At 43.7% G+C, this 57,671-nt stretch carries 36 protein-coding genes and 2 pseudogenes; 13 read left to right on the forward strand and 25 right to left on the reverse strand.

The annotated features are described in order from the left end of the window. Nucleotides 1–13,529, reverse strand: a 13,529-nt coding sequence (locus B9N86_RS21470; protein ID WP_244562788.1) for a non-ribosomal peptide synthetase, incomplete at its 3' end; no start/stop codon positions are given. 1,342 nt (nt 13,530–14,871) lie between these two features. Between B9N86_RS21470 and B9N86_RS21475 the strand changes: the two genes are divergently transcribed. Together B9N86_RS21475 and B9N86_RS21480 are read left to right on the forward strand one after the other, a co-directional pair. After that, on the forward strand, nt 14,872–16,599 hold the full coding sequence (locus tag B9N86_RS21475; RefSeq protein ID WP_208915176.1) for an ABC transporter ATP-binding protein: 1,728 nt from the start codon (nt 14,872–14,874) through the stop codon (nt 16,597–16,599). Continuing rightward, the gene (locus tag B9N86_RS21480) at nt 16,596–18,470 is read left to right on the forward strand and encodes an ABC transporter ATP-binding protein (RefSeq protein WP_208915177.1); all 1,875 of its coding nucleotides are present in this window, start codon (nt 16,596–16,598) and stop codon (nt 18,468–18,470) included. The genes B9N86_RS21475 and B9N86_RS21480 overlap by 4 nt, the downstream gene beginning before the upstream one ends. 200 nt (nt 18,471–18,670) lie before the next feature. Here B9N86_RS21480 and B9N86_RS21485 read toward each other — a convergent pair. From B9N86_RS21485 to sigK, 4 genes and pseudogenes are all read right to left on the reverse strand, one after another. Beyond that, a pseudogene (locus tag B9N86_RS21485) lies at nt 18,671–18,859 on the reverse strand (sigma factor); the annotation flags it as partial. A 165-nt stretch (nt 18,860–19,024) separates the two neighbouring features. Then, complete coding sequence (locus B9N86_RS21490; RefSeq protein ID WP_241932718.1) at nt 19,025–19,369, reverse strand: zeta toxin family protein; 345 nt, start codon at nt 19,367–19,369, stop codon at nt 19,025–19,027. After that, complete coding sequence (locus B9N86_RS21495) at nt 19,362–19,538, reverse strand: hypothetical protein (RefSeq protein ID WP_208915178.1); 177 nt, start codon at nt 19,536–19,538, stop codon at nt 19,362–19,364. Before B9N86_RS21495 ends, B9N86_RS21490 begins: the two co-directional genes overlap by 8 nt. A gap of 177 nt (nt 19,539–19,715) precedes the next feature. Continuing rightward, nucleotides 19,716–20,417 (reverse strand): RNA polymerase sporulation sigma factor SigK, encoded by a 702-nt coding sequence (gene sigK, locus B9N86_RS21500; RefSeq protein WP_208915179.1) that lies wholly within the window; start codon nt 20,415–20,417, stop codon nt 19,716–19,718. Nucleotides 20,418–20,709: 292 nt separating this feature from the next. Between sigK and B9N86_RS21505 the strand changes: the two genes are divergently transcribed. From B9N86_RS21505 to B9N86_RS21520, 4 genes and pseudogenes are all read left to right on the forward strand, one after another. Next, a complete protein-coding gene (locus tag B9N86_RS21505) occupies nt 20,710–22,284 on the forward strand; it encodes an FAD-dependent oxidoreductase (RefSeq protein WP_208915180.1) in 1,575 nt (524 codons plus the stop codon). A gap of 51 nt (nt 22,285–22,335) precedes the next feature. After that, a pseudogene (locus tag B9N86_RS21510) lies at nt 22,336–23,401 on the forward strand (Gfo/Idh/MocA family protein). 379 nt (nt 23,402–23,780) lie between these two features. Further along, the gene (locus B9N86_RS21515; protein WP_208915181.1) at nt 23,781–24,161 is read left to right on the forward strand and encodes a transposase; all 381 of its coding nucleotides are present in this window, start codon (nt 23,781–23,783) and stop codon (nt 24,159–24,161) included. Then, nucleotides 24,103–25,032 carry an IS3 family transposase gene (locus B9N86_RS21520; protein ID WP_208915516.1) on the forward strand — a complete coding sequence of 310 codons (930 nt, stop codon included), beginning with the start codon at nt 24,103–24,105 and terminating at the stop codon, nt 25,030–25,032. The genes B9N86_RS21515 and B9N86_RS21520 overlap by 59 nt, the downstream gene beginning before the upstream one ends. Nucleotides 25,033–25,356: 324 nt before the next feature. Here the strand turns inward: B9N86_RS21520 and B9N86_RS21525 are convergent, their stop codons facing one another. The 7 genes from B9N86_RS21525 to B9N86_RS21555 all read right to left on the reverse strand — a co-directional run bounded on the left by B9N86_RS21525 (nt 25,357) and on the right by B9N86_RS21555 (nt 38,753). Next, entirely contained in the window at nt 25,357–30,048 is a 4,692-nt protein-coding gene (locus tag B9N86_RS21525) for an S-layer homology domain-containing protein (protein WP_208915183.1), read from the reverse strand. 81 nt (nt 30,049–30,129) lie between these two features. Beyond that, nucleotides 30,130–31,641 carry an extracellular solute-binding protein gene (locus B9N86_RS21530; protein WP_208915184.1) on the reverse strand — a complete coding sequence of 504 codons (1,512 nt, stop codon included), beginning with the start codon at nt 31,639–31,641 and terminating at the stop codon, nt 30,130–30,132. Nucleotides 31,642–31,723: 82 nt separating this feature from the next. Beyond that, on the reverse strand, nt 31,724–32,644 hold the full coding sequence (locus B9N86_RS21535) for a carbohydrate ABC transporter permease (protein WP_208915185.1): 921 nt from the start codon (nt 32,642–32,644) through the stop codon (nt 31,724–31,726). A gap of 18 nt (nt 32,645–32,662) precedes the next feature. Continuing rightward, nucleotides 32,663–33,619: an ABC transporter permease gene (locus tag B9N86_RS21540; RefSeq protein WP_208915186.1), complete on the reverse strand. Its 957-nt coding sequence runs from the start codon at nt 33,617–33,619 to the stop codon at nt 32,663–32,665. Between the two features lie 208 nt (nt 33,620–33,827). Next, complete coding sequence (locus B9N86_RS21545) at nt 33,828–35,438, reverse strand: response regulator transcription factor (protein WP_208915187.1); 1,611 nt, start codon at nt 35,436–35,438, stop codon at nt 33,828–33,830. Next, nucleotides 35,435–37,237, reverse strand: coding sequence for a cache domain-containing sensor histidine kinase (locus B9N86_RS21550; protein ID WP_208915188.1), 1,803 nt, complete (start codon nt 37,235–37,237; stop codon nt 35,435–35,437). Before B9N86_RS21550 ends, B9N86_RS21545 begins: the two co-directional genes overlap by 4 nt. Beyond that, complete coding sequence (locus B9N86_RS21555; protein ID WP_208915189.1) at nt 37,230–38,753, reverse strand: extracellular solute-binding protein; 1,524 nt, start codon at nt 38,751–38,753, stop codon at nt 37,230–37,232. The genes B9N86_RS21550 and B9N86_RS21555 overlap by 8 nt, the downstream gene beginning before the upstream one ends. A gap of 202 nt (nt 38,754–38,955) precedes the next feature. On the opposite strand from B9N86_RS21555, the gene B9N86_RS21560 reads away from it, so the two are divergent. Beyond that, on the forward strand, nt 38,956–39,600 hold the full coding sequence (locus B9N86_RS21560; RefSeq protein ID WP_208915190.1) for a hypothetical protein: 645 nt from the start codon (nt 38,956–38,958) through the stop codon (nt 39,598–39,600). A gap of 97 nt (nt 39,601–39,697) precedes the next feature. On the opposite strand, the gene B9N86_RS21565 is transcribed toward B9N86_RS21560, so the two are convergent. From B9N86_RS21565 to B9N86_RS21620, 12 genes are all read right to left on the reverse strand, one after another. After that, nucleotides 39,698–40,144, reverse strand: a complete 447-nt coding sequence (locus B9N86_RS21565; RefSeq protein WP_244562789.1) for a zinc-ribbon domain-containing protein — start codon at nt 40,142–40,144, stop codon at nt 39,698–39,700. A 173-nt stretch (nt 40,145–40,317) separates the two neighbouring features. Continuing rightward, nucleotides 40,318–41,100: an HAD family hydrolase gene (locus B9N86_RS21570; protein ID WP_208915192.1), complete on the reverse strand. Its 783-nt coding sequence runs from the start codon at nt 41,098–41,100 to the stop codon at nt 40,318–40,320. Nucleotides 41,101–41,219: 119 nt separating this feature from the next. Further along, complete coding sequence (locus B9N86_RS21575; protein ID WP_208915193.1) at nt 41,220–41,834, reverse strand: histidine phosphatase family protein; 615 nt, start codon at nt 41,832–41,834, stop codon at nt 41,220–41,222. Nucleotides 41,835–41,905: 71 nt separating this feature from the next. After that, complete coding sequence (locus B9N86_RS21580) at nt 41,906–42,679, reverse strand: GNAT family N-acetyltransferase (RefSeq protein WP_208915194.1); 774 nt, start codon at nt 42,677–42,679, stop codon at nt 41,906–41,908. Between the two features lie 66 nt (nt 42,680–42,745). Further along, a complete protein-coding gene (locus B9N86_RS21585) occupies nt 42,746–43,375 on the reverse strand; it encodes a response regulator transcription factor (protein WP_208915195.1) in 630 nt (209 codons plus the stop codon). After that, nucleotides 43,344–45,698, reverse strand: a complete 2,355-nt coding sequence (locus B9N86_RS21590; RefSeq protein WP_210190603.1) for a sensor histidine kinase — start codon at nt 45,696–45,698, stop codon at nt 43,344–43,346. The genes B9N86_RS21585 and B9N86_RS21590 overlap by 32 nt, the downstream gene beginning before the upstream one ends. A 36-nt stretch (nt 45,699–45,734) precedes the next feature. Then, a complete protein-coding gene (locus tag B9N86_RS21595; RefSeq protein ID WP_208915197.1) occupies nt 45,735–46,538 on the reverse strand; it encodes a CPBP family intramembrane glutamic endopeptidase in 804 nt (267 codons plus the stop codon). 240 nt (nt 46,539–46,778) lie between these two features. Continuing rightward, complete coding sequence (locus B9N86_RS21600; protein WP_208915198.1) at nt 46,779–47,945, reverse strand: bis-aminopropyl spermidine synthase family protein; 1,167 nt, start codon at nt 47,943–47,945, stop codon at nt 46,779–46,781. Nucleotides 47,946–48,460: 515 nt separating this feature from the next. Continuing rightward, a complete protein-coding gene (locus B9N86_RS21605; protein ID WP_244562790.1) occupies nt 48,461–48,913 on the reverse strand; it encodes a GNAT family N-acetyltransferase in 453 nt (150 codons plus the stop codon). A gap of 11 nt (nt 48,914–48,924) precedes the next feature. Then, entirely contained in the window at nt 48,925–49,482 is a 558-nt protein-coding gene (locus B9N86_RS21610; RefSeq protein WP_208915199.1) for a delta-aminolevulinic acid dehydratase, read from the reverse strand. A 29-nt stretch (nt 49,483–49,511) separates the two neighbouring features. Continuing rightward, the gene (locus B9N86_RS21615; RefSeq protein ID WP_208915200.1) at nt 49,512–50,342 is read right to left on the reverse strand and encodes a GNAT family N-acetyltransferase; all 831 of its coding nucleotides are present in this window, start codon (nt 50,340–50,342) and stop codon (nt 49,512–49,514) included. Nucleotides 50,343–50,438: 96 nt separating this feature from the next. Then, nucleotides 50,439–50,894, reverse strand: coding sequence for a GNAT family N-acetyltransferase (locus B9N86_RS21620; RefSeq protein ID WP_208915201.1), 456 nt, complete (start codon nt 50,892–50,894; stop codon nt 50,439–50,441). Between the two features lie 549 nt (nt 50,895–51,443). Between B9N86_RS21620 and B9N86_RS21625 the strand changes: the two genes are divergently transcribed. The 4 genes from B9N86_RS21625 to B9N86_RS21640 all read left to right on the forward strand — a co-directional run bounded on the left by B9N86_RS21625 (nt 51,444) and on the right by B9N86_RS21640 (nt 54,707). Further along, nucleotides 51,444–51,791: a hypothetical protein gene (locus B9N86_RS21625; RefSeq protein WP_208915202.1), complete on the forward strand. Its 348-nt coding sequence runs from the start codon at nt 51,444–51,446 to the stop codon at nt 51,789–51,791. 179 nt (nt 51,792–51,970) lie between these two features. Continuing rightward, the gene (locus B9N86_RS21630) at nt 51,971–52,465 is read left to right on the forward strand and encodes a cation:proton antiporter regulatory subunit (RefSeq protein WP_208915203.1); all 495 of its coding nucleotides are present in this window, start codon (nt 51,971–51,973) and stop codon (nt 52,463–52,465) included. Between the two features lie 4 nt (nt 52,466–52,469). Beyond that, entirely contained in the window at nt 52,470–53,711 is a 1,242-nt protein-coding gene (locus tag B9N86_RS21635; RefSeq protein ID WP_208915204.1) for a cation:proton antiporter, read from the forward strand. Between the two features lie 114 nt (nt 53,712–53,825). After that, nucleotides 53,826–54,707, forward strand: coding sequence for a YitT family protein (locus B9N86_RS21640; RefSeq protein WP_208915205.1), 882 nt, complete (start codon nt 53,826–53,828; stop codon nt 54,705–54,707). 140 nt (nt 54,708–54,847) lie between these two features. Here B9N86_RS21640 and B9N86_RS21645 read toward each other — a convergent pair whose 3' ends face one another. Further along, on the reverse strand, nt 54,848–55,735 hold the full coding sequence (locus B9N86_RS21645) for a glycerophosphodiester phosphodiesterase (protein ID WP_244562791.1): 888 nt from the start codon (nt 55,733–55,735) through the stop codon (nt 54,848–54,850). A 295-nt stretch (nt 55,736–56,030) separates the two neighbouring features. Here B9N86_RS21645 and kduI point away from each other — a divergent pair, with 295 nt between their 5' ends. Beyond that, nucleotides 56,031–56,864 (forward strand): 5-dehydro-4-deoxy-D-glucuronate isomerase, encoded by an 834-nt coding sequence (gene kduI / locus B9N86_RS21650; protein ID WP_208915206.1) that lies wholly within the window; start codon nt 56,031–56,033, stop codon nt 56,862–56,864. Nucleotides 56,865–56,897: 33 nt separating this feature from the next. Continuing rightward, complete coding sequence (locus B9N86_RS21655; RefSeq protein ID WP_208915207.1) at nt 56,898–57,656, forward strand: DeoR/GlpR family DNA-binding transcription regulator; 759 nt, start codon at nt 56,898–56,900, stop codon at nt 57,654–57,656. Nucleotides 57,657–57,671 lie beyond the last annotated feature (15 nt).

Raw genomic sequence — 57,671 nt, forward strand, 5'->3', positions numbered from 1 at the left:
ATACTCCGCTCTGCCAGAATGGCAACGAAGTCATCCGGCTTCACGCCCATCTTACGCAGTTTCCTTGCCAGTTGGTTGGCCTTTCGGTTCAACTCAGCATAAGTAAGCTGCTCATCCTCGAATACTACTGCTATATGATCAGGTGTTTTTATCACCTGCTCCTCGAACACATCCACGACGGTCTTGTCTATTGGATAATCGGTCGCCGTATTGTTGAACTCAAGGAGTTGATCCTTCTCTTGCTGAGTAATCATGTCGATCTCGGAGACCCTTCTCTCAGGGTTGGCTGCAAACGACAGTAAGACAGCTTGAATTCTGGAAAGCATACTTTGTACTTCTTTCAATACAAAGTGACTCGGATTATAAAGAATATCAAAGACCCATTGTTCACCAATAAAATATGTTTTCAAGGTAATTGCGTAGTTGGTTTGCTCGCGTCCCGACTCTAAAACAAACTGAAGTCCGTTTTCTCCGCCTTGCTGTTTCTCTTCGTTAACATAATAGTTATCAAAGGCAAACAGTACCTTGATCAGATCACCTTGTTGTTCAGTCAAGCCCTGAATGTCAGCGAGGGAACAATACGAGTACTGATCGCTCTCCGTCCCCTGCTCCTGAAGCTCATTCCAGAGCTCCAAGACAGTCATCCCCACGCTGGATCTTATCCTAACCGGGATGGTATTGACGAACAGTCCAACGATCTTCTCTATCCCTCGAACATTTGCATTCCTTCCGGAAACAACCTTGCCGAATACAACATCCTTAATGTTGCTGTATTGTTGCAGCACAATCCCCCAAGCAGCCTCAGCCACCGTATTGATTGTGATTTGACAGGAAGCAGCTTTCTGAAGAAGTTGATTAGTGATTTCATCCGGAATTTTTATTCCGATTCGTTCCATCTGCTTTTCCGTAGATTCGGGTTTTGTCATAGGCTTGATTTCAGCAATCTCCTGATATTCGGAGAGCAACTCACTCCAATAGGACAGCCCCATCTCACGGTCCTGCTTCTTGAGCCAGTTGACATAATCACCGTAGGTCGCGGATTGATGCTTTTCCTCTGCCGCCATACGCTCCAGATCAGACAGAATACTGCCGTTCTTCAATTTGTTGCAATAAGTTATGAAATCGCCAAACAGCATGTTAGAAGACCAGCCGTCAAATACAATGTGATGATAGCTCCAAAGAATCTTGTACTCATCAGGACTAAGCACAATATGCTTAACCCGCAGTAACGGATCATACTGCAAATCGAATCCGCGTTGGATGTTCAGATCAGCAAGTTCGGCAACCTTTTTCTCCTGCTCTAGTTTTCCGAGTCCCGAGAGATCAATTGTTTCAAAGTCTACTTCCCGACTGGTCAACAGGATCTGTCTCGGCTTAGACAGCTGTTCGTGCACAATCGCCATTCGGAGCACGTTATGCCGCATAACAAGCAATTTTAACACTTGCTGAACCTTTTCTTCGCTTATACCACCGCTGAACGCATAAACAAGCTGTGTGACATAGCTCGTCGATTGATGATCAGCGATGCTATGATAGAGGATTCCTTCCTGCAAAGAGGTAAGCGGGAATATGTCTTCCAATACAGATGGTTCTGCATACTGACGATGCAGTTCGGACAAATCTTCCTCCGTCAGGTCATAAGCAGAATAATCTGACACGGTTTTCTCTATTGCTCCCTGAGTACAGCAATACTTGATAGTTTCTATCAAATACTGTTGATATAGCTCGGCAAACCGTTCAACCATTACAGCAGAAAATCCGCTTCTGTCGTATTGAATCAGGAAGTTAAGCTTGCCGTCTGCGATGTATCCGTTCATGTCAATGATCCCAGACATTCCATTTTCCTCTGCAATGCTCTTTCCTGTTGAGAAGAAGGCAGCTTTCGATTCAGTGTCCATCTGACCTAAATAGTTGAAATAAATGTTAGCCGCAATATCCTGAAGCTCATACAACAGGCCGTAACCCAAACCGTGTGAAGGTACTTTTCGCAACATTTCTTTGATCGAAATGATGCTTTTCCGGATCTCCTCATGGCATTCAACAACGATCGGATGCTTTGTAGTAAACCAGCCAACAGTGCGATCGGTATCAATCTTCTTGTGAATTTCTTCCCGGCCGTGACCTTCGAGACCGACGACAACTTTTACCTGACCCGTAAGCCCGCGAACCGCGAGACCAATGGTACTGATTAACAAATCGTTGATTTCCGTATTGAACGCCTTTCCTGCGCGCCGCACCAGATGTTCCGTCTGTTCCTCATCGAAGCTGATCTTCACATTACCAAATCCCGTTTCCGTCCCGTTATCTTCCAAGTCAATTCTGCCATTTTTCATATTCGCCATTATTATTGCCCAATATTGCTGCTCCTGTTTAAGCAGGCTACTAGACTTGTACTCCTCTAAAGCTTCTGCCCAATCCTTGAAGGAAGCAGTCTTCGGTGGTAGGTTTACCGGCTTTCCATTCTCTACCTGTCTCAATGCAGTCTGCAGGTCTTCCAACAGGATCTGCCACGAAACGGCGTCCACAACGAGATGATGCAAGCACAGGAAGAGAAAATTACCGGAATCTATTTGGAAGAAAGCGGCTTTTATCATCGGCCCGTTCTCCAGATCAATACTACTCTGGAGCTTGTTGCAAGCTGCTTCCATCTGGAGGGAAGCAGCAGCTGCATCTCGGAAATCATACGTTTCAAAATCATATAGTTTGCTGTCGCAGCTACTCAAAATCGCCAATCTACCATCCCGATAAATAGATCGAATGATATCATGATGTACAGCCAGCGCATCAAGTGCCTTCCGAATGTGCGCTACGTTATCCGTGTCGATTTCCAACATCACATCCTGATTGTAGTGATGCGGCTTTTTAAGGTTGCGCACTTTGAAGTCTTTGAGAATCGGTGTCGGAATGATGCTTCCGGTTACCTCTTGTTGCTCATAGTAGTTCTCATGAGTAACAACAACGGTGCGGGCGATTGCTTCAACGGTATATTGGCTCATGATGTCGCGGACAGATAGTTCATAACCAAGGCTTCTTAATTTCGAAACGATACGGATCGCCTTGATAGAATCCCCACCAAGCTCGAAAAAGCTATCTTTGACACTTACCGCTTTTACTCCCAGCATTTCACCGAATACCTGACACAATAATTCTTCAATCTTGTTTCTCGGCATCACGAATTCACTTGTGTTATCGATGAATATCTGCGGCAGTGCCCGTTTATCAAGCTTGCCGTTTTTCGTGGTCGGCAGCTTGTCTATCTGCATGAAAGAGGTTGGAAGCATGTATTCAGGAAGAATCTTTCTGAGTTCTTCCCGCACTTCAGATGTGCTGATTTTTTCATCCGATACATAATACGCAAGAATCACTTTGTCACCGAATTCGTCTTCCCGGACAATTACTGCGTTGTCTCGGATGGATTCGATACTGCGAATCGCGTGAATTATTTCATCCAGCTCAATCCGGAATCCCCTGACTTTGACCTGCTCATCAATTCGACCAATATATTCGATGTTCCCGTCCGGCAACCATTTTGCAAGGTCACCTGTACGGTATAGCTTCCCATCACCAAAAGGATTATCAATGAATTTTTGCGCAGTCATCTCTGGCTTGTTCAGGTAACCACGTGCAACTTGTTCACCCGCGATGCAAAGTTCTCCGGGAACTCCAATGCCACAAAGGTTCATCCCGTTCATGATGTAGATCTGCGTGTTGGCAAACGGCTTGCCAATCGGCATAAAGGTACGTTCATCCGTTGCGGAATACGGATACAACGTGCTTCCGACAGTTGCTTCCGTAGGCCCGTATTCATTAAGAATCACGAGATGATGGCCGTAAGTATTTAGAATCTCGCTAGCCACATCGCTTTCCAGCTTCTCGCCTCCGACTACAAGGCAGCACAGTTTCTCTAGCGGCTTGTAGTTATAGTCGCCGAGTAGCATTTTCAACTGTGACGGCGTCATCTTGATAAATGTGTATTCTTTATTATTCATGATGAATCTTATGTCCATCTCTTTGTCCTTGTGAATCAGATCAAGCGTGCCACCAAAACAGAGCGGCAGAAAAATAGATGGTACCGTCAAGTCGAAACTGTAGTTGGTGAACAAAGGCACCAGAATCTCATTCCCTAGCAGGAACCGTTTGGCTGAATAGATCATATTTGTAGTCAGTGAATGGTGTTCAATCATGACGCCCTTCGGACGCCCTGTCGTCCCAGAAGTATAGATGCTATATGCTAAATCATTGCTGGAGACGTTCTTGTCCAGATTTGTTGGAGCACCTGTATAGAGATCAACAGAACTGAGATCGATACAGTCAATCTTTGTTACCAACGGTACCTCGGCCTTTGCTGTCAAAATAACTCTTGGTTTGCAATCGTCCACTATGTACTCGATCCTATCTGCAGGATATGTCGGATCGATCGGCACATAAGCACCGCCTGCCTTCAAGATGCCTAGGATTGCCACAATCATTTCCGTGCATCTTTCAGCGATGAGGGCTACAAAATCGTCAGGCTTGATGCCAATGCCGCGAAGCTGTCTAGCCAGCTGGTTTGCTTTTTGATTCAGTTCCTCATACGTAAGTTGTTCATTACCGAAGATGATTGCCGTGTTGTCCGGTTTGTTTCTGACCTGCTCTTCAAACAGATCTACGACCGTCTTGTCGAGTGGAAACGCCATACTAGTATCATTAAAAGTCTGTTGAATCAATATTTTATCGGCCTTGGTGATGGTCTCGATCTCACTGATCTTTATTTCTACATTCGCGGTTATCTGCTCCAGCAGGCCGATAAAGTGTACAAGCATTCGCTCAATGCTGTCTGCTTTAAACAAATCCATACAGTATTCGAGTTCGATACAGAAGCCAGTGCCCGTTTCAACAATGTCAAATTTAAGATCAAACTTGGAAGTTGTACTTTCTTGTCTGACAGACTCTATTTCTGCGCAGTGCATCTTAAGTTCTGGTTGCTCATTGTTTTGCAGTACCATCAGGACATCGAACAGCGGGTTTCTTGCCATATCACGTCTAACTTGTACCGCATCAACCAGTTCTTCAAACGGATACTCCTGGTTGTCGTATGCGTGCAGACATTTTTCTTTCATTTCGCTCAAAAACTCAGCAAATGTTTTATTGCCTTCCGGTCTCCCTCTCATAGCCAGGGTGTTAACAAACATCCCTAGAATATTCTCGGTGTCTTTGTGCGTTCGTCCGCTGAACAGACTACCGACGATAATATCCTCCTGCCTGCTATACTTGCTCAGCAGGATCATAATTGCTGAAAGGAACACCATATATTCAGTCGTATCGGTCCGCCGTGCGATCTCCTTGATTCTTTTCCCCAGTTCTCGGCCAGTCGTCGTATCGATAATGGCTCCATTGTAGCTCTGCATCTGCGGCCGTCTGTAATCAAGGGGCAAATCAAGCACAGGAATCTCGTCCGAAAACTCATTAACCCAATAAGCCTTTTGCGTTGAGAAGTCTTTCTTGCTGATCCATTCACTGTAATCCTTATACTGAAGCATCGGAGGTTTGAGAGATTCGCCATTGTACAGTGCTACAAATTCACGGATGAACGTCCCCATACTCATGCCGTCACTGATAATATGATGCATGTCAAGCATCAACAAGTGATCCTCTTCCCGCTTCACGAGCTTCATCCGTACAAGCGGAGCTTGCCCAAGGTCGAATGGTTTTACAAACTCCTTGAACTGTTCTGCTTCGGACGTATCCTTGACTTCTAGAAATTCAAAGTCAACCTTTGTCGTTTTTCTTACTTCTTGCACGGGCTCTCCGTCAACCATTAAGAAATTGGTGCGCAAAATCTCATGACGATCAATCATTTTTTGCAAAGCTATTCCAATGGATTCAATGTTCACCTGACCCTTAATCCTAAAGCTTTGTGGGATGTTGTAAGCAGTTCTGTCGATACCCATCTGGCAAACAACAAAAACCCGTTTTTGCGCAGATGACATGGAGTAGTATTTTTTTTCTTCTGCTGCTGTAATCGGTGTATAGGATACCAATTCTTTTTCGGATAATCGAATTGCTAAGCATTCCGGCGTCCGATTTGCAAAGATTTCCTGAAGCGGAATGCGATAGCCAGTTTTAGTTTCGATCGCATTGACAAGTCTTACTGCGCTCAGCGAATGACCGCCAAGTTCAAAGAAGCTGTCCTTAATACCCAATGAGGCAATGCCAAGAATCTCACTAAATAAAGCACACAAAATTTCTTCCGTTTCGTTTCTCGGCGCAACATATTCACGTGTACTCGTTACTTCGATTTCTGGAAGCGCCCGCTTATCGACCTTTCCGCTTCTTGTGACCGGAATGCTGTCAATTTGCATAATATATGCAGGGATCATATATTCCGGCAACGACGCTCCAAGGTTCTTCTTAAGTGCGGACTCGCTCATTTCTGTGTCGGATACAAAATAAGCACAGATCGCAGAATCTCCTGATTTGTCTTTGGCAGCGATGACAGCTACATCTACAATCCCTTCTATATGTCGCATCGCACTTTCAATTTCACCCAGTTCAATCCGGAAGCCTCTGATCTTGACCTGCTCGTCGATCCGCCCCTGGTATTCAATGTTGCCGTCGGGCAGCCATCTAGCCAAATCTCCCGAACGATACAGCTTACCTTCTCCAAAAGGATTATTGATAAATTTCTCCGCTGTCAGCTCAGGTCTGTTCAGATAACCTCTTGCTAAGCCCGCGCCGGCTATACACAGTTCTCCCGGGACCCCTATTCCGCACAAACTCATTCCATTCAGTATATATATCTGTGAGTTTAAAATCGGTTTGCCTATCGGAACCGGATACGGGATGTCACTCTTTCCGTCATATTCCCAGTTAGTAGCTAGCACTGTATTTTCCGTCGGACCATAAGCATTAATATACTTGCAACGCCGGCCTGCTTTTTCGATAATTTCCCCATTCGATGCAGATCCGCCCGTTGTCAGCGCCTTTAGACCGGTGAGTTCTGTCTGCACATAATACTGCGGCGGCAACAAGGTCAGCGTGATTCCACTCTTATTCACGAACGCATTGAAGCTTCCCGTATCCAAAATGGTTTCCTTCGGGATCAGTGTCAACCTTGCTCCAAGCAGAAGCGATAGTGTCATTTCCCAAACTGCGGCGTCAAAGACGTAATTGGCAAACTGCAGGACGTTGTCCTGTTCGGTTACCTGATACAGCTCCATCAGATGGGTACGCAGGGCGACAATCCCGCAATGTTCCAGCATAACACCTTTTGGCTGACCAGTAGTTCCTGACGTATAGATGACATAAGCTAAATCCTCAGGTTTGTTTACCTTTGTTGGATTTGTGGAAACCCCTTCCCAAATTTCCCGCTCTGCAAGATCGATTACTGGTATTCCAATATCATGTTTAGGTTCTGCCTGGTAGACAAGAACAGCTTTGGGCTGGCAATCCTTAAGCATGAATGCAATTCTGTCTTCTGGGTAGGTTGGATCTATCGGTACATAAGCCCCTCCCGCTTTCAAAATTCCGTAAATCCCTACAATCATCTCGACACTCCGCTCTGCCATAATGGCTACGAAGTCGTCCGGTTTTACGCCCATTTCGCGCAATTTTCTTGCCAGCTGATTGGTTCTCTCATTCATCTCTGTGTACGTAATCTGCTGACTTTCGAGTACTATTGCTATATTATCGGGTGTTTTCTTTACCTGCTCCTCGAATAAATCTACTATGGTCTTAGTATTGGCATTGCCTGTATAGCTATGGTTGAACTCGTTGAGTATTTTTTCCTTCTCGTTATCATTTACTGCTTCGATATTGGAGACTTTTCCTTGAGGATTTGCAACAAACTCGTGTAACACCCTTTCAATCATTGCCAGAATACTTTGAATTTCGCCTTTTACATACTCATTTGGGTTATACATAATCTCAAAACGCAAGCAACCATCCACTACTCCGGCAATTACGGTTATTGCATAATTAGTTTTTTCTCTTACCGACTCCAGTTTAAGCTGCAGCCCAACAATGTTGTCTTGGTCTTTTTCTTGATCCAAGTGATTTTCAAATACGAAAAGTGACATTATCAAACTTGATTTTTGTTTGGTTAATTCCTGAATTTCGGCAAGAGAACAATACGAATATGCGTTACTTTTTGTCCCTTGCATTTGAAGCTCTTTAAATAGATCCAAAATAATCGTATTATCTTTATCATTTACTCTTACTGGTATTGTGTTAATGAATATCCCAACTATTTCTTCAATTCCTCTAACATCTGCATTTCTTCCCGATACAACTTTCCCAAACACAACATCTTTGGTAAAGCTATATTGTTGTAATACAATTCCCCATGCAGCTTCTGCTATTGTATTTATTGTTAAACGGTTAGATGATGCCAATGAAAGTAAACTTTGACTTGTTTCCTTTGAAACCTTTACCTTCTCTTGGGCTACTTTCATGTCTGAAGGTACAGGTTTCATCACTGGTTTTATTTCTGATATTTCTTGATAATCTTCCAGTAAATTTCCCCAATAGGAGATTCCAAGCTCTTTATCCTGCTTTTCAACCCATTTGATATACTCACTATATTCTGCTGTCCGATTCTTTTCTTTTAAAACCATTTCTTCGATTTCTAGCATGCTTTCATCGTTGTTAAGAGAATTGTAATAATTCTGAAAATCATTGCATAGCAATGATGAACACCAGCCGTCAATGATGATATGGTGATAACTCCATATCATTTTGCACTTATTTTCACGAAGAATGATGTACTTTACTCGAAAAAGCGAATCTTCTTGCAAATCAAATCCGCGGTTTACATCAAGTGCTGCTATTTCAGCTATTTTATTTTGCTGCTCATTTTCTGCAAGCCCTGATAAATCAATCCTTTCGAACTCAGGTTCTCTATTTAACAATACGACCTGTTTCGGGCGTTTAAATTCACCAAATACAATGGAAGATTTTAGTACCCCATGTCTCATGGCAAGAAGTTTAAGTCCTTGTTTGATCTTACCTTCTTTAACTTCTCTGCTGACTTCAAAAACATTCTGTATGAAATAATCTGTAGATTCATTATTAGCTAAACTATGATATAAAATCCCCTCTTGTAAAGGCGAAAGTTCGTAAATGTCAACAATCTCCGTTTTATCTGCAAAACGGTTGTATACCATTGATAGATCAGTCTGTGTTAACTCACTTGCTGAAAAATCCGAAGGGGTTTTAACCGTTTCTTTTTGTTTAATACAAAATCTTATACTTTCATTCAGACTGTCCTTATACAAATTAGCAAGCTTCTGAACTGTCTCTGATGCAAAAAGGCCGCTGTCATATTTAATTGTAAACTTCAATTCCCCTTGATGTATAACTCCACTAAAGAGTATATTCGTTGATAAATTATTTTCGTCTGCTAAGCGTTTTCCGGTTGAATTAACAACAGAAGCGTAGCCCTTCGATTCAGCGTCCATTTGTCCCAAATAGTTAAAGTAAATATCTGCTGATATTTCCGGAAGACCCTCTTTTAATAGACCGTATCCCATCCCATGATTCGGTACTTTTCTTAGCATTTCTTTGGTTGATATAATGCTGTCTTGTATAGTTCCACTGCATTCCACAATGATCGGATACATGCTCGTAAACCAACCAACGGTTCTATCTATATCTATCTTCTTATGAATCCCCTCTCTTCCGTGTCCTTCCATCATTATGGATACACGTTCTTGACCTGTACACCCTTTTACAGACACCCCTAATGCACTTATTAGCAAGTCATTAATCTTTGTGTTGAATGCTTTACCGGCTTTATGTAATAGATTATATGTTTCTTCCTTGCTGAAACTCAGGCTTATAACAACATGCCCTGTGCCTGTCTCATTTCCGCTTGTCGCTAATTTACCTTCTTTAATTTTGGTTGTGATTATCTCCCAGTATGCTCTTTCCTTTTTCAGCTGCACACTCTCTTTGTATTCCCTGAGCGCTTCCCCCCATTCTTTATACGAAGCGGTCTTTAGAGGCAGCTCAATTTTGTTATCACCAGCCTTTATCTGCTTCATAGCGGTCTCAAAGTCTTCCAGCAGAATGCGCCAGGAAACCCCATCCACAACTAGATGATGCAAGCATATGAACAGGTGATTTTTCGGCTCAGTTTTGAATAATGCCACTTTCATTAGCGGTCCATTTTCCAAATCCAAGCTGCTTTGCAGTTTCGTACAAATCCCTTCAATATCTACTAATCTATAATCACCGTCTATTACGTCAAATATTTCGAAATCATACAGCCTACTCTTTTGTGCACTTAATATTTCCAGCTGCCCGTTTCTGTAGACAGAACGAATGATATCATGGTGGACCACCAATGCATCGATAACCTGCCTGATTTCCATTTCATTGTTTGTGTCAATTTCTATCATTATGTCTTGGTTAAAGTGGCTCGGCTTGACCAAACTCCATGCTTCGAATTGCTGGATAATCGGAGTGGAAACTACTTTTCCCGTAACTTCACTCTGTTCGTATTTATTTTCATAAGATGATGCCCTAACGCTGTATGCAATAGCCTCAATTGTGTGTTTGCTCATGATGTCCTGAACAGAAACTTCAAATCCTTCGCTTCTTATTTTCGATACGATTCTTATTGCCTTGATCGAATCTCCGCCTAACTCAAAGAAGCTGTCCTTAACGCCTACTGTTCCGATGCCAAGAATTTCGCTAAATAAAGCACACAAAATCTCTTCTGTTTCATTACTTGGCGCAACATACTCTCGCTTGCTCGTTATTTGGATTTGTGGAAGTGCCCTCTTGTCTAGCTTCCCGTTTCTTGTGACCGGAATACTATCTATTTGCATGATATATGCAGGTATCATATATTCCGGCAGCGACTCTCCAAGCGTCTTCTTAAGCTCGGATCCGCTTATCTCTTTGTCAGAGACAACATAAGCACAAATCGCAGGATCACCTGAATTGTCTTCCCTGGCGATAACAGCTAAGTCCACGATCCCTTCTACACTTCTTATTGCACTTTCAATTTCACCTAGTTCAATTCGGAAGCCTCTGATCTTGACCTGCTCATCAATCCGTCCCAAATACTCGATGTTTCCGTCAGACAGCCATTTGGCCAAGTCTCCCGAACGATATAATTTTCCTTCTCCAAAAGGATTTTCGATAAATTTTTCTGCTGTGAGCTCGGGTCTGTTAAGATATCCTCTTGCCAAACCTGCGCCAGCAATACACAGTTCTCCGGGAACGCCTACTCCGCACAAATTCATTCCATTCAGTATATATATCCGTGAGTTTGGCATCGGTTTACCTATCGGAATATTATGCGGTATTTCACTTTCCCCGTCATATTCCCAGAGAGTGGCCTGTACTGTATTTTCCGTCGGTCCAAAGGCATTTATGTATCTGCTTCTACCACCTGATTTATTTACAACTTCCGGACTTGACATCGATCCTCCCGTCGTAATTATTTTTACGCTCGGTATATCAGTCTGCAGATAAAACTGCGGCGGTAATGCAGCTATTGTTATTCCGCTTTCTTCTACTAACTTATTAAAGCTTCTGATGTCTGAAATGCTAGCTTGTGTTGCAATCGTCAGCGTTGCACCAGTCAATAAGGAGATGGTCATTTCCCAAACAGAACCATCAAATACATAGTTTGCAAATTGAAGAACATTATCCTTCTCCGTCACCTTATATAAATCCAGGAAATGAGTTCTGAAGGATGCTACACCACTGTGTTTAATCATGACACCTTTCGGTGTACCTGTCGTTCCCGAGGTGTAGATCACATAGGCTAAATCCTCAGGTTTATTTACCTTTCTCGGATTTGTGGACAGCCCTTCCCATATCTCCCTCTCTGCAAGATCGATTACTGGTATTCCAATATCATGTTTTGGTTTTGTCTGGTAAACCAGAATGGCCTTGGGCTGACAATCCTCAAGCATGATTGTAATTCTGTCATCTGGAGAGGTTGGGTCTATCGGAACATAAGCCCCACCCGCTTTTAGAATTCCATAAATACTCACAATCATCTCGATACTCCGCTCTGTCATAACGGCTACGAAGTCATCTGGCTTTACGCCCATTTTACGCAATTTCCTTGCAAGTTGATTGGATCTTTTATTCATCTCTGCGTAAGTAATATGCTCATCTTCAAATACTACTGCTGTATTATTAGGTGTTTTCTTTACCTGGCTCTCAAATATATCTACCATTGTCTCAGTTTTAGCATTGTCTAGATATTTATGGTTGAATTCGTTGATTATTTTTTCTTTATCCCTATCGCTTATCGCTTCGATCTCGGAAACTTTACCCAGGGGATTTGCAACAATCGCGTGCAATATTTTTTCAAACATTAACATGATGTTTTGGATTTCGTCTTTTATATACTCATTTGGGTTATACGATAGATCAATGTTTAATCTGTTGTAGTCCAGACTAACGCTTGCACTTATAGCATAGTTTGTCTGCCTTCTTTCCGACTCAACCGTTAAACGGAGCCCGTTTTCACTGGTATCCAATCTATCCTTAAAACCAAGCGAATCTTCAAATACACACAGCGTTTTCATCAACTTATTTTTTTGCTTTGTTAACCCCTGAATCTCGGCAAGAGAACAATACGAATATCTATTGCTCTTTTCCCCCAGCTTCTGAAGTTCTTTCAAAAGCTCCAAAATGGTAATATCCTTAGTACTTTTCACTCTTACAGGAATTGTATTAATAAATAACCCGACTATATTTTTAATTCCTCTTATGTCTGCATCTCTGCCTGATACAACTTTTCCGAATACTACATCGCTTGTATAGTTGTATTTTTGTAAAACTATTCCCCAGGCAAGTTCTACTGCAACATTTATTGGTATATTATTAGAATCAATGAAATTAAGCAGCTTATTCGTTACATCTTCGGAAAGCCTGTGTCCTGTTTTAACCATTTGAACAGTAGTATGTTTAGGTTTCGCCATCGGCTTAATTTCAGCCATTTCATCATAATCCGCCAGCATTTCCCTCCAGTAGGAAAGTCCTGCTGCCCTATCCTGTTTATCAAGCCACTCTACGTATTCATCGTATCCTGCTTCCTGACTTTTTTCTTGGGATATATCTTCTATCATCTCAGACATTGTTTTTCCATTGTTAAGCGAATCATAGTATCTCTTAAAATCACTATATATTAAAGGTAGGCACCAACTATCAATAATAAGATGATGATAAAGCCAAATCATTTTGTAGTTTTTGTTATCCAATACAATATATTTTACTCTTAAAAGAGAATCTTTCTGCAGGTCAAATCTGCGCTTGACATTGAGATCCGATATCTCATCCAGCCTACATTGTTTCTCCATTTCGCCAAGCCCTGACAGATCAATTTTTTCGTACTCTATTTCTCTACTACCTAATACTACCTGACCTTGATTTGCTAGTTTCTCGTCCGTAATAGCTGTTCTTAATACATCATGTCTTAGTGTGAGCAACCTAAGCGCTTGAATGATTTTTTCCTCTCTAATTTCACCTTTTAAGTTTATTATGTACTGCATCATATTTTGTGTAGACTCACTGTCAGTCATATGATGGTAAAGCATTCCTTCCTGCAAAGGTGTGAGTGAGTATATACCGTTGATTAATTTAGTTTTTTCATCGTTAATCATCATTAAACCCCTCTCGAATTTGAAAACTTTATATTTCTAAAATCAACCCCAACTTTATACTTATAGCTCACCTCATGAACAAACTTTCACAAGCTATCTGATTCCAAAAGAATCTCAGGAAAAAGCTCATCAAAAAAAGTGACTTGTCTGGATAAACCAAGTTTGGTTACAACGAAGTCACTTCAACGAAACAATATTATGTAATTCCCATCAACTATTCTGATGATTTTTATACTTCTTATAATTTCTGATAACGTCAGTATTTTATGTAAAAGAAAAAATCAACTCTTGTAAATGCAGTGAAGCGTTTGTTGTCCCCCTCAAACTGAGTTACTAGGAACTTTTCTAGGGTTCTACATGTGGGACCTGTTCTTTGCCTTTTTCATTTCACTATTTGCTACGTGCCACATAAACAGAGCAAGATAAACATCCTCCTTAGAGACTGTTTCACGCTTCACTGCAATATATTCTAACGTCGATGTAGACCAAACCTAACGTTTGAATAGCATTTATTTAGCGAAGATATCAACAGCCGCATTAAGTTCATTTTTTGTATAATAAAGACAAATTATGTATTATTTTTACTAAATAGCTATATAACGCCATAATCATACCATAAAATAACAGAAGAAGTAAATCCATCAAATTACTTTTTTTGATAAAATGCCACATTATTCAATTAATAGTTGTTTAATTCCACATAAAACCTTACACAGGCTTCATCCCTCTACCTTTAAAAATGAATTTTTGGTTTTTATTTTAAATTCCAGACAAATATTGACATTTTATTCAGATTGAAATTATACTACATTAGTACCGAAAATATTAAATGACTAAGAGGTGAACACACTTCCGTAATAGTAAATGCTGAGAAGTTATTTATTTCCATAGCCATAAAGAGATTTAATAAAGCTGAGTTTAGACACCGTGCATACTAAGGCCGTCAAACCCAAAGAATGATGCTTATGCTCTGCTTAAAGAGGAGGGGAAGGCTAAATCAAGCAGGTTTTAGAGTTCTGAAATTAGTGAAATGCTAGATGTCATATCTCCAAAAGTTACACAAATACATAAGAAATTAGAGATGAAGAGCGGTTCTTAAAGAACTACGCAAGAAGAGTGACGGTAACAGAGACTTCATTTAGCGGGTAAATTCAATTCTTAGGTATATAAGAAAGTGATAAACTAGCAGGTTTACTCACTAAAGCTCATGGCTGTTTTGAGCATATAAACGTGAGTCTGACTGAAAATGGGGATGAATAATATGATGAAATTATTTAGGTATTTGAAGCCCTTTCGGCTTCCAATCCTAGTGGTGTTCGCATTGGTCTTTATGCAGTCTTTATCAGACTTGTACTTACCTACACTAATGGCGGACATCGTAGATAAAGGGATCATTAACGGTGATATCCCGTATATCTGGAAAATTGGCGGTATCATGCTAATATTTGCAGCCATTGGAGCGATTTGTTCTATTGGAGTAAGCTATTGCTCTTCACGTGTGGCTATAAGATTCGGCCAAAAATTACGGAGTAAAATGTACCGTCATGTACAGAATTTCTCCCTGCAGGAGTTCGATACGTTTGGTACAGCATCTTTAATTACCCGAAGCACAAATGATATCTATCAAGTTCAGCAAGTGCTCATTATGCTTCTTCGTATGATGATCAGTGCACCGATGATGTGTATTGGCGGTATGATCATGGCCGTAAATAAAGATGCCGAGTTATCGCTTGTTATTGTGGTCATCATTCCTGTACTTGTTGCAGCCATTGCGATTATAGCGCTGAGGGGACTTCCACTATTTAAATCTATGCAGGTGAAGTTAGATACGTTGAACCGCGTTTTACGTGAGAATCTTACAGGAATGCGAGTGATTCGCTCGTTCAATCGTACTGAACATGAGACCAAGCGCTTTGAAGATGCCAATGTAGATTTAACAAACACAGCGGTTAAAGTAAACAAAATTATGGCAGCTATGATGCCGATCATGATGTTAGTTATGAATTTCTCAACCATTGCCATTGTCTGGTTTGGCGGGGTTCGTATAAGTAACGGCGATATGCAAGTGGGATCTTTAATGGCATTTATTCAATACGCGACACAAATTATATTCTCGCTTATCATGGTATCCGTTATCTTTGTTATCCTTCCAAGAGCTTCTGCTTCGGCTATTCGGATTAATGAGGTATTGGACAAGGTACCGGAAATTAATGACCCCTCACAACCTAAACAAGCCAATCTTCAAAGGGGCTACCTCTCATTTAAAGACGTAACATTCCATTATCCTGGTGCAGAGCAACCAGCGATTTCTAACATTTCCTTTGATGCCGGACCGGGTGAGACAACCGCAATTATTGGTGGCACCGGATCAGGTAAATCCACACTGTTGAGTCTTATCCCGCGCTTCTATGATGTAGGCAGCGGAAAAGTGCTTTTAGATGGTGTGGATGTCCGAGAACTTTCTCAGGAACAATTACGGGAGAAGATTGGTTTCGTTCCCCAGAAGTCATTGCTCTTCACCGGTACTATTGCAGATAATATTCGTTACGGTAAAAAGAATGCTAATGATGAAGAGATACAACGTGCGGCTGACATTGCACAGGCTACCGAATTTATATCCAATATGAAGGACGGATTCCAATCCGAGATTGCGCAAGGTGGCGGTAATGTCTCAGGTGGTCAAAAACAACGGCTATCTATCGCTCGTGCATTGGTTAGGCAGCCAGAAGTATATGTATTTGACGATAGCTTCTCAGCGCTAGATATGAAGACAGATGCAAAGCTTCGTACCGCCCTGAAAGAAGTTACTATGAATGCTACGGTACTCTTAGTAGCACAGAGAGTAAGTACCGTGATGGATGCAGATCGAATTATCGTGTTGGATAATGGTGGCATTGTCGGAATAGGTACACATCGAGAGTTAATGGATACCTGTGATGTGTATCGTGAGATTGTATCCTCACAGTTGTCAGAGGAGGAAAGCGCATGAGTGAAAAGGAAAGAAAAAACAGGCCTGCTGGACGAAGTCGCAGCCAAGGTGGACCAGCAAGTATTATGCCCGGAGAGAAGGCTAAAAACTTCAAGGGATCTTTAAAGCGATTGATTCAGTATCTAAAACCTCGCAAGATTACATTGATATTCATTTTATTGATGGCAATACTAAGTACTATATTTAGTATTGTAAGCCCCAAAATTCTGGGGAAAGCAACAACTAAATTATTTGAAGGCATCATTGCGATGAGTAAAGGTGTCCCAAATGCCAAAATAGATTTCCATTATATCACTCAAATTTTGCTGATTCTGGCTGGTTTTTATATCATCAGTGCGCTATTCAGTTATATACAACAGTATCTGATGGCTGGTGTTGCTCAGAAAGTTGTACTCGATATGCGGGCGCAGATTAACAGTAAGTTATCTCGCTTGCCGCTCAAGTATTTCGATTCCCAGACACATGGCGAAATTCTGAGTCGCGCTACAAATGATGTCGATAATATCAGTACAACACTACAACAAAGTTTAGCTCAGCTTATTACATCGGTTGTGACCATTGTCGGGGTCATTGTCATGATGCTGACGATCAGTCCATGGTTGACGCTTATTACCATTGTCACCTTACCTCTAAGTGTGCTTGTTGTAAAAGGTGTGGCTACTCGATCACAGAAGTATTTTAAGGGACAACAGAAGTCTCTGGGTGATATGAATGGACACGTTGAGGAAATGTACACAGGACATAAGATTGTAAAGGCATTTGGACTCGAAGAGCAAACGTTAAAGGATTTTGACGAAATCAATGAGAACTTGTACCTTTCTGGTTGGAAGGCCCAATTCCTTTCTGGAATGATTATGCCATTAATGAGTTTCGTTAGTAATATTGGTTATGTATTTGTGTGTGTCGTCGGTGGTATCTTTGTCTCTAATGGAAAAATCAAAATCGGGGATGTACAAGCATTTATTCAGTATACGAGACAATTCTCGCAACCGATTGCTCAAACAGCAAACATTGCCAACATCATTCAATCAACAATAGCATGTGCTGAACGTGTATTTGAACTCTTGGATGAGCAAGAAGAAGTGCCAGAAATTCAGAATGCTAAAATGGTTATGTATCCTCGAGGCGCGGTTCAATTTGAACATGTTAATTTTGGGTACAAAGAAGATTCAATGCTTATCAAAGATATGAACATTGATGTGTCACCCGGACAGAGCATTGCCATTGTAGGGCCGACAGGAGCAGGAAAGACGACACTCATCAATCTTTTTATGCGTTTCTATGAATTGAATGGTGGGGCGATTAAGATTGATGGTGTGAATATCACCGATATGAAGCGCGGTGACCTTCGCAGTAAGTTCGGTATGGTTCTTCAAGACACTTGGCTCTTTAATGGTACGATTCGAGATAATATCGCTTATGGCCGCGAAGGAGCTACGGAAGAGGAGATCATTACAGCTTCTAAAGCAGCCCATGCGGATCATTTCATTCGGACCCTTCCGGATGGGTATAATACGATTCTGAATGAAGAAGCCTCCAATATTTCTCATGGTCAGAAGCAACTCCTGACGATTGCCAGAGCCATCCTTGCAAATCCGTCGATTCTTATTTTAGACGAAGCGACGAGTAGCGTAGATACGCGTACTGAAATTTACATTCAGAAAGCCATGAATGAGCTGATGAAAGGTAGAACAAGCTTCGTAATTGCACATCGATTATCTACGATTCGAGACGCCGATCTTATTCTAGTAATGAACAATGGTAGTATGATTGAAAAGGGCACCCACGAGCGGTTACTGAAACAGGGGGGCTTCTATGCAGACTTGTATAACAGTCAATTCTATCAAGTAATGGAAAAAGTTGTGGTGTGATGTAAGTCTAGTTAATGACAAAAGGAGTATGCACTGTATATTTACCAGTGGCGTACTCCTTTTTGATATACTGATATACATGTTCTATACACTTTGTAGTAAAACTCGAAAAAATGTTCAGTTTAGGTGTAATCCAAAGTTCTTCACACACTGATTTAACAGATCTCGATATTCAAGTTTCTTTCTATCGTCTAAAATTTCCGGGCCGCGAACGTGGCCAGCTTCGTGCCCTTGTTCGGACAGTAACTCTCAATGGCCCTGATTAGCCCAATTGTACCAATGGAGATGAGGTCCTCCATGTCTTCGCCTGTATTGTCGAATTTTTTGAGGTTGTGGGCACGATGCGATGTCAAAAAAATAAACCAATTACGATCGTTTCCGATTCGAATTGGTTTACTTATGTGTTTTATAATTATTTTGTAGTTTCCGATTAATTTCTTGTGTCCATTCAGGCAGTTCATTTAAATAATATTTTATCCGCTTTTATCTGCTTCAAAAATAAACTCTCCATTAGCTTTACTTTTATCAACAACAATTAATTGATCAATCAGGTCTCAGTGAGATATCAGAATATCACCTAATCCCACATAAAACATAATGATTTCAAAGCCTTGTTCCTTTGCATCTCTCATCTGCCTTATAACGTTACCACCCGCTAAAGTGGTTTCCACAGTGAAGTCCCACTTATTTCTGATACATTCTCTGGCTATTCTTATAGCTTCTTTTCCAGCGGATACTTTACTCTTTTCAGGATGCCCGTTATTGATTTTGCGGGCTAGTGCATCTGGATCAATATTCACACTGACTCCAAGCCGGTCAACAATCAAGTTGCGGATTGTGCTCTTACCACTTCCATTATTACCTGCAAACACATACATTGTTACATTTATCTCATTCATGTGTGAAATCCTGTTCATTCATTTTCTCGATCTTACCCGTACTATATTCTCTAACAATTTGCCCCTCATTTGTCTTATATACAATATATGTTCCATTTGCTTTAGCATCCAACTTCGCCCGGTCACCCGTTAACCGGATCAATTTAGCAAGGTCCTTCGTAAGATTCATAATTACACAAACACCTCATTTCCCACTTATAGTTCGAGTATACCACAGTACAGCGCATTTTATATCTGCTTCAAGCTATACAGATAATTCAGTGATTTTGGAATTTCTTATTAAAAACATAAACAACCTGCAGGATCGAGACATTTGAAGTCTCATTCCTACAGGCAATTTCTTACCTCACCGCTTCGCCTTATAAAACTCATGATACAACTTCATCAATGCCCGCTTCTCAATCCGTGATACATAGCTACGCGAAATCCCGAGCTCCTTCGCGATCTCCCGCTGCGTCCGTTCCTCACCGCCTGCTTCAAGGCCGAAACGCCCGATGACCACTTCCTTCTCCCGGTCGTCCAAAATGTCCAGATTGCGGTAAATCTTGCTCTTTTCAATCTTCAACTGCACCGCATCCACAATATCATCAGCCTCTGAGCCAAGGATATCTATCAAAGTGATTTCATTGCCCTCTTTATCCGTTCCAATCGGATCATGAAGAGATACGTCCTTGCGGGTCTTCTTCAGGGAACGAAGATGCATTAGTATCTCATTTTCTATACAACGCGCGGCAAATGTCGCAAGCTTCGTCCCTTTGTTTGGTCGAAAGCTCTCTATTGCCTTAATCAGACCGATCGTTCCGATCGAAATCAGATCTTCCAGATCCTCGCCCGTATTATCGAATTTTTTGACAATGTGGGCCACCAGCCTGAGGTTATGCTCAATGAGCTTGTTGCGGGAATTGGGGTCACCTTCCGCCATAAGAAGCAGATGCCTCGCTTCCTCTTCCTCGGTCAAGGGCTGGGGAAACGCATTATTTTTCACATACGATACGAGTAGGCTCAATTCTTTAATGAACAAAGCAATTGCGGTAAACAGTCCAGGCACTGGGGACACCTCCTGCAGAATACAATGCAACCGACCCTTTATCGCGCTCGGTTCTAGTCTGTTCATTGTATGTGGGCAGAGGCCCAGAAGTGCATGTACAGGAATTCTACCTCATCTTATTGTTTAAGAAAGCATCATTTTACCAAAAAAGGTCACCTTCCCCCCGTACATTTCCATCAGATGAACTTTTACAATAAGTATAGTTATTCCATAATCAGGCTAACGTGTAGCCTTAGGATGGAAGAGGGATAGCATCTTTATCCTATCAAGCAAAAAAGGAGCGTTTGCGCCGATGGTAAAAGAACTGCATGCGGACATCGTTATTCTCGGAGGCGGCACCGGTGGTACGGCTGCCGCACTTGCAGCTGCCAAATCAGGAAAAAACGTAATTATGACAGAAGAGACCCGCTGGATTGGTGGCCAGCTCACAAGTCAAGCTGTACCGCCAGATGAGCATCCATGGATTGAATCGTTTGGCTGCACGCGCAGCTATCGTCAGTTTCGTGAGGGAGTAAGGCAGTATTATCGCAATCACTTTCCCTTAACGGCAGCGGCCAGAGCAGATATCCACCTGAATCCCGGAGGCGGGATTGTAAGCCGGTTGTGTCATGAGCCCCGTACGGCTCTAGCCGTGTTGCAAGAAATGCTCGCCCCTTATATACACAGCGGAAGATTAAAAATTATGTATGAGTATGTGTTAGAGCAGGCCGAAGTTACTGGAGATCAGGTCAGTAGCGTAACCGTCAAGAGCCTCAACACGGATGTACGTGTGATATTACATGCACCTATGTACTTGGATGCAACAGAATGCGGTGATCTTCTTCCAGCTGCAGGCGTGGAATATGTCACTGGAGCGGAATCCAAGGCAGAGACCGGTGAACCACATGCGGTTGACGGGGAAGCAATGCCAATGGATATGCAGGGCTTTACCTACTGTTACGCAGTTGATTATATGGAGAATGAGGATCATACCATTGACAAGCCGGAACAGTATTCATTTTGGTGTGATTACAAACCTGAGTTCTGGCCCGATCACCTGCTAAGTCTTAGTGGTGTAAAACCTGCAACGATGGAACCTGTAAGATATGAGATTTTCCCAGACACGGAAAAGTTTTCTTTGTTCATGTACCGGCAAATCCTCAATCAGAAGCTTTTTCAGGAAGGAGCATTCCAGAGTCCGATTTCGCTCATCAATTGGCCTCAAAACGACTACTGGCTAGGCTCTGTGATCGATGTTAGTGAGGAGGAGCGCCGCCGCCACTTATATGGCGCTAAGCAGCTTAGCCTTTCTCTGCTCTATTGGCTGCAGACCGAAGCGCCCCGTCCGGACGGCAAGCAGGGTTATCCCGGTCTGCGGCTTAGACCAGATGTCGTTGGTACCGAGGACGGCCTAGCGATGTATCCTTACATACGTGAATCAAGGAGGATTCAAGCAGAGTTTACCGTACTGGAGCAGCATGTCGCTACGAATAGTCGTCCAGACGGGAAAGCAGAAACGTTCCACGATTCCGTTGGCATCGGATGTTACCGCATAGATCTGCATCCGAGCACAGCTGGCCAGCCCTATATTGATATATCTTCTCTGCCCTTTCAGATCCCGCTCGGCAGCTTGATTCCGAAACGGGTGACCAACGTACTCGCCGCTTGCAAAAACATCGGTGTTACCCACATTACGAATGGATGCTACCGACTGCATCCAGTGGAGTGGAACATCGGGGAGGCTGCCGGTTACTGTGCAAGCTATTGCCTGGACCGAAATCTGCCTCCTACTGCCGTTCGTAACGATGAAACCGAGCTTTCCCAATTCCAGAAGAGACTTACTCAAGAAGGTATCGAGCTTCAGTGGCCGACCATACATTCCGTTTAATTCAAAAATCCGTGGTCTGTATCCTATATCTATAGCAGAGGTGAATAAACAATGAGTGAAGTCATACGAATCGGTGTCATCGGAGCAGGAAGCATCTCTGAAATGCACCTGAAATCTTATCAGCAGAATCCGCAAGCCATCCTGTACGCGGTATGTGATTTGAAAGTGGAGCGAGCACAGGCCAAGGCTGAGAAATACGATATTCCTTTTGTCTATTCCGACTACAAAGAGCTCCTTGCTAATCCGGACATTGATGCTGTAAGCATCTGCACTTGGAACAACTCACACGCAGAAATTAGTATAGCTGCCCTTCAGGCCGGTAAAAACGTGCTTGTGGAGAAGCCTCTCTGCAAATCTGTAGATGAAGCGTTAGCCGTTGAACAAGCGGTAGAGCAATCCGGAAAAACGCTTCAGGTTGGATTCGTACGCCGGTATGCCTCCAACACACGAATCGTCAAGCAGTTCATGGACAACGGTGATATTGGCCCGATTTATTATGCAAAAGCTTCTTGCATCCGCAGGCTGGGCAACCCCGGCGGTTGGTTCTCGGACACTGAACGCTCCGGCGGCGGGCCTCTGATCGATGTCGGGGTTCACGTTATCGATTTATGCTGGTACCTTATGGGTAAACCAAAAAGTAAAATCGATCAGCGGAAATACTTACAACAAGCTTGGAAACCGATCGAACATTCAAAATCTGAACTTTTATAAAGCAGCAGACTATAATGCCGAGCACAACACCGTGGAGGATATGGCCAACGCATTAATCCGGTTTGATAATGGTGCCTCTCTCCTGGTTGACGTTAGCTTTACTCTCCACGCCAAGGAAGACGAGCTGACCGTAAAGCTATACGGTGAGAACGGCGGCGTGGAGCTCGAGCCCCGTCTGACCATCATCACCGAGAAGCATAATACGATCCTGAATACGACACCACAGATTAACAATCTAAGCTTTGACTTTATTCAAGGATTCCAAGACGAAATCGATTACTTCATCGAGGTTTGTCAGGGCAAACAATCCACCATCAGTCCTGTAGGCGACGGTGTGGAAATGATGAAGATTCTGTGCGGCGTCTATGAATCTAGCAAGCAGGGCAAGGAAATTGTCTTTGATTGATTCGATAAACAAGAGGGGTGTCCCAAAAGGTCCTTTGACCTTGGACGCCCCTTTTTGTCTGTTGTAAGACGCTACGCGTGCGAATCGTTCCTACAATCGCTCTTGCCTCCGTTTTTTTTGCTGGACTGGCATGGACACAACAAACCTCCTTATGTGTAGAATGTTACTACTTATATTCCTACATACGCGGTGGGATGTAGCTACTCATATCATCCAACAGGATTCAGTGAATGTTGTATAAAATGCAACTTTAATCCATCATATAGCGGTGAAAGACGGATTGTTGTATTCCATACATCAATAGCTATAAAGCCCCCTAATCAACTTGGACACTTTCAGAATAAATAATATACAATTAATTTATCTGGAGGCAGTCACTATGAGAGTACAACATAGTAAGTTCGACGAGCTGCGGATACAGGTCGTCGAAGAAGCACTTGAACGGGGGAATGTAGCACTAACAGCACGAAAACATGGCCTCTCCCCTTACTCATTATATAAATGGGTTAAACAATATCGAGATGAGGTGGAGATGACGATGAGTAGAAAGAAGAACATGGACAGACTTGAAGTTCAACCTCAAACTACAGGTGATTGGAAAGAAAAGTATGAACAAGCCACCAAGTTAATTGGGGAAAAAGAACTGGAGATAGCCATCCTCCGAGACCTTGTAAAAAAACTCATCCACACATCCAATGGAAGTGGCCCGGCAATGGATCCTAAAAGGTTATCCGGTAAGCAAGATCCTGAAGCTGTGTAATGTGCCTCGGTCTACTTACTATTATCAACGTAAGACCACTACCAATTCAAAACAATCAAATAAATCTGGGCGCCCAAAGCCAGGTTATTCCGTCACGTTTAACGGCAAAAAAGTAAGTGATGGACGAATTAAACAGATAATCTTAAAACTTCTTGAAGGTGAAGAATCTGCTTACGGATATCGAAAAATCACTCTTGTGTTACGTAGACGGCACGCTATTAAGATCAACAAGAAAAAGGTATACCGACTTTGTAAAGAACTCGATATTCTAGGCAAACCTAAAGAGCAGAAAGCGGCCTATCCACGCCGTCTAGCTAACAATATGGAAGTAACCGGTCCGAACCAGTTGTGGCAGATGGACGTTAAATACGGCTATATTGCTGGCCTACAGCGTTACTTCTATACGGCAAGTATTATCGATGTATACGACCGCAACGTAGTGGGGCAGTATCGCGGCAAGGAGTGCCTTACAAAAAGTCTTGTTGATACGCTTTATAAAGCATTAATCAAACGAAATATCTTCTCTCAAGAGAAAGAGTTAGTAATCCGAACGGATAATGGCCCTCAGTTTAAGAGTCACAAATTTGGAAAGTTCTTCGAGACACACAAAGAATTTATTATTCATGAACGTACACCGAATCGCAGCCCAAACAAGAACGCGTTCATTGAGTCGTTTCACAGCATCTTAGAACGGGAGTGTTTTAAGCGCCATATTTTTACGGACTTTCAAGAAGCATTTATGGTGCTGGACCGATTCATGGACTTCTACAATAATCGAAGAATCCATATGAGCTTGTATGGGTACTCGCCTGTCGAATTCGCTGAAAAACTTAAGAAAAATGAAGTGAACGCGTTTAAAATCGCGGTATAGTGCGTTCACTACAAGTTCCTTTACAAAGTGTCCAATATTCGGGGGCCTGACCGTTCTGCTTCTCCAGTGTTGTATAACGTACAACATTACACTTATCACATCATGTTTGATAAGTGTAACTACCCATTCAAACGTTAGGCAGATCAGTAAATGCATTAAGAGTGTTTGCAACCCAGTCAATTTAACAATGGCCAAGCACTTTGGTGATGAGCCTTATTCTTTGCGAAAAAATGAGGGGTGCCCCAGGTCAATAGACCTCGGACACCCCCTTTTTTATACCTTTTTCATATTCCTTTTCTATTTAGCGAATCGTCACCCTAGCTTTTACCCGTCAATAAAACCTGCTGACTGGAGCATTCTTTTCAACACCGCAGCTGCTTCCGCCCGGGTCGAATGTGCCTGGGGAACAAAACGGCTTGCAGATCGTCCTTTCATGAGTCCTGCTTTAACAACTGCAGCAACTGCAGTTTCAGACCATGCCCCGATCCCTTCCGCATCCTCGAATCCTCGCAAAGTTTCTTTCGCTCCTGTTGTATCAAGCTCTTTACCTGCCATTTTAAGCGCCCGTACTAGCAAAGCACTCATCTGTTCGCGCGTAATCTGCTCATTCGGACGGAACTCGCCATTCACAAAGCCTTCGATAAGTCCCAGGCCAGCAGCTGTTTCTATGGCGTCCGCGAACCAGTCCTCCTTATGCACATCATTGAAGGAGACGCCCGAATCAGACTGTTTCTTCAGACCGAGCGACCGCACGAGGAGTGATGTGAATTCAGCGCGAGTGACCGGTTTATTCGGTGCGAATCGGACCGAATCCACTCCTTCAATCAACCCTCTGGAAGCAAGCAGCATAATATCTTTCTGTGCCCAATGACCGCTTAAGTCATTGAAACTCTTCTCCCGTGTCCCTATGGACACTATACCACCATCCGACAGGATGAGTTCGGCATAAGACTGTCCTTCCTTCGTTTTAATACGTGACGGAACAAAAGTGGTTCGGTCGGATGCCAGATCGTATTTGAACGCCGAAATTCGGGACAGATCGTTTCCACCTGGCAAATTCATTGCGAATTTAGCGTATCCCCCACTAAAGCCAGGGAACTTCAACTCCGCTTCTTCCTGCTTAAACACCAACTCCAAATCTACCGTTTGCCCGATCTTAGACGTTCCTTCCAGAGCCAATCGGGCATTCAACCGTTTTTCCTGCTGATCTTCTAACTTCCCAATCCTTACCGTCAGCATTTTAGTATCTTTCCCCGCCGATACTGCTTTCTGTAAGCTGCTCAGCGGTATTTGGAGATGTCCATATGGCGTATCTATTACAATCTCCCCTGCTGAGAGCTTCCTAACTGCTGTAATTAATCCGCTAACGGGCAAGTTGATCTCAACAACATCCCCTTTATCCTTCAGGGTGTATTGTAGTTTACGCGATGTCGCTTCCCCTTTTGCCAACTGTTCGACTTCCTTAAGCATTAGCTCCAGATTGACGTCAGCACGTGTCACTGTACGACCGTCTCTACCGGTCTCCTGTTTAACCGTCAAACGCTCAGGCGCTACAGGAGGTGTTGGAACCGAAGGCGTGGTTGAAATTACAGGACTGCCTGGACTGCCGGGATTACCAGGGTTTTCTGGTCCTGTTTCCCCACCATTCGAGGTTCTTACGATATCCAGCGATTTGCTGTTCGTCTTCAATTGATCCACATACACGTCAAAGGTTATTCTATTAGAACCCGTCGAAAGCGGAATCGAAGCCGTAAAATCCCCATTCGCTTTCACCGTCGCTGGCTGTCCGTTAAACTGTACAGAGACATTACCTGGTCCGAGTACTTTTACATGGCCTTCCACCGTCACCGAGCTGTTCGCCGTCTGCTTTCCTTCATCGTCCAGAAGTCCACTTAATACCGCTGAACGTACTTGGTCACCCTTATTGTATGCATTGGCAACTAGCTGCCGATTGGTCCGGATTCCCGAAGGATCTACGGTTGAAATAACAAATCCTCCAGGCGGAATAACACTGTTGTTCTCTTCCGGTGAGCCCCAGCTCCAGCGTATAGCCTGATCCCTGTTCACCACATGGGTTACTTCGCCGGAGGCATTAACAACCACCTCAACGCCGAAGCGGTTGGTTCCCGTTGAATAACCGAATTCCTCTGTCATGACATTGATGTTGCCTTCCACCCGATTCACATTATAGAAGTTGCCCTCCATAAATCCAGTCGGATTTCCAGGCAGGCTCGTGCCAAGCTGATAATCCTTGACCCACTCCCGATCCTGCAACGCTGCTGACACAATCGGCCAATTGACCTGAGAAGCATCAAACAGCATTAGCCCGTTGGTCGTACTGAGACCTGCCTGGAACACTTCGCGCTGCATGGCGGGTGTCTGCACATTCGTTAAGGCAATACCCGCATATAGTGGAATTTCTCCATTGGTTACGATATTACCGAGTGTAATGTACTTTTTGACCTCTTGGCTGGTCGTCTGATAAGCACCAATCATGAGAAAATCCAAATATTCAATGTACCCTGTTTCGTAATATTCAGGCGTATACACAGACTCATCCAGCAGACCAAGCCTAGGGTCAAAACGGAAATTTTTACTGCCCCAGTTCACGCCATTCAAAAAATATGTCTCATACCACGATCCGACATAAGAGGAAACCTTTATTTCCCTACCGGACTCAGCTTCATAGGAATCGACCATCGCTTTTACCTCTCCAAAAAAGCTTTGAATCGTTCCCGACCGGAATTCCCACCAATCCTGGATCAGCGGTCCATTCACACGGACATTATTCTCATAGTAAAAAATATCATTCGGCCAATTGACAAGTTGCTTGCCTCTAGCGGACAAAAACTGTTCGAACTTGACCCGAGTTTCATTACTGAAATCGGCCCCTTCGTTATCATAACGTCCCCGGTCATGAACGACACCGTCAACGTCATAGTTTTTAATAATTTCCTTGAATGTCTTCAGTTCATACTCCCTGACCTCATCATTTGATGGGTTAACAAAAGCAACCAAACCTTGCTTGGCACTCTCCCGAAGTCGTTTGATTTCCCCGTTATTCTCAGCAAAGTGAACCCGTTCTTCCCAATCCAGATGATCGTTAAGCACAGCAAATTCCTGATGCGCAATCGAACCCTCGGCAAAAACATTGATCGCAGCATGAATTTTCAAGCCAAGCGCGTGTCCATGCGTAATGAACTCTTGCAGAAGATCCAGATCGGGACTCGCTCCGGCTTTTTGCGGTGCTTTAATTTCGCTTACGTAAGGACGCCCCGTCAGATCATTCTTTTTATACGAAGCGTATCCCTCCACTCCCTTCACATCGAATACAACCGCTGTAGTACCACCGTTCTTGGCTTGCTCAAGAAATTCACGTACATTCTCACTGGTTTTGAATTTCTTTGCATTAGCCGCCTGGTCAACCCACAGGATCACTTCCTTATCAGAGGTGAATCCGGGTCTGTTAAATACAACAATGCTACGCTTATCCTGCTCGGTACCATTTTTAAGCACCTTCACATCAATGTAATTCGTGCCTGCCTGCAGTGAATAAGAATAAGTAAAAGTCCCATCTTCACCAAAAGGAACTTCTCTATCATTGACCATAAGACGAATCGCTGACGGATCATCCATATTTTCAATTCTGCCGGTTACCGAAGTTTGGTTTTCTATGACCGTGTACATCGGCGCGTTATCCAAAACCAGCTTCGCGATCCAGCCGTTTCCGCTCATCAAATCTTTGACACTTACTACTTCTCCGTTCTTCCGGAGTTTGATCATATCGCCGGCTTTAAACTTTTCAGCCAAGAACCGTTTAATATCATTACCTGCATAACTGTTGTCCTGTGCCATTAGAACATATCCGCCCTCTGGTATTGCAAGCTCTGTCGGCCCGGCCCACACTGGAGGTTTACCGTTCACGGACGGATTGATGACCTGCAGCACTCGGTTGTTTACATCGACCTGTACTGCCACATTAAACTTAGGAACTACAATGGATGCACCGAAGTCGCTCGTAAACAAAGCGATAATGTTCTCAATGCCAGTTACGTCTTTATCGATATAACTCAGTCTCTTTCGAGGTCCCTGCACACCTATGGTGATGTCCGCAGGCGCGGCTTCCACCTCGATATAATCCTCGGTTTGCTCCGAAGTATCATAAATAGCATTCAGCGAAACTGTAGCAAGTTCCCCCTGGTTATCCAATAGCCGGACTGTAATCGGGTTAGGACCGGGATTTAAATACACGTTCATCCGGAAGCTTCCGCCGGCTGCAATCGGTGTTATCTTATCGTTAATCGTAATCTTCATGCCATTCTCCTCCGTGTAATTCTTCACATAACCGCTGACTTCGACCAAGGGAATCGTAACAATGGTTTCCGAAGGGGTATTCACAACCAGCTCCGGCTTCGTTCCCGGCTCTGGGTTCGGTTCTGGTTCTGGTTCTGGTTCTGGTTCTGGCTCCGGCTCAGGAGACGGCTTCAGAAAATCCCCAGCTGTAACTTCCGTTTCACCACGCATCAGTTTGATTTTATCTCCAACCCCATAGTGGTGAAATAACGGTTTCTGATGAATGGAGGCATCCCACGAACTGCCGCCAGCTACGACGATGTAACCTCCTTTCGGGATCATGACCTCTTCATCAGGATCCCACGCAGTCGGCGGATCCCCATCCGGGCCGTATTTCTTCTGTACGATTCCGGAGGCATCCACTACAACGGCCACGTCATGTGTTTTGATGAACACTTGTTCATCGTAAACGTCATCCGTAACTCTGGCTCCGCTTGTGAATACTGCCAGATAATCACTTTTCTGGGCCAGTATGTTCTCATCTGCATTAATATCTGTCAGCATTAGCTGTTGTTGTCCATCTTGAGAAACCAATGATATACTTTCGGGTTGAGGTGTTCCGCTAGTCTGTGCAGACACGTCAGAACCCCACGGAGTCACCAGAGAAAGGATTAAAGTCAGACTCAATAATGATGCCAGCCGTCTCCGGAAATTTTTGTTCATTACGATACCACCTTTCTCACAATGATTGATTTTGAAAAAAAGCAGCTGCACACGCAACTGCTTTTTAGGGTCATGTCATCATTATTTGGCGGACTGGTACCATTCATTCGCCGCCTTGACCATATCGGCTCCTCCCTCAGCTCTCCACTGTTCAAGGAATTTATCATAACCTTCCAGCGGTTCCGAGCCAGATATAAATTTAAGCATATTGTCATCAAGAAGCGTTCTCAGCTTCAAGGTGTTTTTAGAGACTGCTTCAATCGGCGGTGCAGTTGACATTGGATCAATCACAATGATACCTTCCGCATTTTTCTGGTACGTTTCAAAGTACGATTGCAATACAGGATCTTTACGAACACGGGCCTGCCAATAAATCGGATACTTCTCTTCGTCAACTCCGGTTAAGAATGAACTTCCGTTGCCCAGATCTTCGTTGAATTTTGGCAGGATCGGGTAATATTTTCCATCTTTCACTTCGTGATGGACTCCTTCTTTTCCGATAGCAAGTTCCTTAAACGTTTCCGGCTCCATCTTTGCATTCAGAAACTTCATCGCTTCTTCCTTATTTTTGGACGCTTTCGGAATCGCGATAAACCAGGTCGTTTTAGCGTCAACACCAGCCACAGCCTTGCCGTCCTTTCCTTTAAGGTAAGGGATTATCGACACCTTGGCATCCGGGGAATTCTGTTCTAACGCTGAAATTGTAGTTCCGGCATTCCACCAGGCCAGCTTGTAAACGGCCGCTTTACCACTTGTAAATTTCTCAATGGCTTTCTGGGCGGTATTGATAGGCATCTCCGTATCAAGCAATCCCTCAGTGTAGAGCTTATTCATATAAGCAATGAACTCTTTCATTTCCGGAAGTTCTGCTTTATGGACCAGCTTTCCATCAACTTCTTTCCAATCCGTCAACACGCCGAAAGCCCATGCGATATCTCCGTAGAGCGAATCTTTATTGCCGCCCGTAAGCGGGGTAATATTTTTCTTTTCCTTAATCGTCTTAAGAACGGTATAAAGCTCATCTGGGTTGGTAGGCATCGAGAGGCCAAGCTCATCCATCCAATCCTGACGCACAATCAGTTCTTCGCCGACGGCTATGCCCGAACCCACTTCAGGAATGGCATACTTCTTGCCGTCAATCGTCGCACTTCCCCAAGATTCAGGCTTGATCGCCTGATTGATATTGTTTCCGTGAGCTTCAAGTAGTTCATCAAGAGGTTCGAGAGCGCCTGCTGTTGCGAGATTATAAAATTGAGCCGAATTAAGTTTCATCACATCAAAACTTTCTTTATTCGCTACTAATAAATTCAACTTCTCATCGGGGTTTTCTGCAGGAAGCATTTCGTACTGAACATCGTAGCCAGTCTTCTCTTTAATTAATTGACTCGTAAATTCTTTACTCGGATCAAATAGTCCATATTGCATAATCATGCGTATTCCCGGCTTGGTGTCTTCCTTCTGACCTTCAGAAGCGGTTTTCGGTGTTTCGGCTTTCGGTGTTTCACTTTCTGTCTTTGTGGACCCGCCGCCACAGCCTGAAACGGCTAAACTAAAACCTAGAAGCACGGCAAGCATCGCTGATTTTTTAATCATCGTATAACCTCCTTGGAAATGGATATCAGGGAAACTAAACCATCACATGACCAGGGCATCACCGCCTTTAAATAGTTGACGTTTAACCTTTAACCGAACCTACAAGCACACCCTTGACGAAGTATTTTTGCAGGAAAGGGTATACGATCAGAATCGGCAAGGTAGCCAGAAGAATCGATGATGCCTGAATGGACTGCGATGTCATGTTAATGGCTGCATCCACATTGTTTTTCAGGAAATCTCCACTGGTGGAAACAAACAATTCCTTCAGGTACAGCTGCAGCGGCTTCAGTTCCGGACTGGTAATATAGATCATGGCGGCAAAAAAATCGTTCCAGAACGCGACCGCAAAGAAAAGAGCAATCGTTGCGAGCACCGGCAGGGACAACGGCAGCATGATATAGATCAGAATTCGGATATTACCTGCTCCGTCCAGCTTCGCAGATTCCTCAAGTGAATCTGGCAGCCCTTCAAAGTAATTTTTAATGATAAGCATGTTAAACACGTTCACCATCGCCGGCAAAAACAGCACCGCCAGTGTGTTGAGCAGGTTCAGGTTGTGCATCAGCAGGTATGTAGGAATCAGTCCGCCGCTGAACAGCATCGTGAATACAAACATCAACAACAGCCACTTTCTCCCTCTCAACCTGACTTTGGATAACGGATAAGCGGTAATCGTTGTCATCGTTAGGCTCAGAATCGTACCGATAACCGTGAGGAGCACTGACGTTTTTAAAGACGTTAGAAACATGGAATTCTGCAACACATATTTATAGGTTTCAAATTGTACGCCGACCGGCAGCAGACCGACTCTTCCAGAGATGACCGCTTCCTCGCTGCTCAAGGATTTGGCGATCAGATTCACAAAAGGAACTAGCGTTGTGATTCCCATCAAGATGAAAAAGAAATAATTGAAGGCTGCGAAGCACCTTTCTCCGAATGAGGTTTTAACTGTTCCGCTAAGCCCAGCACCGTTTCTCGTCCGTAAGGCGTGATTTTTCATTTTCGCTCCCCCCTTTCATCACCAAATTCCCCGTTGCAAGTATTTCTTACTTAATGAATTACCGACGATAACGAGTGTGAACGAAATAACCGCCTCGAACAGACCGACTGCCGTCGTAAAGCTGTAGTCCTGATTGCCAAGGCCCTGTCTATACACGTAAGTACCAATAACATCAGAAACTTTATAAACGACCGGATTGTACATGGTCAGTATCTGTTCGGTTCCTGCTTCCAATATGCTTCCTAGACGCAGAATGAACATCAGAATAATAATCGGGGCAATACCAGGAAGTGTAATATGCCATAATTGCTTCCATTTTCCGGATCCATCAATTTTAGCGGCTTCATACAGCACCGGATCGATGCTGCTGAAGGCGGCGAGATAAACGATCGTGCTCCAGCCGGTTTCCTTCCACCCCGCAGAAGTGATCAGTACACTGCGGAATACACTGTTATCAAGGAAGAAGGCAATAGGTTCGAGATTAAGCGAGACAAGCAACTTATTGACCAGCCCGCCATTCGTAGATAACAGATCGATAAACAAACCGCTAACGATAACCCATGACAAGAAGTGTGGGAGATAAATGACCGTCTGCACCGAGCGTTTAAAAATCATGTTTTTCATCTCGTTCAGCATAAGAGCGATGATGATCGGGAGTGGAAATAAGATCACAATTTTTAGAAGGCTAATAATAACCGTGTTCTTAAACACGAGCGCAAAATCCGGGGAGGTGAATAACTTCTCAAAATTTTTCCACCCTACCCAAGGACTGTCCGCCAAGCCCGTGAAAATATTAAAATCTTTGAAAGCGATAACAATTCCGTACATAGGTGTGTACTTAAACAGCAATATGAATAGGATCCCGGGTACAAGCAGCAGATACAAGTCCCATTCCTTCCATATATCCGACCACAGACGCGGCATATATCCGCGCTTTGGATGGGGCATGGGCAGCTTATTTGTTCCAGGCTTCATATACTTCCCCCTCTTCCGTTGGTATGAGTACGTTTGTTACTATAAATTTTAGTTTTACAGAGGACATTCGGGTAGACGACACTCATTACTGTTTCTGGTAATTTGATGTTCATTTTTATACCTTCTTATATTTAAAAAAGAGGCATCCAAGATGGCTAATAACAGACCACCTCGAATGCCCCAGACTTCTTCTTTAATCTGATCTAAATTACAGTTTGAATTCGCCGGGATTCACCCCCCAATACTTGCGAAACACTTTCGTAAAATAACTAACATCACGGTAACCGACCAAACGGGCCGCATCATAAACCTTGTGACCTTCCTGCAAAACCCGCTTTGCCCGTTCCATCTTTTGTTCCAGAACATATGCTGAGAAGGCCGTACCCATCTCCTGTTTAAACAAACGACTTAGGTACGAGGAATTAACGTACATCCGGTCAGCTACCGTATGAAGCGTGATGTCCTGATCAATCTCCTTATCGATCAGAGAGAGAATTTCCTTCACAACCTGATGGCTCGTTGTCTTGCGCTGCTGCCTCATGTAATCTGTAATCTTCTGAACCGTCCTCACGAGCCAGGACCATGTTTGCATTTTGGTGTTCAGCAGCTTAATGTTTTGAAAATATACAATATCCTCTTCCACCACATGCCTGATCCTCCAGCCCTGCTTCAGGATGAGCCGGGTAAACAAACTGTTCATGTATAACACAGCTTCATGGAATTCCTCAGATGATTCGGTCTGCGAAAAGCCCTCCTCCCACAATTGGGATAATGCCCTCATCGCATGATCCTCATCCGCCGTTTCGAGTGCAATTTCAAGCTGCTTCTCCAGTGAAGACAACCCAGACATATCCTGCCTGTTCGTGCTCTGCTCTTCTCGGTAAGGAATAGCGATGTCATGGCCGTAGACGACTCGTTCTTGTAATGCTCTACAGGCCTGCGAATACATATGGCACATGTCTTCGATCCCGCCTGTACCTGCACAAATACCCGCACTTGCGGTCAATTTTAATATTTCCTTCGTCTGGGACAGCAGCTTAACGACCGTGCTGTTGATGTGCAGCATAACATCCTTCGGATTACGGAGCGGATCAGCCCCAAAAACAAGCATCAGATCATAATCCGGGTCAGTGCATACCCGGCAGAAAGAATGGGGCAAAATTTCCTTAGCCAAACAATACATTGTAAATTGCAACAGCTCTGTATCTCCCAATCCGAACCTTGTATTGTCGACAGGAATCGGATCAAGATCAATAACAGCCACTGCGAGCTGATCATCCTCTTTTATGTCCATATACAGCTCTCTACTCTTGGCAAGTACTTCCCTGCTCGTATATTTGCCGCGTACCCAATTGATCATCAGATTATTTTGCAGATTCGGAAGGTTATCTTTCCACTTCTGCTCCAGCTCTACGGTCATTTTCCACTGCTCCAGATCGAACCGCAGCTGGTCTCTCGCCTCTAAGACGGCCTTCAGTATTACCGTCTCTCCTGCAGGTTTAAGCAAATACTTCGATACTCCGTTCTCCATCGCTTGCTGCGCAAATTCAAAATTATCATGACCGCTCAATATGATCATCTTGATGAGGGCTCTTCCTGCCTGACGTTCCTTGAGCTTACTAATCAGCGTCAAGCCATCCATTTCCGGCATTTGAACATCAACAAGCATGATATCCGGCATCTTGCGTTCCGCAATTTGAAGCGCCTCCACACCATTGGATGCCAAACCCACAATGTCGATACCATGTTCTTCCCAAGGAATATTATTGGCAAGCGAATTTCTTAGCCGAGGTTCATCTTCCACAATCATCAAATTCATTCTGTTGTCCCCTCTCGTTCCATTTCGCAGCGATCAAGTGGAATGGAGATCGTAACGGTCGTACCGATCCCTGGTGTACTTTCAAGTGTCATGTCTGACTCCTTACCGTAATACAATCTCATTCGCGTAAACACGTTGCGCAGACCAAACAGATCCTTTATGTATTCTTCATCCTGCGAAAGAGACGGAAAATTGCGTGAGCCCATACGGCTGAGCTCATTGCGGATATATTCCAGCCTATCCTCCCCGATTCCAGGACCATTATCTTGAACACTGATATTGACATATTTCTGCTGATCAATCCTGCTAGAGACGATAAGAGAACCGCCTGATGATTTGCCTTCCATACCGTGAATGATCGCATTCTCCACCAATGGCTGAAGCAGCAGCTTCAAAATGGGAATAGCCTTGCTCTCCTCTTCAATCCGGTACTCCACCGTAAAATTGTCCAAAAACCTGAGCTGCTGAATCCGGATATAATAATGAAGATGCACAATACTCTCTTCGATCGAAAACACCTGTCTGCCCTTATTCAAGCTTAAGCGGAAAAACTTCGACAGGTTCATAACCATTTCACTGATCTCTTCAGCTTCGTAATTTTTCGCTGTCCAGTAGATTGAATCCAGCGTATTGTATAGAAAATGCGGATTAATCTGAGATTGTAAAAATTTCAGTTCAGTTGTCTTCAAACGGAGCTGCTGCTCGTAATGGTCCTCGATCAAATGCTTCTGGTCCGACACCATTCGATTAAAAGAATGAATAAGAAAGCCGAATTCATCCTTTCTTTTGTCTTCAATGTGAACGTTCATTTCTCCATGGCTAAGCCTCTTCATCCCGCGGGACAATTTCAGTACGGGAGCTGCTATCCCACTGTATACAACCCATGAAATAATGATGGCAAGCAAAATGCTGATGCCGATAATCGTAAAGGTATATAGACGGAGCTGGTCAGTCTCATGGTAAAGCTCTTTCTTCGGTTGAACCAGAGCAAGCCGCCACAGGGAATATTCGGAGTCTTTTGTAACCAACATCTCATCCTCAGACAATCCTTCTTGTTCTCCTGCACTGCCTGTTTCAATGATGACATCCCCCTTCTCATTCAGTAAGGATATCCAGCTGTTCTCCGTAGGGAGAAGTGTTTTGAGAATATTCAGCAGCTTGCTTCTGTTGAAATTCACGATCAGCAAATTCGACTGGCGTTCCGGATTATACAAGTCCATGGAGCGGATTAAAGAAATCGTATCCGTGCTCGTCATTTTTCCGAATGTTAAATCATTTGTAACGAGATAATCTGCCATGATATAGGAAATCCCGGTTCCGTTTCTTCTGGCCGATTCTACTAACCATTCCTGCTGAGGCTCAGAGGTCAGCTTCCGGCCGCCAAAATTGGTCGAGATGAACATGTTTGATGCTTGATGATATATAGAAATGTGAGACACAAAACGGTTGACAGAAACGGAATTGGCTAACTGCCCAAGGATATTCGAGAAATCAACGATGGATTTTGGAGAAAAGGAAGTATCATTTTTATTGAGCAGTTCATTCATACCAGGGTCAGCTGCAATTAACGTTGAAATCTCCTCCACATTTTGCAATGCCAGATCGAAGTGGTTCAAGGCTGAAGCTAACGCCATTTCAGTTCTTTCCACGGCCTGCTCATACAAAATGTCACGTGACCTCTCAACTGCAAACAAGCTGATAATGACGAGCGGCAGCAAAATCAGCAGGAAGTACCCCGTCAGCCTTGTTTGGATATTTTGTGAAAATCGCTCACGAATCCAGCGGAACAGATTATTCATTCAGACCATCCTCCAACCTCGTACGGTCTCTATTTCTGTACCACTCGTTAACTTCTTTCGTAATTTCCTCTCCTCCCTCTTGTTTCCATCGCTCTACGTAAGTGTCAAAAGATTCAATGGGCTCAATTCCCATGATGATCCTCGTGAAAATATCTTGCAGTTCACCCAGCTTCTTGTCATACTTGCTCATAGTCGGAGTCGGTATCCCATAAAACTCATTTTTAATGACGCTTTTCTTAATTATTTCCAAGTTGGTGTATAATTGAAAGTCTCCAAGCGAGTCCAGGCGTTCCCTAAACAACACAGGATCCGGCACATCCACCAGTGATTGATAAATTCCCCGGTATAAATGCTCATCGTGCTTCTCAAAGTTCGTGACCATCCTGCCATTCTCCAAACGCCATATTTCGTTCTCAAAACCTAACTTCAAATTTTTATAGTCACTTACAATAAAATCCAGCATTTTAATAACCGATTCGGCATTCTGTGACCTGGCCGGAATGACGTTATATCCCCGAATGATGTCTTTATCATAGACTCCCTTCAGGCCGTTCGGTCCTGTAGGATATTCCAGGGCGATCCACTGTGCGTTCGGATCTTTCTTCATATTATCAGCAATCGGACCTCGGGTATCATACCAGGCTGCAGAGAACAGACCTACCGTTCCATTTTCAATTTTCTCGTACAAATTGTTTTGTAGGTTTAATGGGAATTCCCGATCCAGAAGCCCCTCCTTATAAAGCTTCGCCAGATAGGCAAGCGCCTCTTTCGTCTCTGGGAGAATGTTTCCATTCACTAGCTTCCCATTCTGTTCAAACCAGGAATTAATCTGTGTTCCGAATGCACCGAAGAACGGAGCTGACCGTCCCAGATTGGCAGTAAAAATAAGACCCATAGTATCATCAATACCATTACCGTCCGGGTCATCCTGAGTAAACGCCCGAATGACCTCGTAATACTCATCCAGTGTAACAGGAGGCTTAAGGCCGAGCCGATCAAGCCAGTCCTTTCTCGCATAGACCAGCTCCACACCACTTACTTCATTCAGACTTGGAACCGCATAAATTTTTCCGCCGTACCGTACCCGGTCCCAAATCTCTGAGGGAATTTTCTCCTTCAGGTTGGGTCCATACCGATCAATCAGGTCATCTAGTGGCATAAACGCCCCTTGCTTCGCATAATTGCCAAACCAGACCGGCTCATAGGCATGCATCATATCCGGTAAATTTCCCGAAGACATAATCACGTCAAGCTTTTCATTGTATACTTCCGGAGGGGGTGTAGTGACCTGAATTTCGAGCCCGGTTTCTTCCTCAATATAATTCAGATAACGGTTGTCATTCTCGTCCATCCCTGAAGGAAATGTCATACCCAGGTTCGATATAACGATACTTACGGTCTGGGAATTGTGAATTGTAGGGGATCGTTTGTCCGGAGGGCTTCCAATAAGACCACACCCAGAAACAAAGAAAGCGGTTACAAGCATAATGGATAATAACCTCGTTTTTCTCTTCATTCGCTTCAATCACTCCCTCCACTAATAAACAACATAATACTATATATTGGTTTTTTGTGGTATTGAAGAAAAATATTTGAGATAATATCGGAGACTACATTAAAGGTGGTGTATGCCTGTGCCAGCAACATGGTCATTTCATGCAAGCAGAATAAGAAAGTCCCCCGACATTAACGAATAAAAATTACAGGGGGATTGACCGGTGAAAATTTCTGACCGTTTGTTAAGACGCTATCTTGAACACGTTTATTGGATTTGTGGCGGCCCATGTGGAGGCAAAAGCACCATGACACGTATGATTTCCTCCAAGTGGGGGATGAAGTGCTATTCTTCTGATGACCAAACCTTTAATTATCAGCAGAAAGCTAACCCTCAGGACCATCCTGCCATATTAAGACATTTTGTGGATTGGGAATGGTACTTTTTAGGAAAAGACAACGATAGAAATCAGTGGCTCAATACGGCGTTCGAGGAAAGCGTTGAATTTATCATTTTAGATCTTCTTCAAATGGGCAGCGAAAAGCCTATCATTGTTGATACTGACATCGCACCGGATTTTCTTAAATCCATTGCAGACAACAATCGGATTGCGTATGTATTTGCGGAAGATGACCTTATCCGAACGGATTACTTCAAGCGTGATCATGTAAAGGGTATGGAGGACATTTTTCCAACTTTATCGGAACCTGAACGTGCCAAAACTGAAACCTTAAATAATATAGTAAAAACCTCGAATCATTACTTACTGCAAGCTAAGCAACATGGGGTGCAATACTTTATTAGAAATACATCTACGACAAAAGAAGAGATGCTTTCCAAGATTGAAAAGCACTTTGGATTAGCTTAAAAAAGCGGTCACCGATTATTCGGTGGCCGTTTTTGTTGTTCTAGCCTCATCAATTTAACAGTTTTAGAATCGTATAGGCTATTTTAAAATTAATAACCTACTGATCTTCCTTCTTTTGTAACGGGTCAGGAACAACCAAAGTATCCCCATCATAGCCGGAACCTTCGTTCAATTCTATAACTTGAATCGGTTCAAGTTCAATTTCAAACGTATACCCGCATTTTGAACAGAATCGGTCATTGATTGACACCTGATTCCCGCAGGATTTACATATCTTTTCATCTCCCAGGTTTTTAATCTGCAGCAGGTTTTGTTCAATCTCCCACTTTAATTGCAAAATTTGATTGATTTGGGGTTTCAACTGCTCCTTCGTGAGCGGCCAGCTTCCTTCTTCTATTGAATCAAAGACAAGCTTGCCGATCTCTTGATACTGCTCTTCAATATCACTCTTTTTGCTGTTATTCTGCAGCTTCAAGCGATTGATATCGACTAAGGTCTTTGCTTTGCTGCCGGCCTCTGCAACTCCGGCTTTGAATTTATCCATAAAACTCATGAGAACGCCCCTTTCTTCCTTAAACCTTTATCATAACTTCTGTTCTAATACGAGAACTATAGATCATCCGTTCCATCCCATTATAATGTCACTGCATTCTCACCTCAAAAAACCTGCTCTACAGCGACGTTACACCGTCATTCTATAGTACAAGTTCCGCTAACCTACCTCTTTTTAATGTCCAAACAATGAAATAATTCCTCAAGATCCCGAATGACGTAGTTCGGTTGATACGATTGAGGCAGTCGCATACCAGCTAGCTGCGGATTTTCTCTAGCCGCAAGTCCCTCCAGAACAGGCCCCAAACCTATGTGATCCGCACGCTGTTTTGGCGATAATCCGAGCAATTCCTCCGGTAAATCCCGATGAATTAATACCGACACAACGCCAAGCTGATTCGCAATCGTGACATCATGGTCCAACCGGTCACCCACATGTGCAACCAATTCACCCTCTGACAATAGGCTGTCGAGCATACGTATGTTTGGCTTCGCATAACCGGTACGCTCCGGCGTCACAATCACATCAAGCCATTCCGTTAATCCGAGCGCCTTCATCACCGGATATTGGTACTTGTAATAACCGTTCGTTACAGCTGCCAGATCATATCCTTCCTCTTTAAGCCGTCGTAATGCAGGAATGACCGTGTCGTCTAATAGATATACCTTAGGCTCTACCGAATGAGTGACCACCAGCGCCTCGATGTCAATCTCTCGTGTCAGCCCCAACTCCTGAATGAGTTGCCTTACAAGATCATCCCAGTCGTACGCAGCCACTATTTGCTCATTCCTAAGCATTTGCTGGTGTGCATGAAACAATCGCTTTTTGGCATCACAGCTGTATTTCAATTCCTCGGATAACAAAGTCTCGACCTCTGGAAAAATCCAGGCGTCAAACGGATTTTGCATTAATGTACCGTCAAGATCAAACGTAATCCATTTTTTCATCTTAAGTCTTCACCGCCCCTGCCATTAAACCCTCAATTATCCATTCTTTATCATATTCCCTGAGCAAGATCAGCATGTCAAGCGGGATCATTCCTTTTTCGGTAGTCTTGAGGCTGGTCTCAACGGATATGGTCTGTTGAATTTTCCAAAGTAAGCTCCCATTCCCCTCCGCGATACTCAACCTTATGAAGTCCTGTGTTCGCTGCAGCTATAAACGTGTTCTTATTGCTCCACTCGATGTTTTTTACAATATGATAAATAATATTGATAACCCCACCGTGAGTTACCACCATTACATTCTCGGTATGGTCTGTGTTTGTCTGATTTTGGCATAAGGTTGTGAATGCTTCTGTAATTCTTCTGAAATTTTCTATGGGACTCTCACCCCCTGGATACCTTTCATCCATTCTTAAACTTGAAAAATACAAACCAGGATATTTCTCCTCAGCTAATGCATTGGGCATTCCAGCCAGAAGACCATTATTGGTTTCCCGCCAATCTTCTGAGATGGTGGTCGGCAGATTAAGTTGCTTCGCAATGATAGTAGATGTTTGAAGAGCCCTCTTCAAATCGCTGGTTATGATTCGTTCGATATTAAATCGATCATTATTTTGAAGCAAATACTGTCCCAATCGCTCTGACTGTTGTATTCCTTCTTGAGTGAGCCCCCGGTTACTCCAGCCTCCACGAAATCCAGGTTCATCATTGCCATGCCTAACCAGATAGATAGCCACTTTAGGCCCTCCCTTTGAATGATACTTCGATTCGTAATGATATCTAAAATCTAAAGTAGTCGATGGACAAGTTACTCATGCAGCGAATTGATTTGTTTTAATCTTTTAATTACGGAATGAACGGTTAATCTATGAAAAGCAATCAGCTGCCCTTTATAAATAACAGAGTAAATACCGTATGGAGTAGGTGACATCTTCATCAATTCATCCCGATTGTTAAAATCGTAAATCTCTGCTTCAATACCTAGATGATTTGCACCTTCTAGCACATTGTTAGTGGCAATCTCTACATAAGGGCATTGGAAAGAACGCAAAATGGTTAGCTTATTAAACGGTTTGAGACGTTCGTCCCAATTTGTTGGAAAGTAAGGAGAATTAGAGTCATCATTAAATTGATGAACAAGTAACTCAAAACCAAATGGTGCTGTGTCAACGATTTTGAAGTTATTTCTAAGAAAGATGTCTTTACTTGGTGTCCAAGAGGTTTCGGAATTGGTCACAACGACAACTCCTTGTTTCCCCAGCTTTTGTGCATCTTCAAGGCATTTATGTATAAGTGTTGTGCCGTGTCCTTTTCCTGTGACGCTGACCCATAAGCAATGAATGACTAGATAATGATCTGCAGACACAACTCTATACGAGGACTCTGCTTCCGTGTATTCAATAAAACCTACTTGTTTTTGATTTTCAAACAATTGTACATATTTTAATCCTTCTTCAAATCTGTTCATTAACCATTTATTTTTGTTTGTATATCCTTCGGAATTTTTTTTGCTTCTGAGGCAGTAACTCCCCGTTCCCTCCAGCAGTTCATGATCCAATTCAATCAATTGAACATTTTCCAAGCGACTTCCCTCCCATGATTATATTCAACTACTACATCATAGTAATCATCAAACACTTCTCCTATATCATGAATCGTACACAGAAGAACCCACTATTCCTAGTTCATAGCCTTTGGCGACGGCACCCACCCGCGATTTGACGCCCAGCTTCTGAAGAATCGCCGTCAGATGGTATTCCACCGTCCGCTGGCTGACAGCCAGATCCCGGGCGATCTCCTTATTGCTCATTTCCTTAGCAACCCGAACCAGCACCTCACGTTCCGCAGGTGTAAGCTTGTCCTGCCCGGAAGCCATGAATAATCTCTCCGGCACCAGCATATGACCGGACATGCTCTGCCTCACAGCATTTATAATCTGTCCATATGAAGCCTGCTTGGATAAATAGGCGTTCACCCCAAGCTCGTAAGCCTTACGATAGAATTCATCGTAGGTATATCCGGACAGCATAATGATTTTCAGGGAAGAGCCGTACTCCTTCTTTAGTTGCTTTGTCAGTTCGAAGCCGTCCATATAGGGCAAGGAAACGTCCAGCACAAGCACGTCTGGTTTAGATAAACCGATTCGCTCAAGTAAGTGCCGAGGGTCTGTAAAGGTTTCGAGCACGCGGATATCCTTTTCTTGCTCCAGACGGCTTCTCAACGCATCCATTACTAGAGGATGATCGTCAAGCAAAATCACTCTGGTACTGTCTTTCATGTTTTTCTCCCTCCCGTTGCTCATGATGCTGGGGCCGCAGCCGCAGCGTAATGAGGGCTCCCTTTCCCGGTTTGGACTGGATGTCCATCTCACCGCCAAGATAACCGATCTGGCTGTTAACGGAGATGAGTCCGAGATGTCCACCGTCAATGGAGGCGATATGGTCAGGAAAGGCGGTTGCGTCGAAGCCCTTGCCGTCATCGCTTACAACGCAACATATCACCCCAATTGGCTCCAGATTTAAGTAGACATCAAGCCGACTGGCTTCGGCATGCTTTAGCACATTGTGGACTAGTTCACGGATTATCCGAAACAGATTGGATTTCAAAATCGGGTCAGGTGGAGGGGCTTCTGCATGCCAATGATAATGAAGCGATACGTTCAGGCCGCCTTTCTCTCCGGCTGTCCGCAGCAGCCATCGCAGGGACTCCTCCAGATCCGCCTTATCCACAATATGCGGATACAGCTCATCACACAACACCCGAATCTCCTGCTGGGAATCATAGACGCATTTCAGCCATGCGGCTACCCGCTTGGAATCCACTCGTCCCTGATCCGCCAGTTCCTCTAGATCCCGCGACAAGAAGATCAAATTTTGCAGCAGGTGGTCATGCAGAGCATAAGAAAGGCGGATACGTTCGGCTTGCTGGGCCTCCAGCAGTAGGCGATTCGTCTGACGGATATCGCTGACATGACGTTCAAAAGCTGCGTTTTGCTCCTTGGTGCGTTGAAATTCCTTGTGGAGTCCGACCAACAGCCTGGTATTGGTCAGCAGCCGCACTGCTTCTACACAAATTTCGTCAATTAACCCTTTCTCCTCCGCGGAGAACATAGACAAATTGCGCTTGGGTCCCATGCACAGATACCCTTTGCCTCCCTTTTCCGCATGACTGGCAATGGAAGCGACATATTCAAAATCAAAGTTCCTTTCCCAAAAGCTTCGCTCCATCCAGCACGCGTCTTCTCCGGTTCCGGTGTACTCATATTTGCCTGTGCCATGTACAACCGGTCGTGTCCCTTCCTCATCCTGCCATATGACACAAATCCCTTCCACATCCACAATATGGTGCAACGCCTCGCTCATCAGACTGAGAATATCCTGGATATTCCGGGTCTTTGCCACCTGAATGGACAGCTTGAGTTTCTGTTGATCCAACCATTTCCTCCGCCCCTCCGCGCTCCTTTCCGACCGGTAAAGATGTTTCCGGTAAGCCCAGGTTCCGGCTGCAAATCCGCTAAATATAGCCACAACCCAAAGCGGATGTTTTGTTCGATATGCCAGGGAAAACAATAGAAATACGCCTCCGTAGTAGAGCGTATGGATGACCAGACGGGGAAGGTATACCTGCATATCCACCATGCTCCGTTTGTTCAGAACATACAGGAAAATGGCGGACAGCGGTACAAGGCCGCTGAGCGCGTATTCGGGAGCCAGAAAGTACCCGTCTCCCAACAAATCCGGGATCGCATATAAGAGCAGATAGGGCAGAAGGCTGAAGCCCAGCCCGGCAACCAGTACCAGGGCATGGTTCTTCTCTACCGAGTCCAACGACCTCCAATATAATCGGACCATAACCAGGATGAACAGCAACGTCAGCATGAAGACAAGATGCAGCGTCCCTCGAAGCCAGCTGGGAATCTCATTTTGGACCATCGCCCAAAGAGCGTAGCAGGAGAACAGTGCACAGAGGAGCCGAAAGACAAACAGAGCCTTTGTCCACATAAGAGGCACAGCACGCAGCACAAACGCGACACAGAAAGAGAGCAATAAATAAGGGAGCCAGATGGAGGATAATGCGAGAAGCAAATTCGACAAAGCCAATTCCGTAGAATATAAAGTTAGGATGACCAGCGCCATCACATAATTCATCATGGAGAATCGGCGAACCGTGTGCGAGCCGGGATTTTTACGGTATGCCAGCAAGCCAATGGCAAGTAGCAGCACTTCTAGCAGCATGGCCAACAAGCTTTTCCGTACATCGTCGCTTTCCGTTTCGATCCGCAATTCGTAGACGGAGCCATCACTACGCATGAATGCCGATGTAGTGGCCCTAACCAGAGAAGCCTGCGTCTTGCCAGCAAACCATGTTTCCGCTGGCATGCCGTCAACTATCAATGCACGATCTCCCCTGTCCACTTGCCCTTGTGCCGCTTTGCCCGAAGGGTCCACACTGCTTACCCTCCAGCCTATTTCATCGTGTTCAAGTACCGCTCCGATATAAGGATGCCGAATCGTCTCCAGGTGAATATACACGGCCATAACGAGAAATCCAGCAAGCAGGGCCGCGGCAAACAAGGGAAGCTTCATTTTTAGGGAAGGCATTCGCAGATTCCTCTCTCTTTCAATTGCAAAAAAGGATTATACTCCAACTAGATAGAGCGTAACAGCACCCCATACCGTGTTGATATAGACATGAAACAAAATAGCTCCGTAAAGGTTTTTCCGCAGCTTGACCAGAATTTCACACGGAATGATAACTGCCAGTGGGATAAATGCCCAATTTATCGGCGCTTGCCACATATGATAGAACTGGAACAGCACGCTGAGAATCAGCCAGTCGTAACGAAGTCGACCGATTTTTTTCAGCAAATATCCACGGAAATATATTTCCTCCCCGATAAAATTCCCAATAAGCCCGATGACCAGCAACGGCCAAGGAAAATCATAATAACCCTGCCGGTAAATATGCCACTCCCCCATATGAAACACAGGCATCTGGTCCAGAAATGTCGATAAAGGCGGAAAAATCCATTTCATATAGGGCAGCGACAGGAGAGTAAACAAGACGGTGATAATCGGTAAAATAACAAGCAGTCCCCTGGTATCCCATTTTCTGAACCCTAGATAAACCAGAGACTGCTTAAAGGTAAGTTTATCCACAAATTTTAGCATGAATAATGGGAAAAGAATATGCCAGCCGCTGGCCATAATTGCCAAAACAAGAAATTGTACGTAGTGGCTGGATAGCCCAGTAAGCGACATAAGCAGGGGACGAAGTGGATAAATGAGCAAATAGACCAACAAACCAGGTAAGACGGCGTAAGACAAATACAGTAGTATCTCCTTGCGGCTTTTCGCCTCATGCTGATGAATAAAGCTCTCGTATTCAGGGTCCGATTTCACAAAAAATGCCGCAATTTTACGAGTCCATTCGGTTTTCATAATTAACGCTCCTCAGTCGGGGTAATTTACACACAAGGAGCATACCAAGGAATCAAAGTCCCGGTATCCGTATCCGGCGCCGAATATGGAGGGAGTCACGCATTGTTTTGGCGCGATCACGCAAGATAGGTTGTAAAAGAGCAGGCTGCCTACCGCGGCGCCTGCTCTTTTTTGTACTTGATTCAACTGCAGTTTACCGATCTATAGCAATCGACGCCTCACAAGATCAGGTGAAGCAAGCTACGCATTCTTTTTAGCAATCAATGTAAAGGTATCATTTTCGCAATGGGGGCATCCCTGATTTTTCAAATCCTCGATCGTATGATATTCGCCCTGAATACCAACAAGCAGAGATCCGTGGCACTGCTTACATTGGTATGTGCGTAATGTTCGCTTTACCTCACCTGTATAGAGCGCATCCTCAAAAGAGCTCGTAACATTGGGCGCTGTCAACTCCGTCGTCTTGAGAATGATCATTTGTCCACTATTGCCAATCATCTGTGCTCCTTCATACTTGTTGAAATGCGGAATAATCTCTCGTAGTGACAAGCCCATACGTACAAGCTCCCGCAGTATTGCCAAATTATAGTCAGGGGATTTATGTGCGTATGACAAAAAAATCGGCAATCCCTTCTCTTTTTTCAACGCGCTTATCCCGCGAGAAACGAACAACGTCATACCTTGCAGCGTATAAGGCGGATCCGTGAAAAAGCAATCGTATTGTCCACATAATTTCTTTGGAAGTGGCTGGCGCAAATCCAGACTGCGGCATATCACCTCTATTCCCTCCTGCTCAGCTGTGTTACGAATATACTGTAAAAATCGCTCATCAACATCGACGACGGTTATCAAAGCTCTTTGATTCCTTATGTTCGGAAATAATCGTTTGATTAAAAAACCAAGCGATATACTGACCAGGTCGTCATCACCAACACATAAGATTTTCTTTCCGATCAGCGCATGCTCCCTCAGGCACAGAATGGCCCGACGCAAGCTCGTTTCTACTGTACATTTGGACTGATCAATCTGCACATTAACTTGTGGCCGTTGCTGAAATATGTCCGTGAGTAATTGTAACAGATCCGAAAGCTCAGCCTTCCAGTTGGACTCATCGGCCATAAGTTTTTGATATAAGGCTTTGTCTAATCCATCATATCCCAACTCATCTTCAATAAATGTAACGCCTTTAGGCGTACAACGAACCCCGCCATCCTGTGTCAGAGCACCTGCCTTTATGAGTTCCTTCTTAATCGCTGTTGCAACTGGAACAGGCAGAAACGTCTTTTTGGCAAGTTCTTTTGTGGAAATTCCAGGCTGTATATAGCACTCCACTAACAGCTGCTCAATGACCCACGATCCCTCTTGAAGATGTACGTTTGCATTTGCTTCTGCGATATAATTTTTCATGGTAATCCCTCTCTTATCATCGATTTTGTTATGCTTCTGTTACCTTAGAAAAGAACACACGCCATCCAAGCAGTTAAACGTTCATTGTTATGCCAAATAAAAAAAGGGACAGAAAATGAACGTATAGTCCATCTTCTGTCCCTTTTGGGGATTGGCTGACTGCTCCATCGACTTTTGTCAAAATGACAAAAACGATGAACAAAACCTGTTTTTTACATTATTGCAAAAAACAAAGCCGTGCTTAAGAGCACGGCTGTTTGCAGTCGATTGTATATGGATGGCCGTAGTGTTCTTAACTAATTTCGATTCATCCATTGGTTTCCATAACAAATATACCACTCTAAAAGTGGATTTTTGCTAAAGTAAACGGATGAATCATATGAAATTTGGTTAGTTAAGAACAAATGCCGACATCAAGACAACTCCTATTTTTTAAAGTTATAACCGATTATAAATGGAAATGATTAGACAATCAAGTGCAATCGAAGCGTATATCATTTTCTACTCCTTTTAGACTAGAAAACATTGTACATAAAAATAATATCTTTTTTCACCTCGAACCCATGCTTATTATAAAACTTCTCAGCAGGAAGATCCCTTTCTGTAAGCAGCACAATACAATGAATATTTCTGGATGCCAGCTCTGTTTTAATGTCATTCATCAGCTGCGAGCCCACCCCGCTATGCTGTAGATCGTTATCAATAAAATATTCATGAATGTGGTACTCTTCCCCCGCATACCAGCTCTTGGTATGCCCAAAACTCGCACCTATGATTTTATCATTCTGCTCGATAACAAACCCGATAAATACAGGATTATTTATAAATTCCAGAAGATATTTTTGTACGTGCTGGATTGATTCCCATTGATCATTCCATGGTTCGCCATTAAAAATCTTTAAAAATAGGTGTGAACATTGTTCAAGATCTGATGTGACCATTAATCTTGTTTTCAATTGTATACTCACTCTTCTCTAGTTTAGTCACTATTTTCATAAATTTGGTACATCAACATTTCCTCATCCATTGTTTTTGCTATCTGATGAGCTTCATTAACGCTTTTCTTATTCTGAATAACTTCATAGAAAAAGCGATAAACATACATAAGAGCAGCATTCCCGTCTGGATAATCATCCGGTCCGATATAGGTCTTGCATCCACGATCCAGGAATGCTTGCGCGAGCGTAGGAGCACCCAACATGCATCCATTGCCAATAACGATTTTCCCATCCAGTCTCACAAAGGTTCTAACATCGTCTGGGCCGAAATTTCCCCGTGGCTCATCTGCCTCATAGACGTCCTCACCAAGCTCCGGCATTATAAAACCATCTTCATCTCCGTGAAAATTTAAAACAATCATATCGGTATCAGGGTAGAGATCATTACCGGACAATACATCCATGAAGTCGCTCGGTCTGCCAATCCAATAAGTAAATACTCTTGCGCCAAAATATTCAAGTGTGTTACGTATAGCCTGGGAATCCAAATCGCAATCAGGACCGACAACCAATGCTACATTCATTACAGGTTTGCTCATATATTTCCTCCTGGTGATATCCTCATAATTTAAAATTCAAACTCAAATGTTTTACACTTCGACTCAAACTCGAAACCTAGTTTCTTTCCTAATTGATAGGATTCCTCGTTCGTCTCCATTGTTGACCAGCGCGGTACAAATCCATTTTCGATACAATGCTCCAAATACGCCGCGCATGCCAACGTTGCTAGTCCTTTATTCATCTCTTCTTCATCGTATGTTTCCACACTAATCTCATGATCTTTTTCGTAGACACAGCAGGATAAGCACGCACTAATAATGCTATTTCCTTTCATTACACAATAACCGAAGCTCAGACTTAGAAAATCATCTACCGAGTACCAAAATTCATTCAAAACTTCAGACAAGATTTCATCGGGGTCATTCTGAATGACTTCCAAATCGATTTTTTTAAGGATGTATCCCTCTGGCAAAGGTTTGTAGCTGGTCTTGAGGGTATTGAACTTCTCACGATTCAATTGGAAATAAAATTCATAATCCGGTTCATACTCCCTATGCGAAATAACCTCTTCAACGGTTCTCTCCCAAGTATCATCCGACACCACGGCAATAAAATAAGTGCCTCCACATGATTCATGCGTATCTATTTTCAATTGGTTATCAATAAACTCACGCAGATGGCTAATAAATTGTTCATTGGCTGCATCTCCAATAAACATGCTAATGACGCCCGTTTGATCGACCAACGCCGTACGGGGTTGATTCACATCATCCACGTAAATTGTTCCTCTATTCGTCCCATTAATAATCGCATTTAGGGTCAGATCGTTTTGTTGTTCGGGTGTTTGCAGTAGCGCCCTTACCTTCGGATAATCCTTCTTATCAAGTTTATAGATCATTTATCTTAAGCTCCTACTCTTAAAAAATCTCTCCCTTACTACGGGTTGGGTAGTTTGATGTCCTCACACTAATTCATCTAACCACGGATTCTACTTCTAAAATCTGAGTACTAACCCCGTCTCATCACCAAAGGTTTCTCCGTTCGGTGTAAACCCTAAGCTCAAGTAAAACCCCAAAGGGCTTCCTTCTCCCTCCCCACAACTTGCAACTACTTCATGGATTCCTTGTCCTTTTAAGTGTTCAATCAGTAATCCAATCGCCTGCTTTCCGTATCCTTTCCCTTGATGGGGCCCCGCGATCATAAAACGCCATAAATAGACTCCGCCATTATCTGTCCCTTCATCAGATCCCTGATCCAGCATGATAAAACCGATCGGTTCATCATCAGCATAGATGGCTCTGAACCATGCATTCTTAGAGAAATGAGCTTGAGCAATAGAAACCGCATTATCAGCAACCATTATTCGTTGAACCTCTGTAAGGGTGTTGCTTAATTGACAAATTTCAAGAACGGTATTTTCATCGATTTTTCGAAAATGAACATCTGGCATTGCCACCACTCCTTATCGTAATCAGATAATTCTCTTACATCTGCGGTGTTAAGCCGCAAACTTTCTTTGAAACAGGGAATCTTTCATGAGAGGATTCGAGTACGTTAGCCAAGGTACACGAGCCCGGTGTAGTCGGGATTTCACTGTACCTTGCAGGCTACCATTCCTTTACGCAAAGTAACGAGAGTTGGTTTCCAATATTTATGAACTCCTCCTTCTTCAAGCAAAAAAGACTCCCTGGGCAAGGGAGTCTTCACTGGAGCTCATCTGTTCATTTTAAAAAATGTGAACTTGAATCAGGCAACTTTGTTGTAGTCTGAAATATCAACCTCCAGCCGATTACTGCACCTAAAGTTGCCATCGTAACTTCACTCACGACAAGCCCGGTTCCGCCCGATTTCAAGAGCTCATTCAGACCGACCGACTTATCAAGAAGATTGTGGAAAATGTTTTGGTATTTTATAAAAATCATCAATCTCTTTTTGAGATCAATCTGGTTATGTGTTATGATGAATTGAGAAAGGTTGGATTGAAAGGAGGTGGGACGAAATGGAGCGAATTTACAACGTTTTACGAAATATTACAATGTTTGGAATCATGTTTTTGACTGCGTTTGTGCTGTACTTCCCGGTTCAGGATCAATACGTGAACGAGAACATTCAAGGTCGGTCTGTACACGAAACATATACGCATGTGAAGGCATCTGCTGTTCACAAGACTGCCCCTTCTTCATCCAAGCTGATTGCTGCGGGTAAAATTTTTATTGTCTTGTTTTGTTTTACAAGCCTTCTTATACTCCGTGTCCCTAGACCTCGACTGCCTTACTTGCCGGTCATCCTTTTACGACTCCGCCTTTTAATTTTATCCCCCATAAAATTCACCTCTACGTTTGTGTGACTTCTATATCCTCAGCGCGGTTTATACCTCGCGTTCTATTTACTTTTCTTCTACCCTTATGAGTTTCGTTATTTTTTCAATTTAACAATTTCTTCTTAAAAAATGGCCGAATACAGCAGGCTTATTTGAGTTCGCCGTTTTATTGACCAAAAAAGTGTATCTTTAGGAGGATTTAATCCATGTATGTACGTGAAAGTGATCTGCCGGGTATCGGAAAAAAGTATGTAGTTGAAACTCGTGGGGGAGATAAAGCTGTGATCATCCTGCATGATGATGGCCGACGTGAAATATACCATTTTAATTACGACGAGCCTGACGAAAGCATCTCCATGATATCAATGGATGATGATGAGGCACGGCAGCTTGCCGCCATCGTGGGCGGTCTAACTTATAAACCTAAAGCGCTTGAGACCATCGACATGGCTCTGGATGAGCTAATTATAGAATGGTACCGGATCGAACCCCATTACTATGGAATTGGAAAATCCATCGGAGAGCTTGGCGTGCGCCAGGCATCGGGAGCGACAATCATCGCGATTGTGGAAAGAAATCAGGGGAAACAGATTAACCCCGGTCCTGAAGTAGTCATCAAAGCTGACTCCACACTCGTTGTTGTTGGCGAACGTCAACAGCAGCGCTTGTTTAAACAAATTTTGCTGAATGGAAGTGGTTGAATAGATGAATCATCTTGTATTTGAAGTAGGATTAGCAATTGCTTTAATCGCTTTATCGGGGTTAATTTCTTCCAAACTCCGTTTTTCCGTCATCCCCTTCTATATTCTTATCGGGATGGCGGTTGGACCTCATGCTATGCAGTGGTGGCATTTTGACTTCCGATTTATCGAAAGTGCCCCGCTGATCGAATTTATGGGACGAATTGGCGTACTGTTCCTTCTGTTTTATCTCGGTCTGGAGTTTTCGGTCGGTCGCCTTATTAAATCCGGTCGCTCCATTGCCGTTGGTGGAAGCATTTATATCGGTATCAACTTTACACTTGGCCTCCTGATCGGTTTTATGTCTGGCTTTCCATTGGCCGAAACGCTTATCATTGCCGGTATAACAACCATTTCGTCCAGTGCGATTGTAGCCAAAGTGCTTGTCGATCTTAAACGGACTGCGAATTCGGAAACCGAAATGATACTTGGTATTATTATGTTTGAAGATGTATTCCTTGCCGTATATATTTCCATTCTTTCAGGACTTGTATTAAGCGGATCTTCCTCGCTTGGAGGCGTGCTGTTATCAGCCGTGATCGCACTCGGATTCATGCTGCTAGTGCTTATCATTGGACGCAAGGCAGTTCCCCTGCTGAATCGCTTGCTGAACATTCGTTCCAACGAATTGTTCTCACTCGTCGTATTCGCGTCACTGTTTCTACTGGCAGGTTTCTCTGAAACTATTCATGTGGCTGAAGCCATTGGAGCACTCCTCCTGGGACTGGTGCTGGCTGAAACCGATCATAGAGAACGAATTGAGCACCTCATCCTGCCTTTCCGTGATTTCTTTGGGGCGATTTTCTTCTTCAGCTTCGGATTAACGATTAATCCAATGGAGCTTGGCGGTGCTGTGTGGCTGTCACTCGCTGCAGTAGTCGTAACACTGATTGGTAATTACGCAGCAGGTATGCTCGCAGGACGAAGTGCAGGTTTATCTTCCAAAGCCTCTAACAACATTGGTTTGACGATCGTGTCGCGCGGAGAATTCTCGATAATATTAGCTAATCTGGGTAAAGCAGGTGGTCTGATGACCATCATTCAACCGTTCGCGGCATTGTATGTGTTAATCCTTGCTATTCTTGGACCTCTTTTAACAAAAGAATCCAAGCATGTCTACAATCTGCTGAACCGGGTGTTCAAGTTTAAGGATGCGCAGAAAAAGAAGCCTGATTCTATGGTTTTACATGAGGATGGTTCGGTTTAATCACTTTCCCACTTCATCATAAGCAAGTAGAAATGATGGTGTAATGGGGTGATTTAACCCGGGACATCGTCTCTCGTCTCCATTTATGTCAGAAAGGAGGAGTCAGTTAACCAAATGTCAAACCAACCGTTTCTTGCTCCAGACGGTACACCTGGCGATTCATATGTTATTTCACGCCGCAGGCGGTTATTTATGGTTATCATCGGAAGCATGATCGCTTCCTTTGGCCTGGATATGTTTCTTGTGCCGAACGGCTTCATCGCCGGAGGCCTTACAGGGATATCAGCCTTGGCCTATCAAGTAACCGGCCTGCAGACGGGTATGTTTCTTTTTCTGCTCAACCTGCCCTTGGTCATCTTTTTGTTCCGCCAAGCTAACCGGGATCTGGCACTCAGGGCTGCTGCAGGACTTACCGTGTTCTCGATCTGTTCCCTTCTGCTCCACCCGCTGCCGCCGCTCATCGAAGGCGGAGCGGCGGCAGCGGGGCTTGGTGGAATCTTTCTAGGCCTTGGCATTGGCATCGGTATCAAGCATGGGGCAGTACTGGATATGCTGTTGCACATGCCCAAAATACCGCCACCCATTATGGCGATAATCAACAGCATGCGCCTCTCGGGTGCAGGTATCGTCATCAATGTTCTTATCCTGTCCCTCGCAGGTTTGCTGCTCGGTTTGGAACAGGCTATGTATTCTGCTATCGCCTGCTTGATGGCCCTTGAGGCTGCTCGATTAGCGACTTCCGGCTATTCTCTGAAGCGAGAAGTTACCATTCATAGTTCTCACACTCAGGAAATCCGGAACCGTATAGATATGTTGCTCGGCAGAAAGTCCCTGCCCCTTCATATGACAGAAGGTGTAGACATACATCCCGATCAACAACAGGATCAGCTGCTTTACCAGATCCATCTGATGGAACTGACCAGGCTGAAATCGCTTGTAAGAATAATAGACCCGGAAGCTTTTATCACCGTGTCACCTTACCGGCGCAAACGATAGAAAGGAGCTGCTCCATAAGTCATCGAATACTTATGGGCGGCTCCTTTTCTTGTTTGTTGGAAGTTTTTCTTTCTATTAAATTCTAACGAAATAATAGTCATATTTTTACGATACTTATACATTTTCTAGAATGGTCAGGTTTACGGGGTATGAGACGTATCAGAAACTTTCGTAGAATAAATATGCGTTGGTACAATGTCCGGATAATCCGTAATTATTCCATCAACCCCTGCCTGCAGAAGCGGCGGAATTTCCAGCAAATGCTGTACGTCCCAGACAAACACCTTCATACCTGCATTATGAATTTTTCGGATCTTCTCTTCATTTACGGCAGCCATCGAAGGGTTCACGTAATTGGCAAAAGGGGCAAACTCCCGTATTCGTTCATCCGTCAGCTCCAATGGATTGGATACCAACACAGCGAGAGGAATGTCCGGTAGAATCTTATGAAACCGCTGAAGTGATGCGATGTGAAAAGACTGAACAATAAGTTCTGGATGCTTTCCAGAGAATTTATCCAGTCCGTGCTTCCGTATAAGATCCGCTGTCTTTTGTTCAATGCCTGGATTGGCTGCATGTGACTTCATCTCGATCAAAAGCGGCATTTTTCCGCCAAATCTCCTCAGTACCTCGTCCAACGTCGGTATCCTTTGTCCCTTAAACCTGGAGTCATACCAAGAACCCGCGTCCAGCTTCTGAAGCTGATTCAACGTCATTTTGTGTACCTTGCCCTTACCAGTACTTGTTCGGTTCACTTTAGTATCATGAATAACGACCACATGACGGTCGCTGCTCAGCTGCACATCCAGCTCAATCATATCGGCACCCATGTTGCTTGCATGTTCGAATGCAGCCATCGTGTTTTCCGGTGCATAGCCAGATGTTCCCCGGTGGGCGATTCGGAGTACATTATGCCGTTCCATCAACCATTTATTAGGTGTACTTTTTTCCAAGGATGCGTATGCGCTACAGACAGATAGACTTAAGCTGACCGCTGCCACAATGACAGACCATGATCCTATCTTCAATAATGTTCATCCTTCCGTCAGGAATAGCCTCTAGGTCCTTTTGTTAGTAAGCTATAGCTTTCCCGAAGTCAGGTATTCCATGAGAGTTTATGTCATCACCAACAACAAAATTATACAAAGGTCAGCTGATAAGCAATTTATCCGTAATCAGATAATTCCCTGAATACATATTAAATATATGAATATTATGTTCGTTTTATATCTAATGACTTGCAATATGAACGTAAATGGAGTAATTTGTACTTATATGAACGTGATTTGTTCATGACTACATGGTTGAAGGAGATAATACAATATGGAAAGACGTTACGCTTCACATCCTAATGAGGTCAAACAATTCGACACTGACCGGCTCCGTAAAGAATTTCATATCCCTACTCTATTTACCCCTGACAAGCTGGAACTGGTTCTCTCCCACGAGGATCGTCTCATTGTTGGTGGTGCCAATCCTGTAAATAAAGAAGTTAAGCTCGAAACGGATCTTAAAGAATTAGGTGTTTCCTACTTTCTGGAGCGCCGTGAGCTTGGAATTATCAACGTAGGTGGACAAGGATCTGTTGTTGTAGACGGAACGGAATATAAGCTGGATAATAAGGAATGCCTGTATGTTAGCATGGGCACCAAAGAAGTTATTTTTAAAAGCACTGATGCCAAGCAACCGGCCAAATTCTATTTAAACTCTGCACCAGCCCATAAAGAATTTCCTACTGCAAAAGCTACACTTGAAGAAGTTGATTCCAGTGCGCTTGGCGATATCAAAAATTCAAACGACCGCGTCATTTACCGTTTCATTCATCAGAATGGCATCCAAAGCGCACAGCTTGTAATGGGAATGACCTTGCTAAAAACAGGAAACATGTGGAACACAATGCCAGCTCATACTCATCCACGCCGTATGGAGGCGTATTTGTACTTTGATCTGCCGGAAGATGCTGTCGTATTCCATCTGATGGGTGAACCATCAGAAACTCGCCACATCGTCATGAGAAATGAGCAAGCGGTTATTTCACCGAGCTGGTCTATCCATAGCGGCGTCGGAACTAGCAATTATACATTTATTTGGGGAATGGCTGGCGATAACAAAAAGTATGATGATATGGACCCAGTCTCCATGAAAGAATTAAAATAAGAGTAATCCTCAAACGGAAGAGTTGAAAATGAAATGAACCCTATAAGACGATACGAAAACATAATGGAGCTGCTGCTGACCCATAAGGAAGTCACGGTGGCGGAACTAAGCGAGAAGCTGCAGGTTACCGGGAAGACGATTCGCGAGGATCTGACGAAGCTGGAGGAACAAGGGCTGATTGTCCGGATTCATGGCGGAGCGATGCTTGCCCAAAAAGATCAATTCGGCATACTTCCATCAAAAGAACCGCTGACCAAACACGCAGATGAGAAAAGCGAGATTGCCGAATTGGCACTGCTTCATATACAGCCTGATGATATCATTGCTCTCGATGGCGGTAGCACGACGCTTGAAATTGCACGCAGGCTGGCCAATGAGCCATTGACGGTAATCACCAACGATGTTTATATCATCAGCGAGTTGGCGCCCAAAAATAATATCCGCCTCGTCGTTCCCGGTGGTTACCGTGTTCGAAACATGCTTGCCGGACCCGAGTCGGTAGATTATGTAAAGCAGTTAAATATTCAGAAAGCTTTCGTATCGGCCACAGGGGTGCATTTGGAACATGGCCTTTCCATTTATACAGGAGATTTGATCGATTTTAAAAAAGCGTTGGTCAGTACTTCGCGAGAGGTGTTTGCAGTAGCGCATCATCAAAAGTTCGGACAAACGGCGCTACGTACTTTTGCCGCATTAGATGAATTAACATCGATTATTACGGATCAGGGACTTCCGGCCGAAACGGCCAGGCTGTTCCGCAATGCCGGCATCTCCATTGAAATGCCAAATTAATGCTTAAACACAAAA

The organism is Paenibacillus uliginis N3/975 (assembly GCF_900177425.1).
In the GTDB taxonomy this organism is placed as follows: domain Bacteria; phylum Bacillota; class Bacilli; order Paenibacillales; family Paenibacillaceae; genus Paenibacillus_AQ; species Paenibacillus_AQ uliginis.

What these genes read in the sequence shown, in the direction of transcription:
- kduI (WP_208915206.1), top strand. Translation starts at nt 56,031, where the DNA reads ATGGAAAGACGTTACGCTTCACATCCTAATGAGGTCAAACAATTCGAC.
- B9N86_RS21585 (WP_208915195.1), bottom strand. Translation starts at nt 43,375, where the DNA reads ATGAAAGACAGTACCAGAGTGATTTTGCTTGACGATCATCCTCTAGTA.
- B9N86_RS21590 (WP_210190603.1), bottom strand. Translation starts at nt 45,698, where the DNA reads ATGCCTTCCCTAAAAATGAAGCTTCCCTTGTTTGCCGCGGCCCTGCTT.
- B9N86_RS21525 (WP_208915183.1), bottom strand. Translation starts at nt 30,048, where the DNA reads ATGAACAAAAATTTCCGGAGACGGCTGGCATCATTATTGAGTCTGACT.
- B9N86_RS21505 (WP_208915180.1), top strand. Translation starts at nt 20,710, where the DNA reads ATGGTAAAAGAACTGCATGCGGACATCGTTATTCTCGGAGGCGGCACC.
- B9N86_RS21565 (WP_244562789.1), bottom strand. Translation starts at nt 40,144, where the DNA reads ATGGATAAATTCAAAGCCGGAGTTGCAGAGGCCGGCAGCAAAGCAAAG.
- B9N86_RS21490 (WP_241932718.1), bottom strand. Translation starts at nt 19,369, where the DNA reads ATGAATGAGATAAATGTAACAATGTATGTGTTTGCAGGTAATAATGGA.
- B9N86_RS21610 (WP_208915199.1), bottom strand. Translation starts at nt 49,482, where the DNA reads ATGAGCAAACCTGTAATGAATGTAGCATTGGTTGTCGGTCCTGATTGC.
- B9N86_RS21595 (WP_208915197.1), bottom strand. Translation starts at nt 46,538, where the DNA reads ATGAAAACCGAATGGACTCGTAAAATTGCGGCATTTTTTGTGAAATCG.
- B9N86_RS21515 (WP_208915181.1), top strand. Translation starts at nt 23,781, where the DNA reads ATGAGAGTACAACATAGTAAGTTCGACGAGCTGCGGATACAGGTCGTC.
- B9N86_RS21540 (WP_208915186.1), bottom strand. Translation starts at nt 33,619, where the DNA reads ATGAAGCCTGGAACAAATAAGCTGCCCATGCCCCATCCAAAGCGCGGA.
- B9N86_RS21655 (WP_208915207.1), top strand. Translation starts at nt 56,898, where the DNA reads ATGAACCCTATAAGACGATACGAAAACATAATGGAGCTGCTGCTGACC.
- B9N86_RS21570 (WP_208915192.1), bottom strand. Translation starts at nt 41,100, where the DNA reads ATGAAAAAATGGATTACGTTTGATCTTGACGGTACATTAATGCAAAAT.
- B9N86_RS21625 (WP_208915202.1), top strand. Translation starts at nt 51,444, where the DNA reads ATGGAGCGAATTTACAACGTTTTACGAAATATTACAATGTTTGGAATC.
- B9N86_RS21480 (WP_208915177.1), top strand. Translation starts at nt 16,596, where the DNA reads ATGAGTGAAAAGGAAAGAAAAAACAGGCCTGCTGGACGAAGTCGCAGC.
- B9N86_RS21545 (WP_208915187.1), bottom strand. Translation starts at nt 35,438, where the DNA reads ATGAATTTGATGATTGTGGAAGATGAACCTCGGCTAAGAAATTCGCTT.
- B9N86_RS21555 (WP_208915189.1), bottom strand. Translation starts at nt 38,753, where the DNA reads ATGAAGAGAAAAACGAGGTTATTATCCATTATGCTTGTAACCGCTTTC.
- B9N86_RS21640 (WP_208915205.1), top strand. Translation starts at nt 53,826, where the DNA reads ATGTCAAACCAACCGTTTCTTGCTCCAGACGGTACACCTGGCGATTCA.
- B9N86_RS21630 (WP_208915203.1), top strand. Translation starts at nt 51,971, where the DNA reads ATGTATGTACGTGAAAGTGATCTGCCGGGTATCGGAAAAAAGTATGTA.
- B9N86_RS21535 (WP_208915185.1), bottom strand. Translation starts at nt 32,644, where the DNA reads ATGAAAAATCACGCCTTACGGACGAGAAACGGTGCTGGGCTTAGCGGA.
- B9N86_RS21615 (WP_208915200.1), bottom strand. Translation starts at nt 50,342, where the DNA reads ATGATCTATAAACTTGATAAGAAGGATTATCCGAAGGTAAGGGCGCTA.
- B9N86_RS21475 (WP_208915176.1), top strand. Translation starts at nt 14,872, where the DNA reads ATGATGAAATTATTTAGGTATTTGAAGCCCTTTCGGCTTCCAATCCTA.
- B9N86_RS21635 (WP_208915204.1), top strand. Translation starts at nt 52,470, where the DNA reads ATGAATCATCTTGTATTTGAAGTAGGATTAGCAATTGCTTTAATCGCT.
- B9N86_RS21620 (WP_208915201.1), bottom strand. Translation starts at nt 50,894, where the DNA reads ATGCCAGATGTTCATTTTCGAAAAATCGATGAAAATACCGTTCTTGAA.
- B9N86_RS21495 (WP_208915178.1), bottom strand. Translation starts at nt 19,538, where the DNA reads ATGAATCTTACGAAGGACCTTGCTAAATTGATCCGGTTAACGGGTGAC.
- B9N86_RS21530 (WP_208915184.1), bottom strand. Translation starts at nt 31,641, where the DNA reads ATGATTAAAAAATCAGCGATGCTTGCCGTGCTTCTAGGTTTTAGTTTA.
- B9N86_RS21550 (WP_208915188.1), bottom strand. Translation starts at nt 37,237, where the DNA reads ATGAATAATCTGTTCCGCTGGATTCGTGAGCGATTTTCACAAAATATC.
- B9N86_RS21600 (WP_208915198.1), bottom strand. Translation starts at nt 47,945, where the DNA reads ATGAAAAATTATATCGCAGAAGCAAATGCAAACGTACATCTTCAAGAG.